42 protein-coding genes and 1 riboswitch (1 of these 43 running past the window's edge) are annotated in these 48,326 nt (G+C 65.0%); of the genes, 13 read left to right on the top strand and 29 right to left on the bottom strand.

The features are described 5' to 3' along the window. Nucleotides 1–75, bottom strand: partial view of a YerC/YecD family TrpR-related protein gene (locus U5709_RS09760; RefSeq protein ID WP_321971801.1) — the 5' portion only. The gene continues 204 nt to the left of window position 1, outside the view; the window shows 75 of its 279 coding nt (coding positions 1–75); its start codon is at nt 73–75; its stop codon lies beyond the left edge, outside the window. 166 nt (nt 76–241) lie between these two features. On the opposite strand from U5709_RS09760, the gene U5709_RS09765 reads away from it, so the two are divergent. Then, nucleotides 242–598, top strand: a complete 357-nt coding sequence (locus U5709_RS09765) for a phage holin family protein (RefSeq protein ID WP_321971802.1) — start codon at nt 242–244, stop codon at nt 596–598. A gap of 447 nt (nt 599–1,045) precedes the next feature. Here the strand turns inward: U5709_RS09765 and U5709_RS09770 are convergent, their stop codons facing one another. From U5709_RS09770 to U5709_RS09795, 6 genes are all read right to left on the bottom strand, one after another. After that, nucleotides 1,046–2,233 carry an Mbeg1-like protein gene (locus tag U5709_RS09770; RefSeq protein WP_321973296.1) on the bottom strand — a complete coding sequence of 396 codons (1,188 nt, stop codon included), beginning with the start codon at nt 2,231–2,233 and terminating at the stop codon, nt 1,046–1,048. A gap of 180 nt (nt 2,234–2,413) precedes the next feature. Next, a complete protein-coding gene (gene fucO, locus U5709_RS09775) occupies nt 2,414–3,580 on the bottom strand; it encodes a lactaldehyde reductase (protein ID WP_321971551.1) in 1,167 nt (388 codons plus the stop codon). Nucleotides 3,581–3,977: 397 nt separating this feature from the next. Further along, nucleotides 3,978–4,682 (bottom strand): 2,3,4,5-tetrahydropyridine-2,6-dicarboxylate N-acetyltransferase, encoded by a 705-nt coding sequence (gene dapD / locus U5709_RS09780; RefSeq protein WP_321971553.1) that lies wholly within the window; start codon nt 4,680–4,682, stop codon nt 3,978–3,980. Between the two features lie 64 nt (nt 4,683–4,746). After that, nucleotides 4,747–5,493, bottom strand: a complete 747-nt coding sequence (dapB, locus tag U5709_RS09785; protein WP_321971554.1) for a 4-hydroxy-tetrahydrodipicolinate reductase — start codon at nt 5,491–5,493, stop codon at nt 4,747–4,749. Continuing rightward, a complete protein-coding gene (dapA, locus tag U5709_RS09790; RefSeq protein WP_321973297.1) occupies nt 5,486–6,376 on the bottom strand; it encodes a 4-hydroxy-tetrahydrodipicolinate synthase in 891 nt (296 codons plus the stop codon). Before dapA ends, dapB begins: the two co-directional genes overlap by 8 nt. A 53-nt stretch (nt 6,377–6,429) precedes the next feature. Further along, nucleotides 6,430–7,707 carry a diaminopimelate decarboxylase gene (locus tag U5709_RS09795; RefSeq protein WP_321971556.1) on the bottom strand — a complete coding sequence of 426 codons (1,278 nt, stop codon included), beginning with the start codon at nt 7,705–7,707 and terminating at the stop codon, nt 6,430–6,432. A gap of 68 nt (nt 7,708–7,775) precedes the next feature. Next, a riboswitch (Lysine riboswitch) is annotated at nt 7,776–7,949 on the bottom strand. Nucleotides 7,950–8,075: 126 nt separating this feature from the next. Between U5709_RS09795 and U5709_RS09800 the strand changes: the two genes are divergently transcribed. Continuing rightward, nucleotides 8,076–9,242: a M20/M25/M40 family metallo-hydrolase gene (locus U5709_RS09800; protein ID WP_321973298.1), complete on the top strand. Its 1,167-nt coding sequence runs from the start codon at nt 8,076–8,078 to the stop codon at nt 9,240–9,242. Between the two features lie 362 nt (nt 9,243–9,604). Here U5709_RS09800 and U5709_RS09805 read toward each other — a convergent pair whose 3' ends face one another. Further along, on the bottom strand, nt 9,605–9,823 hold the full coding sequence (locus U5709_RS09805) for a hypothetical protein (RefSeq protein ID WP_321971558.1): 219 nt from the start codon (nt 9,821–9,823) through the stop codon (nt 9,605–9,607). A gap of 144 nt (nt 9,824–9,967) precedes the next feature. Here U5709_RS09805 and U5709_RS09810 point away from each other — a divergent pair, with 144 nt between their 5' ends. Beyond that, nucleotides 9,968–10,837, top strand: coding sequence for a LysR family transcriptional regulator (locus U5709_RS09810; protein ID WP_321971559.1), 870 nt, complete (start codon nt 9,968–9,970; stop codon nt 10,835–10,837). 35 nt (nt 10,838–10,872) lie between these two features. On the opposite strand, the gene tatA is transcribed toward U5709_RS09810, so the two are convergent. The 4 genes from tatA to U5709_RS09830 all read right to left on the bottom strand — a co-directional run bounded on the left by tatA (nt 10,873) and on the right by U5709_RS09830 (nt 13,523). Continuing rightward, nucleotides 10,873–11,085, bottom strand: a complete 213-nt coding sequence (tatA, locus tag U5709_RS09815) for a twin-arginine translocase TatA/TatE family subunit (RefSeq protein ID WP_321973299.1) — start codon at nt 11,083–11,085, stop codon at nt 10,873–10,875. A gap of 210 nt (nt 11,086–11,295) precedes the next feature. After that, complete coding sequence (locus U5709_RS09820) at nt 11,296–11,721, bottom strand: ACT domain-containing protein (protein ID WP_321971561.1); 426 nt, start codon at nt 11,719–11,721, stop codon at nt 11,296–11,298. Between the two features lie 2 nt (nt 11,722–11,723). Continuing rightward, on the bottom strand, nt 11,724–13,031 hold the full coding sequence (locus U5709_RS09825; protein ID WP_321971562.1) for a phenylacetate--CoA ligase: 1,308 nt from the start codon (nt 13,029–13,031) through the stop codon (nt 11,724–11,726). Nucleotides 13,032–13,100: 69 nt separating this feature from the next. Then, entirely contained in the window at nt 13,101–13,523 is a 423-nt protein-coding gene (locus U5709_RS09830) for a hypothetical protein (protein WP_321973300.1), read from the bottom strand. A gap of 468 nt (nt 13,524–13,991) precedes the next feature. On the opposite strand from U5709_RS09830, the gene U5709_RS09835 reads away from it, so the two are divergent. Beyond that, on the top strand, nt 13,992–15,071 hold the full coding sequence (locus U5709_RS09835; RefSeq protein WP_321971564.1) for an ATP-dependent 6-phosphofructokinase: 1,080 nt from the start codon (nt 13,992–13,994) through the stop codon (nt 15,069–15,071). A gap of 80 nt (nt 15,072–15,151) precedes the next feature. On the opposite strand, the gene uidA is transcribed toward U5709_RS09835, so the two are convergent. Further along, a complete protein-coding gene (gene uidA / locus U5709_RS09840) occupies nt 15,152–16,978 on the bottom strand; it encodes a beta-glucuronidase (RefSeq protein ID WP_321973301.1) in 1,827 nt (608 codons plus the stop codon). A gap of 130 nt (nt 16,979–17,108) precedes the next feature. On the opposite strand from uidA, the gene U5709_RS09845 reads away from it, so the two are divergent. Continuing rightward, complete coding sequence (locus tag U5709_RS09845) at nt 17,109–18,062, top strand: AraC family transcriptional regulator (protein WP_321971566.1); 954 nt, start codon at nt 17,109–17,111, stop codon at nt 18,060–18,062. A 51-nt stretch (nt 18,063–18,113) separates the two neighbouring features. Here U5709_RS09845 and U5709_RS09850 read toward each other — a convergent pair whose 3' ends face one another. Beyond that, on the bottom strand, nt 18,114–19,502 hold the full coding sequence (locus U5709_RS09850; protein WP_321973302.1) for a PTS transporter subunit EIIC: 1,389 nt from the start codon (nt 19,500–19,502) through the stop codon (nt 18,114–18,116). A 341-nt stretch (nt 19,503–19,843) separates the two neighbouring features. Between U5709_RS09850 and U5709_RS09855 the strand changes: the two genes are divergently transcribed. After that, nucleotides 19,844–20,242 carry an ABC transporter ATPase gene (locus U5709_RS09855; protein ID WP_321971568.1) on the top strand — a complete coding sequence of 133 codons (399 nt, stop codon included), beginning with the start codon at nt 19,844–19,846 and terminating at the stop codon, nt 20,240–20,242. 528 nt (nt 20,243–20,770) lie between these two features. Here U5709_RS09855 and U5709_RS09860 read toward each other — a convergent pair. Both U5709_RS09860 and U5709_RS09865 read right to left on the bottom strand, forming a co-directional pair. Further along, nucleotides 20,771–22,894 carry an FAD-dependent oxidoreductase gene (locus tag U5709_RS09860; RefSeq protein WP_321973303.1) on the bottom strand — a complete coding sequence of 708 codons (2,124 nt, stop codon included), beginning with the start codon at nt 22,892–22,894 and terminating at the stop codon, nt 20,771–20,773. A 26-nt stretch (nt 22,895–22,920) separates the two neighbouring features. Further along, entirely contained in the window at nt 22,921–23,481 is a 561-nt protein-coding gene (locus tag U5709_RS09865; protein WP_321971570.1) for a DUF1097 family protein, read from the bottom strand. A 141-nt stretch (nt 23,482–23,622) separates the two neighbouring features. On the opposite strand from U5709_RS09865, the gene U5709_RS09870 reads away from it, so the two are divergent. Beyond that, nucleotides 23,623–24,516 carry a LysR family transcriptional regulator gene (locus U5709_RS09870; protein ID WP_321971571.1) on the top strand — a complete coding sequence of 298 codons (894 nt, stop codon included), beginning with the start codon at nt 23,623–23,625 and terminating at the stop codon, nt 24,514–24,516. 67 nt (nt 24,517–24,583) lie between these two features. Here U5709_RS09870 and buk (U5709_RS09875) read toward each other — a convergent pair whose 3' ends face one another. From buk (U5709_RS09875) to U5709_RS09900, 6 genes are all read right to left on the bottom strand, one after another. After that, complete coding sequence (buk, locus tag U5709_RS09875) at nt 24,584–25,705, bottom strand: butyrate kinase (protein WP_321973304.1); 1,122 nt, start codon at nt 25,703–25,705, stop codon at nt 24,584–24,586. Nucleotides 25,706–25,707: 2 nt separating this feature from the next. After that, nucleotides 25,708–26,718: a phosphate acyltransferase gene (locus U5709_RS09880; RefSeq protein WP_321973305.1), complete on the bottom strand. Its 1,011-nt coding sequence runs from the start codon at nt 26,716–26,718 to the stop codon at nt 25,708–25,710. Between the two features lie 4 nt (nt 26,719–26,722). Next, a complete protein-coding gene (locus tag U5709_RS09885; protein WP_321971574.1) occupies nt 26,723–26,956 on the bottom strand; it encodes an acyl carrier protein in 234 nt (77 codons plus the stop codon). 306 nt (nt 26,957–27,262) lie between these two features. Continuing rightward, nucleotides 27,263–27,682 (bottom strand): Zn-ribbon domain-containing OB-fold protein, encoded by a 420-nt coding sequence (locus U5709_RS09890; protein WP_321971575.1) that lies wholly within the window; start codon nt 27,680–27,682, stop codon nt 27,263–27,265. 25 nt (nt 27,683–27,707) lie between these two features. Continuing rightward, the gene (locus tag U5709_RS09895; RefSeq protein ID WP_321971576.1) at nt 27,708–28,994 is read right to left on the bottom strand and encodes a thiolase family protein; all 1,287 of its coding nucleotides are present in this window, start codon (nt 28,992–28,994) and stop codon (nt 27,708–27,710) included. A 215-nt stretch (nt 28,995–29,209) separates the two neighbouring features. After that, a complete protein-coding gene (locus U5709_RS09900) occupies nt 29,210–29,827 on the bottom strand; it encodes a TetR/AcrR family transcriptional regulator (protein ID WP_321971577.1) in 618 nt (205 codons plus the stop codon). An 86-nt stretch (nt 29,828–29,913) separates the two neighbouring features. Between U5709_RS09900 and U5709_RS09905 the strand changes: the two genes are divergently transcribed. Beyond that, entirely contained in the window at nt 29,914–31,227 is a 1,314-nt protein-coding gene (locus U5709_RS09905) for a PucR family transcriptional regulator (RefSeq protein WP_321971578.1), read from the top strand. Nucleotides 31,228–31,388: 161 nt separating this feature from the next. On the opposite strand, the gene U5709_RS09910 is transcribed toward U5709_RS09905, so the two are convergent. The 6 genes from U5709_RS09910 to U5709_RS09935 all read right to left on the bottom strand — a co-directional run bounded on the left by U5709_RS09910 (nt 31,389) and on the right by U5709_RS09935 (nt 40,882). Continuing rightward, nucleotides 31,389–32,381, bottom strand: a complete 993-nt coding sequence (locus tag U5709_RS09910) for a flavodoxin family protein (protein WP_321971579.1) — start codon at nt 32,379–32,381, stop codon at nt 31,389–31,391. A gap of 566 nt (nt 32,382–32,947) precedes the next feature. Then, on the bottom strand, nt 32,948–34,021 hold the full coding sequence (locus tag U5709_RS09915) for an NADH-ubiquinone oxidoreductase-F iron-sulfur binding region domain-containing protein (RefSeq protein ID WP_321973306.1): 1,074 nt from the start codon (nt 34,019–34,021) through the stop codon (nt 32,948–32,950). A gap of 15 nt (nt 34,022–34,036) precedes the next feature. Next, the gene (locus U5709_RS09920) at nt 34,037–36,169 is read right to left on the bottom strand and encodes an FAD-dependent oxidoreductase (protein WP_321971944.1); all 2,133 of its coding nucleotides are present in this window, start codon (nt 36,167–36,169) and stop codon (nt 34,037–34,039) included. A 129-nt stretch (nt 36,170–36,298) separates the two neighbouring features. After that, nucleotides 36,299–37,804 (bottom strand): FAD-dependent oxidoreductase, encoded by a 1,506-nt coding sequence (locus U5709_RS09925; RefSeq protein WP_321973307.1) that lies wholly within the window; start codon nt 37,802–37,804, stop codon nt 36,299–36,301. Nucleotides 37,805–38,035: 231 nt separating this feature from the next. Beyond that, nucleotides 38,036–39,034, bottom strand: coding sequence for a flavodoxin family protein (locus U5709_RS09930; protein WP_321971946.1), 999 nt, complete (start codon nt 39,032–39,034; stop codon nt 38,036–38,038). A gap of 291 nt (nt 39,035–39,325) precedes the next feature. After that, a complete protein-coding gene (locus U5709_RS09935) occupies nt 39,326–40,882 on the bottom strand; it encodes a helix-turn-helix domain-containing protein (RefSeq protein WP_321971947.1) in 1,557 nt (518 codons plus the stop codon). A 474-nt stretch (nt 40,883–41,356) separates the two neighbouring features. Between U5709_RS09935 and U5709_RS09940 the strand changes: the two genes are divergently transcribed. From U5709_RS09940 to U5709_RS09960, 5 genes are all read left to right on the top strand, one after another. Then, nucleotides 41,357–43,171, top strand: coding sequence for a CocE/NonD family hydrolase (locus tag U5709_RS09940; RefSeq protein WP_321971948.1), 1,815 nt, complete (start codon nt 41,357–41,359; stop codon nt 43,169–43,171). Between the two features lie 65 nt (nt 43,172–43,236). After that, a complete protein-coding gene (locus U5709_RS09945; protein ID WP_321971949.1) occupies nt 43,237–43,488 on the top strand; it encodes an acyl carrier protein in 252 nt (83 codons plus the stop codon). Between the two features lie 64 nt (nt 43,489–43,552). After that, nucleotides 43,553–44,554: a phosphate acyltransferase gene (locus U5709_RS09950; protein WP_321973308.1), complete on the top strand. Its 1,002-nt coding sequence runs from the start codon at nt 43,553–43,555 to the stop codon at nt 44,552–44,554. Nucleotides 44,555–44,627: 73 nt separating this feature from the next. Continuing rightward, a complete protein-coding gene (gene buk, locus U5709_RS09955; protein WP_321973309.1) occupies nt 44,628–45,752 on the top strand; it encodes a butyrate kinase in 1,125 nt (374 codons plus the stop codon). 142 nt (nt 45,753–45,894) lie between these two features. Continuing rightward, complete coding sequence (locus U5709_RS09960; protein ID WP_321971952.1) at nt 45,895–47,163, top strand: MFS transporter; 1,269 nt, start codon at nt 45,895–45,897, stop codon at nt 47,161–47,163. 251 nt (nt 47,164–47,414) lie between these two features. Here the strand turns inward: U5709_RS09960 and U5709_RS09965 are convergent, their stop codons facing one another. Then, nucleotides 47,415–48,254: an MBL fold metallo-hydrolase gene (locus tag U5709_RS09965; RefSeq protein WP_321973310.1), complete on the bottom strand. Its 840-nt coding sequence runs from the start codon at nt 48,252–48,254 to the stop codon at nt 47,415–47,417. Between the last annotated feature and the right edge of the window lie 72 nt (nt 48,255–48,326).

Here is a 48,326-nt window from a genome sequence, read left to right on the forward strand (position 1 = left end):
AAAGGCGCGCACCTCGTCGTCGGTCTTGAGCGACCGGAGCGCAGCATAGAGCCTGCGTGCCTCGTTGTCCGTCATTCGGCATCCTCCCTAGGGCCCCGGCCCTTTGTTTTTCCGAGAGAACACTTTAGCGCAATAAAGCGCCTCGCGCCGCGGAGAAGTGCCGCCGCCGGGCGCCCGGCGCCGCGCCCCGCCTGTTTGAGGTACGCTTAACCCGATGAACCCTACGACCAAAGGAGCAATCATGGGATTTCTCGGCAGCTGGCTCGCCACCGCCATCGCGACGGCCGCGGCCATCTGGATCGTCCCCGGCATCGAGGCCATCGGCGGCTCGTGGGCGGCGCCCATCTTCACCGCCCTCGTCCTCGGTATCCTGAACGCCACCGTCAAGCCTATCGTGGGCACCCTCGCGATCCCGCTCAAGGTGCTCACGCTCGGCATCTTCAGCTTGATCCTCAACGCTATATTCCTTGAGCTCGCGAGCTACCTCTCGCGCAACATCTTCCACGCGGGCATCGTCGTCGAGAGTTTCGGCGCGGCGTTCTTCGGCGCCATCGTGATCTCCATCGTCGGCATGATCGTCGGCGCCGTCATCGGCTAACGGCACGCGCGCACGAAGCGAAAAACGGGCAGGGCATCTCCCCTGCCCTTTTTTGTTTGCGAACCATCGGCGGCGCTTGGCCGCCGCAGCCATTACCCGACCGTGTGCCCGCGCCCAGAGACGGTGCGGTCCAGCAACCGGCGACCAGGGCAAGCCCCGTTTTCTCACCATCCAGCAACCAAAAGCCGAACCGCGCCCCGAAACGGCGCCATCCAGCAGCGTCGCGTTGCTGGATGGCGCCGTTTCGGGGCGTGGCACCCGTTCTGCTTGCTGGATGCGCGGGTTTCGGGGCGGGGTACCCGCTCTGCTTGCTGGATGGCGCCGTTTCGGGGCGTGGCACCCGTTCTGCTTGCTGGATGCGCGGGTTTCGGGGCGGGGCCGGCGCAATCGCTCGACCGGCAGGTCGCCTAAGGGCGACAAGGCGGCAACAGGCCCGAAACGGCATCGTCAACCCTGCTGTCCCCCGTCGCCGAGGGCGAGGTCGACGATGGCGCCGGTGATTCCCGCGACCGCCTGCGCGGCCATGCTCACCGCAGCGTCCTTGGCAGACTCGAAGTTCGCCCCCACCGCAGCGCCCAGAAGCGCCCAGACGAGATCCTTTGTGCGCTGATCGGCCGCGCCTAAGGCCCCGAGCACCTGCTGCACGGACTGCGGCGTGGCCATGACCTCGTCGAGCCTCGTCGCGCCGCTCGCCTGGAGCACGTCAAAGAGCTCATCGGTAAAGCGCTCGCGCTCGTCGGGGTTCACGCCGTCGAGCCAACCGGCAAGCGCCTCGGAGAGCCTCACCGAATCTGCGTCCAAACCCTCGGCGGCAATAAACCCCTGGTAGTCGGCCTGCCAACTCATCGGGTCGTGCTGCATCGCGCCGTCGGCGTCGCTTCCTACCACGAGCTTAGGCGTGCCGTCATCGAAGAGCGACCCCACGATGTCGTAGGCGGGCACCACGTGGATGAACCGGTCGCCGTATATCGAGCGGGCGCTCACCGGGCAGGCGTCCGAGGCCATGCCGGGCCCGTCGTCGCTCCACACGCGGTCGACGACCTCGCGCAGGGCCTCGGGCAAGGCGGCCGCGGCATACGCGGCGAGAAGCCCGCCCTTTGAATGGCCGCCCACATAGAGCTTGCGGCCCTCATCGCGGGCACGGATTGCCTGCGCCTCGAGATAGAGCGCCGCGGCGTGCTGTGCCGACGTCACGCGGAAGCTCAGCATGAAGTCCTCTTTCCAGCCGACGAGCGAGTTGTCGGTCCCGCGAAACGCCACGAAGGAATGATTGTCACAAAGGTCGCAGGTCACGGCAGAGAACTGGAGCGTCTTCTCCTCGTCGAAAAGGTCGACGTAGCCGCGAAGCGAGGAGGCGCCGAACCTCGCGGACTCGCCCAGGGCGCGCACGAAACGCCCGTCGATGGACGCGACCGAGCGCACCCAGCGCGAGACGTCGTCGCCGGCGGCGCGCACGAGGAAGTCCTCGCAGGCCTCGGCCAAGCTCACAGAGCCGCCGTCGGCCTGCCTCGGCACGATGTTAGAGAGGTCGAGGTACGCGACGCAGGTCATGATCAGGTTATCAACGTCGTTGAAAGGCCTCTCGGCGAGCGAAAGGTCGCCTCGCCACTCCAAATAATCTCGAACGTCGCTCATCGCGCACCCCCAGCGAAGTCGGTCGCGTCGCTGAATACTTCCTAGAGAAGTATATCCGTCGCCGCGGGCCGCCCGCTCGACCCCCCGCCTCGACACGCCTCGCAAGCAAAAAGCCCTTCTCGCCAGCGACGGTGAGAAGGGCTTCGTCATGCTCTGGACGGCTTGCGCCGGCAAGAAGAACTAGGCCTCTGGGCAGATCTTCTTGAAGAGCTCGATGACGTCCTCGAGGGAGGCGTCGCGCGGGTTGCCGGGGAAGCAGGCGTCGGCGACGGCATCCTTGGCCAGGACCTCGATCTCATCGGCCTTCATGGCCTCGCAGACCTTGGGGATGTTGACGTCCTCGGAAAGCTGCTTGACGGCGGCGATGGCGGCGTCGGCGGCCTCGTCGGTGCTCATGCCGGTGGTGTCGACGCCCATGGCGACGGCAACCTTGGCAAGGCGCTCGGCGACGACGGGCTTGTTGAACTCCATGGCGATTGGCAGCAGCATGGCGCAGGCGACGCCGTGCGGGGTGTCGTAGTGAGCGGAGAGGGTGTGGGCCATGGCGTGGTCGATGCCAAGGCCGACGTTGGAGAAGCCCATGCCGGCGACGTACTGGCCAAGGGCCATGCCCTCGCGGCCGGCGCCGGGGACGCCGCTCTTGGCCTCCTCGACGGAAGCGCGGAGGTTCTTGGAGATGAGGTGGATGGCCTCATAGTGGAACATGTCGGAGAGCTCCCAAGCGCCCTTGGTGGTGTAGCCCTCGATGGCGTGGGTCAGGGCGTCCATGCCAGTGGCGGCGGTGAGGCCGGCGGGCATGGTGGCCATCATGTCGGGGTCGACGACGGCGACCTCGGGGGCGTCGTTGACGTCGACGCACACGAACTTACGGACCTTCTCAGGGTCGGTGATGACGTAGTTGATGGTGACCTCAGCGGCAGTGCCGGCGGTGGTGGCCACGGCGATGGTGAAGACCGCGTGGTTCTTGGTGGGGGCAACGCCCTCGAGGCTGCGGACATCGGCGAACTCGGGGTTGTTGATGATGATGCCGATGGCCTTGGCGGTGTCCATGGAGGAGCCGCCGCCGATGGTCACGATGGAGTCGGCCTCGGCAGCCTTGAAGGCCTCGACGCCGTCGAGCACGTTCTGGACGGTGGGGTTGGGCTTGATCTGGGAGTAGACGGCATACTCGATGCCGGCGGCGTCCAGAAGGTCGGTGACCTTAGCGGTGACGCCGAACTTGACCAGGTCGGGGTCGGAACAGACGAAAACCTTCTTGTAGCCGCGGCGCTGGAGCTCGCCGGGGATCTCCTGGATGGCGCCCTTGCCGTGGTAGCTGATGGTGTTGAGAACAAAACGGTTAGCCATGCTAAACCCCTCCAAATAAAGGAAGCTTCGCCGACGCTCGTCGGCCCATACGCATATTATGTCCCAATTGAAGCGCTTAAATACCGAGAATGCCGTACACGGCCCGCAGCGCTCCGCAGGCGTTGAGCGCCGCGGGCCAGTCGCGGCGCATGTGCGCACAGGCGCCTGTCCCCAAATCGTGGCCGAGGTTGCCCTCCACAGTGCTCGCTCAGTTTTTCGATGGTTAAATTCAAATCAGCGAATAGCGGCCTTTCGCCAACTGGGCAAACGCAACCGAATTCATGCCCTTATACCGACAGATTCCGATTTAACCATCGAAATTCTGGGCAAACGCAAAATCATGGGCTTCCTTCGCCCTAGGCGCGAGAAGAAGCGCCGTCAGAGCAGTGTAAGAAGCCTAGAGGTTGCGCAGGGCGTCGACCAAGGCGACCTTACCCTCGGCGACCTCGCTCGCCTGCTTGATCACGCGCGCCGGGACGCCCGCCACGACGGCGCCAGAGGCCACGTCCTCGACGCACACGGCGCCGGCGGCCACAACGGCGCCGTGCCCGACGCGCACGCCCTCGAGCACCACGGCGTTCGCGCCGATCATAACGTCGTCCTCGATGATCACTGGCGTTGCGCTCGCGGGCTCGACGACACCGGCGAGCACGGTGCCGGCGCCGATGTGGCAATGCTTGCCCACAGTGGCGCGGCCGCCCAGCACGGCACCCATGTCAATCATGGTGCCCTCGCCGATGACGGAGCCGATGTTGATGACGGCGCCCATCATGATGACGGCGTTGTCGCCTATCTCGACCTTCTCGCGAATAATGGCGCCGGGCTCGATGCGGGCGTTGACGTGCAGTTTATTGAGCATGGGCACACCGGTGTTGCGGCCGTCGTTCTCGATGACGACGTCCTCCACGGCGTCACCGGCGGCTTCCAGCACGGGCCCCAGCTTGGCATAGTCGGCAAAGACGACGAGGTCCCTCCCCTCGCCGAAGACGTGGTCGGCGGCCGAAAGGTCGAGACTCTCCCCCTCCTTGACACGGATATAGGCCTTGACCGGGGTCTTCTTGGGGGCAGTAGCGATGTAATTGATGATTTCCTGGGCGTCCATCTGGTGGGTTTCTCCTTAACGGGTCTGGGTCGTGCAGGGCGATCGGGCGGGCGTGCCGCCCGGCCTACTCGAACATGAGCTGCTCGAAGGTATAGAAGCCATTCTCCTCGCGCTCGAGCAGCCGCTTGGCCGCGGCCACCGCACCATTGACGAAGATCTGGCGGCTCGTCGCGCGGTGCGTGAGGCAGACCTCCTCGTCGGCGCCGAAGAAATGGACCTCGTGCGTGCCGGCCTCGGTGCCGCCGCGCAGCGAGTGCATGCCGATCTGCCTGGCGGGTCGGGCGCCGACGAAGCCCTCGCGACCATAGGCGACCTCGCAGGCGTGGTCCGGGTCGACCGCGTCGAGCAGCAGGATGGCCGTGCCGGAAGGCGCGTCGGCCTTCTGGTTGTGGTGGGTCTCGACGATCTCGCAGTCCCACTCGCCGAGCGCCAAGGCCGCCTGAGCTGCGGCGCGTTTAAGCGCAGCGATGCCCAAGGAGTAGTTGGCCGAGTGGATCACGCGGGTCTTCTCGCCGAGCGCGCGCAGCTCCGAGAGGCCCTCGTCCGAGAAGCCCGTGGTGCCCGAGACAAGGGCCGCGCCCGTGCGCTCCACGTAGGCGAGCACGTGGGGCAGCGCGTCTTTGTTTGAGAAGTCGATGACGAGGTCGACAACGGGTGCGCGGCCGTCGAGCTCATCGGCGTTGGTCACGTCGTAGATGCCCTCGGCAGCAAAGCCGCCGTCGGCGTCGAGCTTCTGGGCAATGAGCTGGCCCATGCGGCCGCCGCCCACCAAGATGACGCTCGTGAGCTCGACGTTGTTCGCGTTAGTCAATCAGACCAGCCCCCTTCATGGCGTTGTAGAGGCGCTCGCGGCCGGCGTCAGCCATCGGCCACAGAGGCTTGCGGTAGTACTCGTCGATGAGGCCCATCTTGGCGAGCGCTGCCTTGACGGGGATGGGGTTGACCTCACAGAAGAGCGAGTGGATAAGCTCAAGGTTGTCGATCTGCGTCTTGCGGGCGGCCTCGACGTCGCCGGCGAGATAAGCGGCGCACATGTCGTGGACGGTCTTGGGGGCAACGTCGGCCCAGACAGAGATGACGCCCTTGGCGCCCAGGCTCATCAGAGGCACAACCATATCGTCGTTGCCGCTCATCATGCGGAAGTCGTCGGAGAGGCAGTGGGCGATGCTCGCGGCATAGGAGATGTCGCCGGAGGCCTCCTTGATGCCCCAGCAGTTGGGGTGGGCAGACAGGCGCTCGACGTTGCCGACGGAGATCTTGCAGCCCGTGCGGCCCGGGATGTTGTACAGGATGCAGGGCACGTTGACGACGTCCATGACGTCGGCGAGGTGGTGATACATGCCCTCCTCATTGGACTTGTTGTAGTAGGGGCTGATGATGAGCAGGCCGTCGACGCCGAGCTTCTGGAGCTCGAGCGACTTGCGCAGCGACTCGCCAGTGCAGTTGGAGCCGGAGCCGCCGATGACGGGGACGCGGCCGGCGACGCGCTGCACGACGCACTCGGCCACAGCGAGGTCCTCGGAGTCGGTCATGGTGGCGGACTCGCCCGTGGTGCCGAGCACCAGGATGCCGTCGGTGTCGTTGGCCAGGTGGAAATCGACGAGGCCCTCGAGTTTCTCGAAGTCGACCGATCCGTCCTTCTTGAACGGGGTGACCAGCGCGACGACCGATCCGGTGAGGTTGCTCATATCCATGGTTCGTATCCTTTCATCAATCATTTAACAAGACGAGGGACAGTCCCTTCGTCTTATTTCTTTGCCAGCGAAGAGAAGCGCGGGTCCGCGTCGAAGGTCGCGAAGTAGTCCGCGGGGGTCTCGGCGCGGCGAATCTGCTGCACCGAGCCGTCCTCGCGCCACAGCAGCTCGGCCGAGCGCAAGGCGCCGTTGTAGTTGTAGCCCATCGAGAAGCCGTGTGCGCCCGCATCGTGAATAAACAGCAGGTCGCCGATGGTGGTCAGGGGCAGCATACGGTCGTGCGCGAACTGGTCGTTGTTCTCACAGAGCCGGCCCACCACGTTGTAGGCGCGCTCGGCGGGCTCGTCCTCCTTGCCCATCACCGTGATGTGGTGGTAGGCGTCGTAGATGGCCGGTCGCATGAGGTTCGCCGCGCAGGCGTCCACGCCGAGGTAGTCTTTGTAGGTCAGCTTCTCATGGATGACGCGGGTGACGAGGCCGCCCGCGGGAGCGAGCATCCAGCGGCCGAGCTCCGAGCAGATGCGGACGTCGCCCATGCCGGCGGGAACAAGCACCTGCTCATAGGCCTCGCGCACGCCCTCACCGATGGCGGCAATGTCGGCCGCGGCATCCTCGGGGCGATAGTCCACACCGATGCCACCCGAGAGGTCGATCAGTCCCACGTGGACGCCGAGCTCCTCGTGCGCGCGCACGGCGAGCTCGAAAAGCTGGCGGGAAAGGCGTGGGTAGTAGTCGTTCTCCTGGGTGTTGCTCGCAAGAAACGCGTGGATGCCGAAGTCCTCGACGCCGAGTTCAGCCAGCCGCGAGAAGGCCTCCATGAGCTGCGGCACCGTCATGCCGAACTTGGCGTCCTGGGGGTTTCCGATGATGCCGTTGGCGCTCGCGAAGGTGCCGCCGGGGTTCACGCGGCAGCAGACCATCTTGGGGAGCTTGCCGTCGAGGGCGCGCACCAGGCAATCGACCATGTCGAGGCTGTCCAGGTTAATGATGGCGCCGAGCTCGGCCGCGTGGCGGTAGTCCTCGTCGGGCGTATCGTTCGACGAGAGCATGATGTTCTCGCCCGTGACGCCGCAGGCCTCGGCGAGCGTGAGCTCCACGCCGGTGGCGCAGTCGCAGCCGCAGCCCTCCTCGGCCAGAATGCTCACGATCCAGGGGTTCGGGGTGGCCTTTACGGCGAAGTACTCCTTGAAGCCCGGGTTCCACGAGAAGGCGGCGTTGAGCGCCCGCGCGCGGCGGCGAATCTCGGCCTCGTCGTAGAGGTGAAACGGCGTCGGGTACTCGGCGCAGACGGCCTCGAGCTGGTCTTTATTGATGAACGGGCGCTTCTCCATGCGCGCGGCTCCTTGCATATACATGCGGGCGCGCGCTCAGACGGGGCCCGGAACAGCGCCGGCCGGCCCCAAGTGATAGCGCTCCCGCGACCTCTTGTCGCAGACAGTCCCGCGGGTATTCCCCGAGGGCCCACCTCCGGACCGCGCCCGGCCCGAGAAGTTCGGCGGGCCTCGCCTCCCCTTGGGGTCAAGCGCCTGCCGGCTCCCCCGCGGATCTTCGTGCCCGCTCCTCTATCGAATGAATAGACCCTAACACCGCAGGACGCGGCCCTCAACCCCAAAAACGAGCACGAAACAGTATCGCCACGCGAACGGTGCAGGTAGCGAGAAGTACACTGCCAAACAGACGCGAATACCGGGAGGGGCCCATGGAAAAGCACGTGATCGAGCTGGCGTCGAGCTACGCGAAGCAGGCGCAGGCCGAGGAACTCGACCTTTTGCGTAAGCTCGCGCGCATCCCCGCGCCGACGGGGCACGAGGAGAAGCGCGCAGCGTTCGTGCGTGACTGGTTGCTCGCCGCGGGCGCCGACGAGGGGGCGATCGCGGTCGACGCCGCGAAGAACGTCGTTCTCACGTTGCCCGGCGCCGACCGAGGGAGCTGCGCCGTCTTCTCGGCGCACACCGACGTTGTCGCGGCCGACACCGAGGAGCTCCCCTTTACCGAGGACGAGGGGCGCATGTATGCCCCTGGAGTTGGCGACGACACCGCGAACCTCTGCGGATTGCTCATGGCAGCCAAATGGCTCCTTGCAAATAAACCGCAGCTCAAACGCGATGTGCTTATCGTCGCCAACGCCTGCGAGGAAGGGCTCGGCAACCTTCGGGGCACGCGCGAGATCATGGCCGGGCTCGAGCGGCGAGGCGTTCGGGCGGAGTCCTTCACGTCGTTCGACCTCTATCTGGGCAAGCACATCACGGGCGCCGTGGGCTCGCACCGTTGGCGCGTGAGGTGCCGCTGCGCAGGCGGCCACTCGTGGGAGGATGCCGGCGCGCCGAGCGCTGTTCTGGCCGCGAGCCGCGTCGTGTGCGGGCTCTACGCGCTGCCGCTGCCCTACGGGGCGAAGACCAGCGTGAACGCCGGCTGTGTGAGCGGTGGGACCACGGTGAACGCCATCGCCACCGAGGCCGAGGTGCTGCTTGAGTACCGCTCCGCCAACCAAGAGAACCTCGAGATCATGCGGAAACGTTTCGAGCAGATGGTGGGCGACCTGCGCTCCCCCGGCGTCGATATCGAGACCGAGCTCATCGGCGAGAGGCCCGCGAGCACGGCGAGCGAGCCCGAGGGCCAAGCCGAGCTCATCGCCGCGGGCGACGAGGCTATCCGCGCGCTGACCGGGACCGAGCCCGTGCACCAGGAGTCCTCGACGGACGCGAACGTGCCCCTCTCGCTCGGCGTTGCCGCGCACACCATGGGCGCCGTTGCGGGGGCGCTGCTCCACACGCGCGACGAGTGGATCGACAAGGCGAGCCTGGAGCCCGGCCTCGCGCTTACCCTCGGCCACATCCTCGACACGCAGGTGCTGGAATTGAGCTGATTTGGCCTGCAGCCACTCGCGCAACGTAGCTTGCATGCGGCACAAAGACCCATCCGCGGAGCCCGCCGGGTCTCGTGCGCACAAAAACCGGGATGGCGGCAGTTTTTCGCGGACCGCCTGAGTATCCGATTTTCGGCCAACCCTTCTACCTGCGGTTTTGTCGACTGCAAAACAAGGGATACTCGGAGGGTCCGCGGAAAACTGCCGCCATCCCGGTTTTTGCGCGCGAGGGCGCCGTTGTGTGGGTGCCCGTAGGCCGCATTGACCCAAATCACGCACCCACCTGCGGCCCGGCTCAAAGAAATAGGAGCCTTACCGGCTCCCATCCCCTTTTATCTTCCCTATTTTGCGCATCCGCCCGCTTACGCGAGGCACTGGACGACTATCGGCGAGCCGGCATGGCGATCGGAGTGGCTCTCGAACCAATCGTTGACCTCGTCATAGAGCCAGCGGACGCTGTCGGCATAGAAACGGCGCTCGTGGTTATCAAACATTGCACGATATTCGCCGCCGATGAACCAGCCGTTGCAGCAAGCGTCATAGACCTTACGCTGCGATTCATTGAGATTCTTTCGAAACATTCCGTTCTCCTTTTCTTGGCTTGCTTGTTGACTCAAGCATAGCGGCAAACGCATAAGGGCATGGGTAGAATCTCGTATTGTGCATGTAGTGTGATGGGCGATATAATGCATATATATCGCCTTCGGCTCAAAAAGGCTTTTGCTATGAATCTGAAACAACTTGAATACTTTATTGCAATCGCTGAGGAACATCAGATCACCGCAGCGGCCCGCAGGCTCCACATCTCGCAGCCGCCCCTCTCCTATGAGCTGGCCAAACTCGAGAAGGAGCTCGGCTGCCAGCTCGTCGTACGCGGGCCGAGGAGCGTCTCGCTCACCGAAGCCGGCAAGGTGCTCTACGACCGCGCGACGCATCTCATTGCCATGGCGCACGCCGCCGAGCGCGAGGTGGCGAGCGTCGGCACGGGCGCGGGCGGCACCATAACCATCGGCGTCGACCCCGGGTGTTCCGGCCTTATGCCCCAAGACAGACTGCTTGACCTGCGGCGAAGCTTTCCCAACGCAGAGATCGAGATTCGCGAGGCAGCAACCCCGGGCATCATGGACCTGCTCGACGGGGGCATCACCGACATAGGCGTCGTGCGGACGCCCTTCAAGTCAGACGGCCTGCGCTGCCGCTTCGCCGCGGCCGAGCCGCTCGTGGCCGTCATGCCGCCGGATCACGAGGTCGGCGAAGAAGCGAGCTGCACCGTCGATGACCTCGCCGGCTCCCCCATCATCGCCTACCGCCGCCTTCTCCCCGAGCTCTCGAAGGCGTTCGAGGTCACCGGCAGCAGCCTGCGCGTGACGACGCTTGTCGACGACCCGCGCACCGCGGCGCTCTGGGCGCGGGAGGGCATGGGCATCGCGCTCATCCCCCGCTCGCTCCTGCGCGTGACGGACACCGGTGAGCAGTTCATCAAGGAGCTGGCCTGCCGCGAGCTCGAGAGCCGCCCCGCAGTCATCTGGAAGGCGCAGCACGCCGCATCGGACCTCTTCCGCACCGCCATCGCGCTGCTCGGCGACCTCTCGTAGGGCGGGCGGCGAGTCTCCGAGAAACGAATGAGGCGCTAGGCGTCCGCGTCCTCGGCATCGGCGACGTCGGCGACAACCTCGGAGACCTCGGCGGCCGCATCGTCGGTCCCGCTATCCATGCCGTCGCGGAAGTTCTTGACCGTCTTGCCGAGCGAGCTACCGAGCTTCGGCAGGTTCTTTGGCCCGAAGATGACGAGGATAACGACGACGATGACGGCGAGCTCGGGCACGCCCATTCCGAGGATCATGGCAACAACCTTTCCTTGCTGCTTGATTGGGTCGAGCCACATCCTAGGCCTGCATAATCCATAAGTAAAATACATGTTTTCTTGCTTGCTATCCAATTTCTGTATTGCACAGGCAACCAGGCAAGAGCCCTGCCCCGACCTCCTCCCCACACAAAAGCGGCCCCGCCCCACAAGGGGACGAGGCCGCAAAGGCGATGCTTAGGCTGGTTGCTACAGGTCCGCCTGCTGGAGCGCCTTGAAGCCGGCGCCCTCGAGCGTCCAGACCGCCTTGGCCGCGGCCGCCGCGTCTGCGACCTTCAGCGCGAAGACGGCGGCGCCGTCGCGGTGGCTGAAGCAGTAGCAGTACTCGATGTTGACGTCGAGCTCGTCGAGGGCCTCGAAGAGCTCGGCCAAGCCGCCGGGGCGGTCGGGCACGGCCACGGCCGCGACCTTGACGACGCTCGCGCGGTAGCCGGCGTCGCCGAGGGCCTTGAGCGCGCGGTCGGGCTCGGCGCAAACGATGCGCGCGAGGCCGTACTCGGCGCTGTCGGCGAGGCTGAGCGCGGTCATGTTGATGCCGGCGTCGGCGAGGGTGCGCGCCACGGAGGCGACGCGGCCCTTCTCATTCTCGAGGAAGACGGTGATCTGGTCGATCATGGCTACTTCTCCTTTCGCAGGTCGATGACGCGCTTTGCCTTGCCCTCGGAGCGCGGGATGGACTTGGGCTCCACGAGCTTGACGCGGACGCCCACGGAGAGCGCCGTCTTGAGGGTGGCGGAGATCTCCTTCTGCAGGCGCTCCACGGCGGCCACGGAGTCAAGCTCGAAGCCGGGGTTGACCTCGGCCTTGAGGGTCACGATGTCGAGCGAGCGGTGATCGGTGTCGACCTCGATCTGGTACCAGCTGGACACCTGGTCGAAGGTCTTCATGACGTCCTCGATCTGGCTCGGGAAGACGTTGACGCCGCGGATGATCAGCATGTCGTCGGTGCGGCCGTGGATACGGTCGATGCGACGGTGCGAGCAGCCGCAGGGGCACTGGCCCGGGATGATGCGCGTGATGTCGCGGGTGCGGTAGCGCACGACGGGGCTGGCCTCGCGGTCGAGGGTGGTGAGCACGAGCTCGCCCCACTCGCCGTCGGGCAGGACCTCGCCCGTCTCGGGGTTGATGATCTCGGGATAGAAGTGGTCCTCGGCGATGTGCAGGCCCTTCTGCTCCCAGCACTCGTTGGCCACGCCCGGGCCCATGGTCTCGGTGAGGCCGTAGACGTCCAGCACCTTGTAGCCGAGCTTGCGCTCGAGCTCGGCGCGGAAGTTGTCGCTGAAGGGCTCGGCGCCGTGGATGCCGGCGCGAAGGTGCAGGTCGCGCGCAGGGTCAAGGCCCATCTCGATAGCGGTGTCTGCGATGTGCATGGCGTAAGAGGGCGTGCAGCACAAGATGGTGGTGCCCATGTCGCGCATGACGCGGATCTGGCGCTCGGTGTTGCCGGCGGAGATGGGGATCACCGTGGCGTCCATCCAGTGGCCGCCGTAGTGGGCGCCGAGGCCGCCCGTAAAGAGGCCGTAGCCGTAGGCCACCTGCACGACGTCCTCGTCGGAGCCGTCGGCAAAGAGGATGCCACGGGCGAAGCACTCGCCCCAGATGTCGATGTCGTGCTTGGTATAGGCGCCCACGGTGGCCACACCGGTGGTGCCCGAGGACATGTGGATCTCCTTGACCTCCTTCAGCGGCACGGCCAGCATGCCGTAGGGGTAGGCGTCGCGCAGGTCCTGCTTCTCGACGAAGGGAGCACGGGCCACGTCGTCGAAGCTCTCGATAGAGTGCGGGTCAAAGCCGGCCTCGTCGAAGGACTGCTTGTAGAAGGGGATGTTCTCGTAGCAGTTGATGGCGGTCCTCTTGATGCCCTCGAGCTGGATCTTCTCGATCTGCTCGTGCGGCGCGCGAAGAATCTCTTGCGTCTTGCTCATGCGGGGCTTACCTCTCTCTTCTGGGTCGATTACCTCAGATGGTCAAGAGGTTAGCGAAATCGGGCGCGCCTATCGAGCTCGGGCAGCCTCGAGTCGGCGCACGGCCTCCTCGACCTTGTCAATGGCAGCGCCGACGCGATCGGCCGCGTCCGAGATCTCCTTCTGGACGAGGATGTCGGCGAGCGCGTTGTCGAGCGCAATATCGAAAAAGGCGTTCCAGCTGCCGACGTTCGCGTTGAGGTCCGCGAGCTCGTGCACATCGGCGAGCTCGTGCGTGAAGCGGTTGATGGCGCGGCGTGCATCGGCAAGCGCCCGGTTGGCGTCGCCGAGCCGCGAGTGCTTGACCACGCTGGTCAAAAGCCCGCCGCCCAGGATGTCGACGACGCCCCAGCGCTGGGCCGAATCGAGCGAGTCGGCGGCGTCGCGCAGCGCTGCGAGGGCGTCCCGCCCGGCCTCGATGGCCTCGTCGATCTCTGACGCGCGGTCGTACATGGCGTCCTCCAGCCCCGTAACCCAAAATTTCACTGCCAGTATAAGCCACGGCTCGCACAGGAACCGAGAAGCTGCAAGGTTTGGCCGCTCGTGCGACGTTTTGGGCATAGCGAAGCAAGGTTTGGCCGCTCGTGCGACGTATTTTTCGCCGAGTTCGGCGTTAATAGGTCTCCCCGGCAACGTCCAACTGGGCTTTTTCTGCCCTGCCCTCGTTCGCGTTACCCAAACCACGTCGCACGGGCGGCCAAACCTTGCAAGCACCACCGCGAAACGTCGCACGGGCGGCCAAACCTTGCACGTATAGCCAAATACAAGCGGAGCGGCGCGTCACGCGGTCGTAAACATAACGGGCCATCGGCGGAATTGAAAGCCCGCCGCGCCCATCCGTGGGATAACCTGTAAGCCGTGCGTGTTGCAAGCAAACCGCCCGCGTCGCGCGGCGGCCAATACCCGAGAGAGGAACCCCCCATGCTTCGAATCGGACTGCTTACCAGCGGCGGCGACTGCCAAGCCCTCAACGCCACCATGCGCGGTATCGTCAAGGCACTCTTCCACAACGTCGACGGCGAGATCGAGATCTTCGGCTTCGAGGACGGCTACCAGGGCCTCATCTACGGCCGCTACCGCGAGATGACCTACAGCGACTTCTCGGGCATCCTTACCCGCGGCGGCACCATCCTCGGCACCTCCCGCACCCCGTTCAAGCTGCTCGACGAGCCCGGCAAGGACGGCATCGAGAAGGTCCCCGCGATGCTGCACACCTACCACAAGCTCAACCTCGACTGCCTCTTCATGCTCGGCGGCAACGGCTCCACCAAGACCGCGAACCGCCTGCGCGAGGAGGGCTGCAACGTCATCACGCTGCCCAAGACCATCGACAACGACACCTACGGCACCGACATGACCTTCGGCTTCACCTCGGCCATCGACGTCGCCACCAAGTGCATCGACGACATCCACACCACGGCCAACTCCCACCGCCGCGTCTTCGTCATCGAGATCATGGGCCACAAGGTCGGCTGGATTCCGCTCTACGCGGGCATCGCCGGCGGCGCGGACGTCATCCTCATCCCCGAGATCCCCTACGACATGGACAACGTCATCCGCGCCATCGAGGCGCGCGACGGCAACGGCGGGCGCTTCGCCATCATCGCCGTGGCCGAGGGCGCCATCTCCAAGCAAGAGGCGGCCATGAAGAAGAAAGACTACAAGAAGAAGGTGGCCGCGCGCGTCAAGCCGTCGGTCGTCTACGACATCGCGGAGGAGATCGCGGCCCGCACCGACCGCGAGGTCCGCGTGGCCATCCCCGGCCACACCCAGCGCGGCGGCCAGCCCGACGCCATGGACCGCATCTTCGCCACGCAGTGCGGCGTCGAGGCGGCACGCGCCTGCATGGACGGCGAGTTCGGCATTATGATTGCCCAGGTCGCGGGCAAGATGTGCCGCGTGCCGCTCGAGGAGGTCGCCGGCAAGCTCAAGTACGTCGACCCCGACGGCGACCTCGTGCGCGAGGCCAGGATGCTCGGCATCAGCTTCGGCGACGAGTAACGCAAAGCCAATATCGAATGGCGGGGCCCCGGCGAGACGAAAAGCTCGCCGGGGCCCTGCCGTTTCTCGCGAACCAGCCGCTAATCGAGGTAGTCGAGCTTCCTGAGCCAACGGTCCCTCAGCAGGAACGCGATCGCTTTGGGCTGCCTGTCACGCGTAAAGGCCCCCTTCTTATTACCATCGACGCGCATAACGCCCTCCCCCGTCTGAAAGTCGCAGAGGTTCCACGGCTGCTCGCCCACGACCCAATCGAACATGTCGAAGACCTCGTGCTGGGCCCGGAAGAACTCGAGCTGGTACTCCTCGCTCCACATGACGCTCGGCAGCTTGTGCACGCCCGCCATGGTGTCGGTTCCGTACTCGGTGAACAGAAACGGCTTATTGGGCTCGAGCTCCTCCCATTTGTGCATCTCCTCGATAAGAATGGCCTTGGCGTCCTCGATGCGCGGGCCGCCGCAGACGTACCAGCCGTCGTAGCGGTTGAGCATCATAAAATCGGCGAGGTGCGTACACTTGTCGATGCCGGCGCGGCAGCGCGTCACGTTGGTATAGGAGCGCGGGCGCTTCTGCGGGTCGGCGTCGAGGCACGCGTCGAAGACCTTCTGCGCATACGGAACCGCCGCCTCCGAGGAGAAGTCAGGCTCATTGAAGAGGGACCAGGCGCAGACGCAGGCGTGATTGCGGTCGCGCTCGACGAGCTCCTGGACGGCCGCGATATGCGCGGGCAGCGTCTTCTCGCGAACCGCCGGGTCGTCGAAGTACGTCTCGCCCCGCGGCGCGGTCACGGCATCGGCGAAGTTCTTGGTTGAGCGCAGCATACCTACCGCGGCGACCTCGTCGATGACGAAGAAGCCCTCGCGGTCCGCCTCGTAGAGCTGCTCCTCGGAGTAGGGGTAGTGGCTCGTGCGGAAGGAGTTCGCGCCCATCCACTTAAGCAGCTCGAAGTCACGCTTGTTTACCACAGGATCGAACCCGCGTCCGTGCACGGGGCTGTCCTCGTGACGCCCGAACCCCTTAAGGTAGACAGGACGTCCGTTGAGCAGGATATTTCGCCCCGAGACCTCGATGGTGCGCAAGCCGAGCGTGTCGTACCACTCGTCCACAAGCTCCGTCCCGTCATAGAGACGCGCCCACAACGTGTAGAGATACGGGCGGCGCAGGCCCCAGAGGCGCGGGTCTTCGACCGTGAGCACGCCCTGCTCGCCCTGCGAGTCGGCGACGGGCTGCCCGTCCCCGTCCACAAGCACCACCTCTGCGCGCAGCCCGACCGCGTCCTCAAGGTCCAGCTCATAGCGGACCTGCGCACGGTTCTTGATGAGTTCAACGGAGGTCTTTATGCCGGCGACGCGTCGCTCGGGTGTCGAGAGGAGCCTCACCTTGCGCTGCAGGCCGGCGTAGTTGAAGAAATCAAAGTACGGGGCCGCGATGCGGGTGCCGTCGCGCAGGGTGGCGACGCCGCCCGCAGGCAACGTGTGCTCGGTCAACTCGTTGTTCACGCGGACGGCCACGTAATTCCAGTCGTTCCACCTCACGCAGCCGTTGAGGTGAGCGCAAAACGGCGTGAAACCGCCCTCATGGGAGGCGACCTCGCTTCCGTTCACGAAGACCGTCGCGCGGTGCGTCGCCGCATCGAAGCGGATGTCGACGTTTCCGCTTTCCCACTCCCCCGGCACGAAGACGCACTTGGCGTACCAGAAGTCGCCATAGTACTCGCGGCTTGCCTTGTCGGTGAAGACGTCGTTGAAGCTGGCGGGAACCGGCATGTCGATGGGGTCGGGCAGGCCGTGGGCGGCCCAGCCGTCCCGCTCGCCGACGCGCTCGGGATCGAACCGGAATTCCCAAGTCCCGCAGAGGTCCTCGATGCGCCTCGTTCTGGTAATCCTCGGGTATTGCGCCGCAAAGGCCATAATTTACTTCCTTTCGAAGGGCGGGCACTTGCCATGCGCCTGCCAGGTATGTAACGATTCAGTCAATCCCAACCATATAAGAACAGGTGAACGATCCTTGACCCCAGAAGAACTCGACAAAAGACTAAGGGTGCTCAGTGAGCACGAAATCGGCTACCGCAACGGTGCGCCGTCAGCTCCGGAGACTCGCCCCTTCGCCACAATCGCCGGTGTCGAGGTCATGCAGTCCAGTTTCTGGGGAAACAACCCCCGAACAGGCGACCACGACCCGCTTATCCGCTTCAAGCGGCACTCGCGTTTTCGCGATTACCCCCTGCACAACCACGACTTCGTCGAGCTCTCGTACATGTACGGCGGCATGTGCATCGAGACGGTCAACGACCGGCTCATGGGGCTGCGAAAAGGCCAGGTGCTCCTCGTCGACTCGGGCACCATCCACACCATCGCCCCGCTCGGCGAAAACGACATCTTGGTGAACTTCCAGATCGAGAAGAGCTACTTCACCACGAACTTCTTCAACCGTTTGGAGTCGGATAGCCTGGTGACCTCGTTCTTCCTGAACTCGATTTCCAAGGGCATCGACCACAACAACTTCATCCTGTTCCGGTCCGAGACGAGCCGTCGCCTGCCCATCTTCATGAACGAGCTCATGTGCGAGTGCTTGGAGCCCTCGGCCCGCTCGGAGAACATGCTCCAATGCCTGTTCTCGCTCGTGGTGAGCGAGCTCATCGACGTCTACGGGCAAGGCGTCGACGAGGGCACGGTGCCGCTCAGGAACCCGGCGCTGTCGTACCTGCGCCACATCGAGGAGAACTACCGAACCTGCACGCTCCAGGAAACCGCCTCGAAGTTCAACGTGAGCACGAGCTACATCGCGAAGCTCCTCAAGCGCGAGTGCGGCGCCACCTTTAAGGACCTCGTGCAGCACCAGCGCATCGAGCAGGCCAAGAGACTTCTTACGAACGACACCTTAAGCGTCACGGACGTGGCCAGGAGCGTGGGGTACTCGAACATCAGCTTCTTCTACAAGGTGTTCGAACGCGAATGCGGGATGCTTCCCGGCGAATACCGCAAAAAGCCGTAGCGCCTTCCCCTCCGCCGGCGACACGGCGAAGGGGAAGAGGGGGACATCCCACTACTCAGCATCCTCGAGAAGCGCGGGGTCGTCGATCATCGAGTCGTTGAACCCGAAGAAATAGGTCGCGACGGCGGAGCCGATAAAGCCGATACCGGCCGTGATGGGAACCGCCCAGCCACCTGGGAAGCTCATGAGCGCAGGCAACGTGACGAGGTTCACGCCGATGAAGGCGGTGCGCTGCAGGCCGGAGATGACGATGGGTACGGCGCCCAGGGCGGAGCAGACGCAAGCAATGACAAACGGGCGCTTGAACTTAAGGTTCACGCTGTAGATGGCGGGCTCGGTCACGCCGGCGAGAAGGGCGGTCACCCAGTTGGGGCCGGCGACCTCCTTGAGGTTCTTGTTGCGGGTCTTGAGGAAGACGCCGAGGCAGGCGCCGGCCATGGCGAAGTTGCAGCCCCAGGACAGCGGGCTAATCCAGTCGTAGCCCATGGTGGAGAAGTTGTTCATGACGATCGGGGTAAAGGCAGCGTGGGCGCCGAAGATGATGAGCACCGGCCAGAATCCGCCGAAGAGCATGCCGGCCACCACCGGCGCCACGTTGTAGACGGCGAGAATGCCGTCGGCGACGAGCTGGCCCACAAACTGGAAGAAGGGTCCGACCGCAATGAGCTCGACGGGGACGAGCACAGCGATGCAGACCATGTAGCCAAAGAGCGAAAAGACGGTCTTGCTCATGACCTTCTTGAGGCCGCCCTCCATCTTGGCGAGCAGCCACGCCATGATGACAGGCGGAATGACGGAAGTGGCGTAGCTCACGAGCGTCACCGGGATGCCGAAGAAGTCGAGCGCGATGCCGTCGGCCTGAGCCGAAACGATAGTGGGATACAGAAGCGGGAAAACGATGGCCAGGGCCACGAAGCGGTTGGCCTTGAACTTCTCGGCAGCCGTGATGGCGAGAACGAACGGCAGGAACCTCATGAAGCCATCGGCGCCGGCATAAAGAATAATGTAGGCTCCCGTCGCCGAGAAGCCGTCGATGAAGCTGGACGCGAGGACAAGAACGGCCTTGAGCATGCCGACCGCCACGAAGGCGCCCATAAAGGGGAAGAAGATGCCCGAGATGGTCTCGGAGAACTTCTCGAAGACGTTGCGGTTGCCCTTCTCGACCGTGACCTCGCCGCCGACCATGCCGGTACCGAGGATGGCTACGGCCGCATCGTACGCGTCCTCGACGTCCGTGCCGATGACTGCTTGGTACTGGCCGTTCCCGTGCACGACGTCGATGACACCCTTTACCTTCTTGACCTCGGAGTCGTTGGCTTTCGACTCGTCCTTGAGGACGAAGCGCAGGCGGGTCACGCAGTGGGCGACGGAAACGATATTGTCTTTGCCGCCAACCTTCTCGATGATTGCGGAGGCAAGCGCCGGGTAATCCTTGGCCATGCCAGATTCCTTTCCTTCAGTTCCTTTAGGTTGGGCCCGTAGAGAAACATTTAAACCGAAAGTACCAAAAGGAAAAATAACCACGAAAGTATCGATATTGACCAAATCAATACGGATTTGACTTCAGCCGATACTTCGATTTATCTGCATCTATTGACTTAAACTTGACCTAGGCTAACCAAATCGGTTTTACGGCATCCGAATGACTTAACGCGGTTGGTGCAAACACACAAATCGACGGCCCGGCCGAAGAGTTTTTATTGAAGCGGCACACGTTGGACGGGGCACGGGTGGACGCTACCATTGGTTCGTCTTAGTTCTCGGCAAGAAGGGCCCGACTTATGTGCGAGTGGAACCGCAACCTCATCATCCAGGACATCGTGCTGGCCATCGTAATCAACACCTCCGCCACCCTGCTCGGCGGCGACCCGTTCGACCACACCTGGTACATCTTCACCTGCGTGGCGCTCGCCACCAACGTGCTCGGGCAGTTCCTGCTGCCCACCGGCAGCATCGCCGCGGCGCTCACCAAGCCCCTGGGCGACGCTTCTTGGCGCATCTACGCGCAGATCTTCATTGAGAACCTGATCTTCGTCACCATTATCAGCTTCATCGAGGCCTGGGTCCACACGGGCGGCGCCGGCATCGTCGCGGCGTGGCTCTCCACCTACGTGTATCTGGTCCTCATCGGCTACGTGACCTCGGTCATCCTCTACCACGCCCTGAAGCCGCGCGCGTAGCGGGCGACCAACAGCGCTTACGCGCACAGATCCATCAACTCGAGTGCCCGGGCCGGCGTAATGCAGACCTCGGGCACTTGCTTTATGTTCACGCCAGGAAAACAGCGGCGAACAGCCGACCCACCCGCAACGTTTATCCATTTTGATAGGAAGCCGCCATCTGGACGGCAGGCCCTCAGCCTTCAACGACCGCCAGGGCCGGGCTTACGCTCGACAACGAAAACGAAAAACGGGATGGCGGCAGTTTTCCAAATACGGACTGAGTATCCAAAATCAACACAACCCATCTACCTGCGGTTTTACAATACTCGAAGCAACGACTACTCGGACGGTCCTCAAAAAACTGCCGCCATCCCTAGTTTTTCTGCCCCTACCCCGAGATAAGCCCGCGATTCAGGGCATGAGGTGTGCCCTACGGGCCTCAACACGCAAATTACGCCCCCGATCGCGCGGTGCGATCGGGGGCGCTTTGGAGAGGAAGCCACGGCACGCCGCCGTACACGGGGGCGGGCGGAGCTCCGATGGTGACTAAAGGATGGCCATCGCGGCGTCGTTGCCGCTGTGGATGGCGTCGCGGACGATGCCCGCGCGCTCTGCGTTGCCGACGACGGCTACCTTCGCGCCGGCTGCCTCGGCGGCGGCGCGAAGCGCCTCTGCGGCCTCGGTATCGGCCTGCATGCCGAAGGAGTACAGGTACGTGTCGCCGGCAACGACCACGCGCTCGTCGCCCGGCGTTCCCGCCTCGTCGACGGCCTTCACGCACACGAGCCCCTCGTCGGAAAATTCGACGGGGCAGGTGGAGAGCGCCTGCTTGATGCCGCGCTTATCCATCTCGGAGAGCAGCGCGTTGCGGTAATAACCGAAGGTGGACGGCGTGATGCGCGCCTTCCTGGCCACGAGCGTGACCTCGTGCCCCAACGCCGCCAGGTTGAGCGCCGTCTCGCAAGCGGTGAGGCCGCCGCCGGCGATCACGATGCTGTGCCCCAGCTCGTCGAGGTGGTAATACGAGTCCGCAGCGTTCATCGCGCGCTCGGCGCCCGGCAGCGGGCACGCCTTGTTCTTGGCGCCGGTGGCGATGATCACGTGCTCGGGAGCGACCTCGGCCAGGTAGGCCGCGTCGACCGTGCGCCCGAGCTCGACCTTCACGCCCTCCTCGGCAAGCTCTTGCTTGAGCACCTCGATGAAGTCGATCCACTCGCGCTTGTCATGGTCCTTCTCGGCAAAGAGAAGCACGCCGCCCAGCCTGTCGGACGCCTCGGCGAGCGTGACGTCGTGCCCGCGGCGGGCGGCCGTCACGGCCGCCTGCATGCCGGCCACGCCGCCGCCCACGACGAGCACGCGGCGGCTCGCCTCGGGCTTGGGCAGGCGATCGGGGTAGTAGCCGAAGCCGGAGTTCGGGTTCACGGAGCAGTCGCCCATGACGGCCGGGCTGTAGACCTTCATGAACTCCTCGGGCGGCAGCTGGTACCACAGCGGGATGTCCGTCGGGTGCTCGCAGAAGCCCGGGTAGCAGTGGAAGCAACGCAGGCAACGGTGGATAAGGTCCTCGCGCCCGTCCAAGGTCTTCTCGATGAAGCGCGGGTCGGCGAAGCACTGGCGCGCGTACTCGACGAAGTCGCACTTGCCGGCCGCGATAGCGTCCTCGGCCTGGGCCACGCTGTTGAAGCCGCCGACCACCGCGACCAGGCTCTTGTTGAGGCGCGCCTTGATGGCGGCCGCGCGCTCGAGGTTCACGCCGTGCACGTCGAAAATGTCGCTGAAGGTGTCGCCGCCGTTGCCGTACTTCTTGATGCCGCAGGACACGTGGAAGATGTCGACGAGGCCGTCGATCTGTTGCGCGAAGCCGCAGGAGTCCTCGAGGGTCATGCCGCCCTCCTCGCAGTCCTCGGCGCTCATGCGAAGCTCAAGCACCTTGTCCTCGCCCATGCCGGCGCGAAGGGCGCGCAGGCACATCTTGGGGAAGCGCGAGCGGTTCTCGATGCTGCCCCCGAACTCGTCGGTGCGCTTGTTGAACAGCGGCGAGACGAACTGCTGGATAAGGAAGCCGTGGCCGCCGTGGAGCAGCACGCCGTCGAAGCCGCAGGCGCAGGCGAAGCGGCCCACATCGAAGAAGTCGCGGCAGACCTTCTCCATCATCTGGCTGTCCATGCCGAAGACATGGCGGCCGTCCTCCTCGCGGACGAAGTCGCAGGGGCCCCAGGGCTCCGCGGCGTCGTCGGCCTCGAGACCCTCGTGAGAGATCTCCATGTACGCTAAGGCTCCGCCCGCGTGGATGCGGTCCGCGTACTCCTTGGCGGCGTCGAAATCAGCGCCGTAGTAGTGGTGGACGTCGATGGCGCGGTCCATGAAGGCGCCGCGCCCCTCCTCGAAGTTAAGCGGCAGCTCGCCGGTGGCCACGCAGCCGAAACCGCCCTCGGCGCGCTCCTGCACCATGCGATAGATGTTCTCGCGGATCGGCTCGATGAAGTACGGCGCGTGGAAGAACATGGTCGGCGCCGCGATAAGGCGGTTCTTGAACACGTTGCCGCGGATATCGACGGGGTCGAAGACGTGCGGGTATTTGGCCGCGCCGGGACGGCCCTCGTAAGCCGCGCGCGCCTCCTCGACGCTGCTTGCGACCTTAGGCTCGAAGACGCTCTGGTTGCTTTCCATTTTTATATCTCTCCCCTACAAAGAAGTTACTTGTCCTCGGGCGCCTTGGGAGCAAGCGCGGCCATGGCACGCTCCTTGCCGAAGATGGCCGAGCACACGGCCATGCCGCTGAGCACGAGGCAGACAGCGAGCACTAGGCCGTAGCACCAGAAGCCGAAAAGGTGGAAGTAAGTGATGGGCACCTGCATGAAGAGCATCATGAAAGACGTCGCCATGCCCATGAAGATGCAGGGAATGTTGGAGAAGACCTGGCCCTCGAAGAGGTTCTCGTGGACGGTCAGGATGCAGAAGATGACGAGAATAGTCGGGATGAGCTGGGAGAGCAGTGGGTTGTCGCCGAAGGCGGCCCCGAAGGCGCCGGAGACGAGCGAGTTGATGACGCACCACAGCTCGCCCACCGCGTAGCCGATGAGCATGTCTGGGATCTTCTTGAAGTCCGCGCCCAGGGCAAAGAACATGAGCAGCGGCAAGAAGAGCATCCAGATGTACTGGAGCATCCCGAGCAGCGTCATGCCCTGCATGAGCACCGTGAGGACGACGGCGCCGACGAGCGCCTGCACGAGCTTGACCTTGTTCCTGTCCGCCATTGTGGCCTCCTTACGATTGTTCGCCGCGCGCTCGCGCGGCATTCCATTGCGCTTATCGTAAAGACCCATGGACTCGTAAGATATGTTATTAAACTGTTCAAGTAATAAGATTTTCTTATTGCCTAAGGCAACGAGGGTCCTATGAACACAAGGCAGCTCGAATACTTCGTGGCCGTGGCGGAGCTCCAGAGCTTCCGGCGCGCGGCAGCGCGTCTTTACGTGTCGCAGTCGGCTATATCGCAGCAGGTCAAGGCCCTCGAGCGCGAGCTCGGCTGCCATCTGCTCGACCGAGACAACCACAACGTCTCGCTCACCTCGGCGGGCCACGCCTTCCTTGAGGACTCCCACGACATCCTCGCCCGCCTCGAGGACGCGAGAAAACGCGCCGCGGGGGCGGGAAACGGACCCGAAGGCGAGCTCAGGATCGGCTACGTGAAGGGCTACGAGCGCACAGACCTGCCGGACATGCTCTCCGAATTCCACAGCCGCTACCCCAACGTTCGCCTCTCGTTCATGCGCGACAACGTGAGCGAGCTCTACGATGCCCTGCGCGACGAGCGGATCGACCTGGCGATCAACCTCTTCTACTCCCCCGACGACATGCGCCTCATCGAGACGCAGGTGTTAAGGCACTATCCCTTGAAGGCCGTCCTCTCGGTGCGGCACCCCTTGGCGCGCCGGGCGTCCATCTCCATGGCCGACCTCGCCGGCGAGCCCTTGGTCGACATCAAGAAGGGACTCGAGTCCTACGGCGAGAGCACCGTGATCTCGGCGAACCTCGCCGAGGCCGGGGACGTGCCCGTGGCCTACGTGTCTGACGACATCGAGACGAGCGTGCTCGCCGTGGCCGCCGGCATGGGGTACGCGCTCTTGCCCGGCTACTTCACCGACGGCATGCCGGGCGGCGGCCGCGTGGTCGCGGTGCCCATCCGCGGCAAGGAGCGCGAGATGCGCATCTGCGCGGCATGGCTCCCATCCAGGAAAAACGAGCTGCTCGACGTCTTTTTGGACGAGTTCCTCCGCGTGGAGGAATGACGCGGCAAGAAAAAGGCGGGCCTCCCTTGCAGGAGACCCGCCCGATGCGAATCGAGTCAGCTCGCGACTACGCCTCGTCGAAGCAGGCGAAGCCGGTGAAGACCGGGACGCCGGTGTAGGTGCCGGCCTCCTCGTCGCCGCTAAGGACGCGGCAGGCGCCCGCGGCCATGGCCTCGAGCTCGAACTCGCCGGGGTACGCCGAGACCGGGGCAATCCAGCCGCAGCGCTCCTCGATGGCCTTGACCAAGCCCTTGTTGTGGACCATGCCGCCGCCGAGCAGAATCCCGTCGACCTGGCCGCCGAGCACGGCCGCCATGCCGCCGATGCAGCGGCAGATCTGGTACTGCATGGCGCTCCAGGCGCGCGAGGCGGCCTCGTCGCCGTCGGCCGCGCGGTTGCTCACCTCGAGGGCGTCGGAGGTGCCCAGAAGGTCGACGAAGCCGCCGGTCTTCATGCACATCTTGCGGGCCTCGGAGGTGGTGTGGCCGGCCTCGAGGTAGTCGAGGACCTCGGCCACGGGAAGGCCGCCGCAGCGGGTGGGGGCCATCATGCCCTCGCCGCCGACGATGTCGTAGCCGTCGACCATCTTGCCGTGGTCGTGGGCCGAGATGGAGATGCCGCCGCCGATGTGGCAGACGACGAAGCGGCAGTCCTCGTAGGCGCGGCCCATCGAGGCCGCGTGACGGATAGCCGTCTCCTTGAGGTTGAGCGCGTGCAGGTGCACATGGCGATACACGCCGCGGATGCCCGTCATGCGCGCGTCGTCGCAGAGCTCGTCGGTGTCGGGCGGGTTCACCACGAAGGCGGGCTTGCCCGTCAGGGCGGCGAACGCGTGGGCGATCTGGGGGCCCAGCTGCGCGGGGTGCTGGACGCCGTTGGCACCGCGGGTGGCATGGTCGAGCATGACGTCGTTCACGGCGTAGGTGCCGCCCGGCATGGGGAGCAGGCCGCCGCCGCGGCCGACGAATGCGTCAATGCTGCCCAGCTCAACGCCGTTGTCGGCGAGCGCGGCCTCGATGAGGCCCACACGGTACGGGAGCTGGTCGGAGACGCCCTCGAACTTGGCGAGGTCGGAGGCCTCGTGCGCCACGTTCACGGTGAAGACGGCCTCGTCGCCCTCGAAGACGCCCACCTTGGTGGAGGTGGAGCCGGGGTTGATGACGAGGACGCGCCACATCTTCTCGGCCATGGCTACTCCCCTTCCGCGAGCGCCTGGGCGCGCACGCAGCTCATGACCACGTTGCCCACGATCTCGGAGACGGGGGCGGAGCGGGAGCAGTCGCAGACGATCTTCTTGAAGCCCTGCAGCATCGGGCCGTAGGCGTCGGCGCCGGTGAGGTTCTGGATGATCTTCACGCCGATGTTGCCCACGTTGATGTCGGGCCAGATGAGCAGGTTCGCGCGGCCGGCGACCTCGGAGTCGTGGTGGACCTTCTTGGCGGCGACCTTCGGGTTGATGGCGGCGTCGAACTGGAACTCGCCGTCGATCTTGAGGTCGGGGCGGGACTCGTTGGCGATGTCGCGGGCCTCGCGGACCTTGTCGACGAGCTCGTTGTCCATGGAGCCGTCGGTGGAGTGCGAAAGAAGGGCGCAGCGGACGTCCCAGCCGGTGAGCGCGGCCACCGTGTCGGAGGATGCGCAGGCAATGGAGGCCAGCTCAGCAGGGGTGGGGTTCACGCAGACGGCGGAGTCGCCGAAACCGATGAGGCCGCCCTCGCCACCGTCCCATCCGGGAACCTGGGCGATGCCGCAAGAGCTGATGGTCTCTACGCCGTCGGCGAGGCCCACGATGGTCTGGCCGGCGAGGATGATGTCGCCCGTGGCGTTGGCGATGCCGGCGAACATGACGTCGACGTCGCCGAGCACCTGCAGGATAAGGGAGCGCTCGAGGGGGCGCGTCATGCGGCGCGCGGCGCCCTTGGGCTTGTACTTGCAGTCGGGGTGCGCGAGATAGCGCTCGCAGCAGGCGGCGTTGGCCTCCTCGTCGTTGATGTCGACGACCTCGATGCCCTCGAGGCTGATGCCGCGCTCGCCGGCCAGGCGCTCGAGCTCAGCCCCGTCGCCCACGAGCACGCACTCGGCGAGCTTCTGGTCGGCGAGCTCGCGCACGGCGCGCATCATGGTCTCGTTGTCGCCCTCAGGGAAGGCGACTCGCATCGGGCGGGCGGCGGCCCGCTCGCGCAGGGTCTGCATCAGATCCATGCGCCTACTCCATCTCTTCCTCGACGCGCTCGACGAGCTCGCCGAAGGTCTTCATGACCATGACCTCGCGCACGGGGACCTCGGCGTCGAGCTCGTTCTCGATCATGGAGGTCAGCGCGATCATCTTCATGGAGCCCTTGCCCAGCTCGTCGAACGTGGTGTCGGCGGTGATCTCGCCCTCGTACTTGTAAGCGGACTTGGCGAACTCAGCGACCTGATCAAAGATTTCCTGGCTCATAGCAATTCCTTTCAACAGCAGCATGACCTGCAATTTATTGGTGATTAACAACGCGGGCGAAGCGAAGCGAGCCCGCAAAAAAAACGTGAGACGAGCAGGGTTTCTGTGGTGCGTAAGATCGGCACGATCTCGGAGGCGCCGCATACTAAGGTACGCAAGCCTCCGAGATCGTGACGAGATTACGTGCCACAGGAAGCCGGAGGCAGCTACAGCTGCGTCAGCTCAGGTTGAACGCAAGCCCTCGGGTTCGCGCCGTGATGGGGTGCCACGGGAAGCCGGAGGCAGCTAAGGATACGTCAGCTCAGCTTAGTCCAGCTCGAACGTGAGCATCTTGTAGCCGGGGCGATCGATAACCTTGGCATGCACACCGACGGTCTCGCCGGCCATAAGCTTCGCGCGGATCTCGGGCGCCTTCTTCTTGGTGATGCCGTAGATAACGTAGGTGTACTGCGCGCCCTCGTCGATCTCGACCGCGCCGTAGGCGTACTTGCCGTTCTCCTTGAGGTAGGGCTTGTCGTTCTGGGGCCCGGGCAGGGTGAAGTCGATGAGCTTGCCGTGGCCGCTCACCTCGCACCACTCGGTCTCGTGGTAGCCGCAGGCGTTGCAGGCCAGGTGCGGCGGGAACTCGACGGCGCCGCACTCGGTGCACTTGCGGCCATAGAACTTGCCCTCCTCGAGGCCCGCGTAGAACTTCTTGACGACGGGCTCCATCATCTCGAGCTTCATGGATGTGTCCTTTCTGGTGAGTGCGCTAGCGGACGGCGCGCAGGATCTGGCAGCGGACGTTCTGGGAGCCGCCGAAGCCGCGCACGAAGGTGGTATCGGGGCGCTTGGCCATCTGGGTCTCGCCGGCCTCGCCGCGCATCTGCTTGACGGCCTCGTAGATGTCGGCGATGCCCGAGGCGCCGTGGGCGTGGCCGAAGTTGCAGCGGCCGCCGTGCGGGTTGATGGGCTTGTCGCCGTCATAGGCGGTGCGGCCGTCGATGGCGTACTGCCAGGCCTCGCCGCGCGGAATGTAGCCGCACTCCTCGGCCGAGACGATCTCGGAGGCCAGGAAGAAGTCGTTGCACATGAAGAGGTCGATCTCGTCCGGGGTGACGCCGGTGAGCTCGTAGACCTGCTGGGCCGCGATCTTGGTCGCCCAGTGCTCGTTGTGCACGAGGCCGGCCTCGACGGCGGAGGCGCCGGTGCCCAGGACCTCGATGGGGATGTGGGGCACGCCCATGGCGAGCGCCTTCTCGGTCGGCATGACGACCATGGCCGCTGCGCCGTCGCACTTCTTCTCGAAGCCGGTGACGCGCAGGTACTGGGTGACCTTGGGGTTATAGAAGCTCTTGAGGTACTCGTCGGCGTCGTCGAAGCCGTTGGCGGCGGCCTCCTCCTCGACGGTCTGCTCGAACCAGCCGAGCGGGTTCTTCACGGCGCCGCGGCGCAGCGACTTGGTGAGGCCGTTCAGGGCATCGTCGATCTTGTCGGCGTCGAGGTCGTAGATCATGGAGTACTCGTTGATCCAGTTGTCGAAGCTCACGCCGAAGGCGCCGTCCAAGGGGCGTCCATAGGCGCGGTCGTAGATCTTGTCGAGCGACGGGATCATGACGGAGAGCGGGAAATCCTGGCGGACATGGGAGGGCATGTGCTCGACCGGCAGGGTGCTCGCGAGGTCGACGGCGCCGGAGAGGACGACATCATAGGTACCGGAGGCGACGGCCATGACGGCCTGCTCGAGGGCCACATAGCCCGTGCAGCACGCCTCGGAGTGGTGAACGGAGCCCTTGGAGCGCATGCCGAACCAGTCGGCCACCTGCATGTTCGGTGTGATGCAGTCGTTGATGAGGTAGGGGTTGGCGGCGCCGTGGTAGTAGAAGTCCACGTCGCGGGGCTCCAGGCCCGCGTCCGCGATAGCCTCCAGCGCTGCGTAGCCGAACGCCTCGCCCTCGCCGATGCCTTGGGTCTCGGGGTGATCCTCGAAATCCTTGAACGGCGTGCAGCCGACGCCGACGATGGACACGCTGCGGGCGCCCTTTCCGAGTTTAACCATTACTTCACATCCTTATCTGTAAAAGAGCCGGACCTTGCCTTGCCTTCGGATGCTATTTCTGCGGCCCGAATAGGAGAAGAACACTTGGGCGTCCCTTGTTCCAGAGTGTGGGACAACTTAGCAGCAATTGTTTCTTTATGCAGGTAGATAGTCATAAAGAGAGCGGCGAGACGTTTGCCGCTCGCCGCTTCAAAGCTACCGTCTGCAGGTGTCGCCTAATCTCCGAACGGGGAGGCGGGGTTCGCGCGCACGTGACCCTCGTCAAGAAAGAACGGCGCATAAAAGAGTCGGTTGAGGACGGCCGCCACCTTCTCGGGGGCCACATCAGGGCGCTCCTCGAGCCAGTACTGGATCACGTTGTTGTGGCCCGCGAGCGCAAAGGCGAGGTAAAAGTCGCGGTAATCGGCCGAGCCCGGCACGTCGGCCAGGCGGTCGCGGAAGTGATCGTGCATGAGGATCGTGGCCTTGTGCACGAACTGCGGGTCGCCGTGGGGGCCGTTCAAGGCCACGATCTTGTCGCGACGCTCGGCCAGAAGCTCCATGCGGCGAATCATCGTTGGCGTCGGGTCGAGCTCGGACTGGCCGAAACGGGCCTTGAGAGCATAGCTGTTGATGTCGTGCATGTTGGCGAGCAGGTCCGTCTCGAAGCCCTTGACCACGGCGTCGACGGAGTCAAAGTGGCGATAGAACGTGGAGCGCGAGATGCCGCATGCGCGCACGACCGCGCCCACGCCGATCTTTGGGATGTCGGTCGTCTCCATAAGAGCGAAGACGGCGTCCTCAATCCGCTCATCAACCGAATCGCGCCTCTTGTCCCGTCCCCATGTGGTCATGCAGCAACACGCCTTTCCCTTTCGACTACTATTTCTTGGGCCGGGTCACTGCCCCGGTCTATGGCGCACGGATGAGAGGAGCACCCATGCAACCGAGCGCGACCGATGCCGAGAAGGCGACGAAAGCGCTCGTTGGCGCACTGCTCTGCGACCGCGGCCTCCCCCATCTCACCGAGGTTGCGGCCGAGGTGCTCCAAAACCCGATCCTCGTCGTCGACCCCACCTACCATAACGCGGCGCGCGCGGGGTTTTCCATAGAGGAAGGCGACGAATCGGCGTTCGCGCAGACGACCCGCCGCGAGATCGCCGACGGCGACTCCATGCTCGTCGAGGGCGTGCGCTACATCATGGAGAACGGCATCGACGAGGAGCTCGCGCGCACGCGAGGGCCCCTCGTGCGCAAAAACGAAATCTACGGCCTGAATACCATGACCGAGTCGATCATGGTCCACGGCACCTGCCTCGGGCGGGTCATGATGGTCGAGCACGACCATGCCTTCGCCGACGCCGACCTCGAGATCTTCGGGCTCTTCGTGCGCCTCGCGGGCCAAGAGCTCCAAAAGACCGGTTTCCTCACGCTGGGCGGCCCGCAGCAGGGCCCGTATTTCCTTGGCCGCCTGCTCGACGACGAGCACCCGAATCCCATCTCGACCGCCCGCCGCATGCAGCTCGTGGGTTTTGCTCCCCTGTCGTCGCTCTTCGCGCTTTGCATCCGCGGCGCCGGAGGCGTCCTCGACGCCCGGTCCGCCGAGAGCATCCGCGCTCAGATGCAGCCGATCTTGCACCACAGCTTGATCGCCCTGTACGAAGGCGAGCTCGTGACCCTCGTGAGCCGCGCCGACGCGCCGCGCCTCCCGGACAGCGACGAGGCGGTTCTTGCCCGGATAGCGGCGGCGAACAACCTGCTCGTCGGCGTGAGCAACGCCTTCGAGCAGGCGACCGACGTGCGCGCCCACCTCGCGCAGGCGCGCTCCGCCATCCGCTTCGGCTCCACCTACACCAAAATCCTGGACGACACGCACGTCTACCGCTACTGCGAGTACACCTACATGGAGATGCTCGACATCTGCAACGACCACATCAACCTGATGAACTACGTGCACCCGTCCATCTGGGCGCTGTGCGAGCATGACCAGCAGCATGACTCCGAGCTGCTCGAGACCCTCTTCGCCTTCATGCAGAACGGCTGCAACACGGCGCGGACGGCGGCGCTGCTGAGCCTGCACAAGAACACGCTGCTCTATCGCCTGAACCGGATCAAGGAGCTCACGAACAACGACCTCGCATCGGGTGAGGACCTGTTCTTGTTCCATCTTTCCATTCGCGCCCTTATCTACCAGGGCATATTCAAGCCGCGGACGAAGCCGCACACCAGCCGGGAGCTCCACGGCATCAAATAGCTCTCCATAGATCGCCCCCGGGGTGCCGGCGAGCTTGCCTTGGTGCTCAAACAGTCCTCTTCGCACGAACGAGACATTAAGTCTCGTCCGGCTCATGCGGAACTGCGCCCAAGACAAACTCACCGGCACCCCGGGAGCTCCCTTCTCGTTACAGCGAGAAACTAGTCGCGCTTGATCTCGATGGTCGGGAAGGTCATCTTGGCATACTTGTCCATGATGGGCTTGACCTCCTCGATGTGGGCGAAGAACTCGTCGCGCGTCTTGTTGATCTCGTTGAGGTGCTCGGCGCGGGCCTTGTCGTCGTTGCGGTCGCGAATGAGGCCGTTCTCGGCGATTCTAAGCTGCGGGCGTCCGGTCTTGTCGTTGACGTAGATGTCGCCGCCGGCGCCGCAGACCGCGCACTCCCACGGAAACTCGATGCCGTCCCAGTGCTTATCGCCGGGGTAGACGAGCGAGCTGTGGCAATTCGGGCAGACGCCGTCGTCGGGATCGCCGAGCCAGCAGCGCTCCTCGACCGGGGTCTGGATAGCCTTGACGATGTTCTCGCCCATCTTGCGGGCACGCTCGAGCTGAGCGCCCCAGGGATTCTCGGCGCCCCAGACGGCGCAGTTGCCGGGACGGCCGTCGCGCTGGGCCATGTAGCGGTCGACGACCTGCATCGACATGGTGAACATGGTGGCCTGCATGCTCTCGAGCGCGAGCGACTGCCAGTCGTGCATGGAGCCGCCGACGGAGATCAGGCCGGCCACGGTGTGCGGGTTCTCCTTGACGGCGCCGATGGCGAGCAGGAAGGAGAGCTCGTAGGCGAGGAAGCGCTGGGCCAGGCGGGTGTAGACGGAGCTCGGGGTGAGGTCGTAGGTCGGGGCAACGAAGATCACGCCCTGGCAGGTCTGGATCTCGGAGATGATGGCGTCCACGTCGTCCTTTTTCTTGAGTACGCAGCCGTGGTACTCCTTCTGCAGGCCGGCGCCGACCTTGCCCATCTGCATGGTGCAGCCCTCGCAGCCGGTGCAGGGAAGGATGTTGTAGTCGAAGAGGTTGATCATCTCGACCTCGCCGCCGGCCTCCTGGACGGCGCAGAGCGCCTCCTTGGCAAGCATCTCGCCGTTGCCGTTGTGCCTACCTGCGCAAACAGCCATAACCTTGAATGACATGCTGGCTCCTCTCCAGAGCGTTTTGGGCGCAGGCCCCCGCCCGCGCAATCTTGGCAGCAATGGTATGGCTGAAGGTTTTCAGGTTCACCGTCCGCGCAAACGAGCAAACGCGAAATGTGCGCGAAACAGTCGTGCGAATGCCCAAACAGGTACGCAAAGCGAAAGGCCCCACGCGATCCCCGGCATGGCGGGCAAGGATCGCGAGAGACCTTTTGTTAAGTATCAGTATCGAGTTTCAGCGGCTTCCGAGCATTGTTCACAGGCCCAGAGTCTGCCCGATTTTTAACGCAACTCGTTGGTGCCAGAAACCAAACGCCCCTAGCCCCGCCTCCCCCCACCTCCCCCTTAAAGTTCGGAAGGCTTCCAAACTTGAGAAGCCTTCCGAACTTTAGTTGAGAAATCTATAATCGCAGGTAGATGACTTGGCAGAAATACGTCGATTGCCCGCTCAAAGTTTGGAAGCCTTCCGAACTTTAGGAGAGGGGCGGGATGGGCGGGCAGCAGAGAAGCGCCCCGGCTCGAGTGAGGGAGCCGGGGCGCGAAAAGCAGACGATGAGCGGTGCTTATTACTTGCGCTTGAAGGGGATCGGCTTGGGCGGGCACTTGGGCTTGACCGCGCCGGCGGTCACGATGGCGCCGTACTCGCACGAGTCGAGGCAAGCCCCGCACTGCGTGCACGCCTTCTGGTCGATGACGTGGATAAAGCGCGGGCGGCCGAGGATGGCGTCCTCCTCGCAGGAGTCCACGCAGGCGTTGCAGGCCTGGCACTTGGACGCCAGGATGTGGACGGTGAGAAACGCCGTGCACTCCCCCGCCGCGCAGACCTTCTTGGTGAAGTGCTGGCTGATCTCGGCCTCGAAGAGGTCGAGGAAGGCGAGCACGGTGCGGGCCATGACGCGGCCCTGCTCGCAGAGCGACTCGGTCGCCATGACGGGGCAGAGGTCGCGCAGCAGCGCGAGATCGGTAGGCTTGCCCTTCTTGCGGCAGATGTCGGCGACGATGGTGGCGATCTGGTGGGAGCCCTCGTGGCCGAAGACGCAGCGGCCGCAGGTCTCGTGGCGATACAGCGCGCAGATCTCGTTCAGCGCGTTGGCCATGCAGTTCTTGGCGGTGTAGACGCGCACGTAATCGCTGCCGAGAACGACCTCGGCGGCTGCGTCGTCGGCCTTGTACAGGGCGCCCGCGGGGTAACCCACGTAGACGGCCTTGGCGTCCTCGGCGCCGGCGGCCTCCACGAGCGCGCCCACGGTCGCGGTCGCGTCCATCTGGACGGGGGCCTCGGCGCCCTCGAGCCAGACCCAGCGCTTGCCGTCGGCACAAAGAAGCTCGGAGCCGGAGAGGCAGCGCTCATCGCCCTCGCCCTCGGCGTGGGAGGGGATGGGCTTCTCGCCGACCAAGGTGCGGGCGGCAGCGGAGCCGTTGGCGTAAACGAAGCCAAGCTCAGGATTGCACTCGACGACGCGGGCGGCATCGCCCAGGGCAGATGCGAGCTCAGTGGCGACGGGGTCGCCGGCCGGCACGAGGACTGCCTCGGCGCCTGCGGACTTGATCTTCTCGGCCGCGGCGGCGACGTCCTTCTTGAGGAGCCAGAGCGCGACGGGTGCCTGCTTGTGCGCGGGCATGAAGTTGACAATGATCATTGTTCCAGCTCCTTCCTAGTACTCGTTCCACAGACGCGGGGTGGTCAGCGTGAGGCGCAGGTCGCACTGCAGGCAGCGGCTCGCCTCGCAAGTGGCCTCCTCCTCGGTGAACGGGCACTCGAAGGTGTTGAAGTTGCCCGAGCGCTCGGGGGCGGGCACGAACTGCGGCTGCACGGCCTCGCCGTAGAAGCCCTCGGGGACCTTGCCGATGAACTGGCTCGGGGCCTCGAAGTCGATGAGGGCCGCGTCGATGTCGCCGTCGCCGCCCAGGAAGCGGTCGATGGCGGAGGCGCACTCGCGGCCGGCCTCGATGGCGGCGATGACGGACTTCGTTCCCGTGACGCAGTCGCCGGCGGCCCAAACGCCCTCGACGCTCGTCTTGCCCTCGGCGTCGGCCACGATGTAGGGGCCGTGGGTGAGCTCAAAGCCCATGTCGGCGGTGCCCTCGGGCTTCTGGCCGACGGCGAAGATGACGCGGTCGACGTCGATGGTCAGCTCGCCGCCCTCGCGCAGCTCGGTGACGGCGCGGTGGTTCTCGTCGAAGTAGAACTTCTCGATCTTGTGGATGGTCATGGAGCCGACGTGGCCGGGATTGCCCGCGGCCTCGTTGATGCTCGTGAAGGCGTGGGCGTCGTGGAGCACGATGCCCTCCTCGGCGGCCTCCTCGCGCTCCTCGGGCGTAGAGGTCATGACGGCCTCGGCCTCGAGGCACGCCAGGTCGACCGACGCGGCGCCAAGGCGCACCGCCGTGCGGGCGCAGTCATAGGCGACGTTGCCGCCGCCGAGGACCATGATGCGCAGGCCGGTGAGGTCAGGGGCGCTGCCGTTGCGGGCGGCCTTGAGAAAGTCGGTGTTGCGAAGGACGCCCTCGAGGTCGTGGCCGGCCATGGGAAGCACGGTGCCGTCGTGGGTGCCGATGGTCACGAGCACGGCGTCGTAGCCCTGGGAAAGAAGCGCCTTGGGGTCGGCCACGCGCTCGCCGCAGCGAAGCTCGATGCGGGGCTCGGGGTCGGTTCCCTGGGCGATCTCGAGGATCGTGGCGACCTCGCCGTCGACGACCTCATCGGGCAGGCGGTAGGCCGGGATGCCGTAGCGCATCTGGCCGCCGACCTTCTCGTTGGCCTCGAATACGTCGACCTTGTGGCCCTTCTCGGCGCAGTACAGCGCGGCGGTGAGGCCGGCGGGGCCGGCGCCGACGACGGCGACCTTCTTGCCGGAGAGCTGCTCGTGGCGCACGTTGGCCTTCCAGGTGCCCTCGTCGCGCACGGCGGCGGCGCGCTTCAGGCGGCAGACCGACAGCGGCGTGCCGTTGAGCTCGTTGCGCTTGCAGGCGCTCTGGCAGTTGTGGACGCAGATGTTGCCCAAGGACTCCGGGAACGGGACCTTCTCGCGGACCACGGCAGCAGCCTCGGTGTAGCGCTTGTCCTTAACGAGGCGCAGGTAGCGCGGGATGTCGACGTGCGCCGGGCAGCCTTCGCGGCAGGGCACCACGTTGTCGGCGTAGGACTTGTTCTCGTCGAACATGTTGAGCGTGTCGATGATGGAGCCCGTGGGGCAGACCTCGATGCACGCACCGCAGAAACGGCAGCCGGCCTCCTGCAGCGAGACGCTGCCGTCGGTGCCGATGCGGATGCCCCCCTCGCTGTGCTGGTAATCGAGCACGCCCGCGCCGCGCAGCTCGCGGCAGGCACGCACGCAGCGGCCGCAGCGGATGCAGCGGGTGAACATGTGGGTGATCAGCGGGTTCGACTCGTCGGTGGGCACCGGGCGGCTCTTGACGCGCCAGCGGGTCGGCGAGACGCCCATGTACTGGTACATGGACTGCAACTCGCACTTGCCGTACTTGGGGCAGCCCGTGCAGTCGGTCGGGTGCGTGGCCAAGATGAGCTCCATGGCGAGCTTGCGCACGCGCTCGGCAGCCTCGCCGGCGGTGTTCACGACCATACCCTCGCGCACCTGCGTCTTGCAGGCGCAGACAGGCGCGTCTTCGCCCTCGACCTCGACCATGCACAGGCGGCAGCCCCCGACGGCCTCAAGGTCGGGATGCTTGCAGAGGTGCGGGATGTAGACCCCGGCGTCGAGCGAGGCCTCGAGGAGGTTCTTGCCCTCCGCGACCTCGACCTCGTCGCCATTGATGGTGATTTTCATGCGTTTCCCCTCGAAACGTCGCTTCATGCCCGAGAGGCGCCCGGAATTCCCCAACCCCGAGCGCCTCTCTTTGCGGGCGAATCGTCGCGGGCGGGGCATAAGGCCCCGCGCCGCGTGTTCAGCTAGGTCTTACGACCACTCCTCGTCGCCCGCGTCCTCGAAGAGGCTGGAGGCGGCGTTCTCGCCGGCGATGCGGCCGGAGTTCAGGCAGAAGCCCATGGTGTTGCCCGGGATGCAGTAGTTGTAGGAGTCGCCGTAGATGGTGCAGGCGTCGGTGCCGACGCAGTAGAGGCCGGGGATGACCTCGTAGTCGTCGGTCATGACCTCCATCTTGTGGTTGATCAGCACGCCGCCGAGGGTACCGTAGGCGCCGCAGTACTGCTTGCAGCAGTAGAAGGGGCCCTTCTCGAGCGGCTGCATGAACTCGCGCTCCTTCTCGAAGATGTCGTCCCAGCCGTTGTCGCACATCTCGTTGTACTCGTCGACGTTGGCGATAAGGCCGTCGACGTCGATGCCGGCCTTCTCGGCAAGCTCCTCGAGGGTGTCGGCCTGGCAGATGGCGGGGTAGCCGGCGGCGAGGTCGGCGTTCCACTGCTCCTCGAAGCCCTCATAGAGGTCGTGCGGGTGGACGTGGGAGACGATATCGGGGCCGTCCTTCTTCCAGTGCTTGAGCATACGGGCGTCAAAGATGGCGTAGGCGACCTTGCCGGGCAGGTGGTTGATGGCGTTGCCGACGAAGGTGGTGTTGTAGATCTCGTCCTCGGGCATGAAGCGCTCGCCGAGGCGGTTGCACCAGTAGCAGGGCTGGCGGAAGGCGCCCTCGACGTAGAAGTGGTTCATGTTGTCGGGGATCTGGTACATGAGCTCCATGGTGACCGGGGTGTGGCCGCCGCCGACCTCGTGGCACATGTTGATGCCGTCGCCGTCCATGCCGGGGATGGCGAAGGAAAAGAGATTCTTGCCCCACTCGAAGCCGAGCTTCTCCTTGATCAGCTCGACGTTGTGGCCGAAGCCGCCGGTGGCGACGATGACCGACTTGCAGGAGATCTCGTACTCCTCGCCGTCCTTATCCTTGGCGGTGACGCCGCAGACGGCGCCGTCCTCGCCCTTGATCAGGCCGGTGCCGGGGCACTCGAGCATGAACTCGACGCCGAGGTCCTGGGCCTTCTCGGTCATGCGCTTGGTCATCGTGGTAGCGGCGCGCGGACCCGGCTCGGAGCCGTCCTCGGGCTGCACGACGTGCCAGGTGTACTCGCCGTCGGAGTAGCCGCGGGTGCGCTCGCGGGCACGGAAAGCGGGGCGCACGGAGTTGAAGACGACGCCCATGTCCTGGAGCCACGCGATGGTGTCGCCGGACTTGAAGTAGTAGTCGCGCACGAGGCGGGCGTCGACCTGGTAGTGGGTGTAGAACATGTGGCGACGGAAGAGCTCACCGGGGGTGACCTCGATCATCGAGGCCTTCTGGACGGGCGAGCCGGCGCCGGCCGGGCCCATGCCCATGTTGGCGGCGCCGCCGGTGTTGGACGCCTTCTCGAGGCAGATGACGCGGGCGCCGTTCTCGGCGGCGGAGACCGCGGCGGCGAGGCCGGAGAGGCCGGCCGCGACGACGACGACGTCGGTTTCGAGCTGCTTCATGCGAATCCTCCTTTTCCGGGGCCATCAGCCCCCGATTGCCATGCGATTTGCATGTTTATTGACGCTTATCACTTTCGCGCGTAACACCCTCGCAATCTATGTGCGGGCGCACCGAGGTTTCGACGGCGGCGGCGCGAGGGTTTGTGCAACTAAACCATGAGAAAAGGCCGCCCCCGCGCTCGGCGGAAAGCGGCCCCTATGACCCTGGACGCGTGAGGTGCGGGGTGTGCCCTACTTCTGGGGCGCGGTGGCCTTGATGGCCTCCTTGTAGAAATTGACGCGGTCCTTATAGGCCTGGGTCTTCTTCATCTCGGCGAGCTTGCCCTCGTTCTCCTGGATGTCCTTGCCGTGGATCTCCTTGCCGGAGAGGATGTCGTGGGCCTTGTGCAGGTCCTCGGGCTTATAGGTAACCTTGACGGCGCCGTCGACGATGGAGAGCTCGCCCTCGAGGCCGCAGACGCAGCAGATGGCGCGGTTCTCGCCGGGGACCAGGTAGAAGTCGTTGCAGTGGCAGTGGGAGCAGATGCCCTCCTCGCCCTTGTACTCGACGCCCTCGTAGGGGTCGGTGCCGGCGGCGACGTTCTCCTGGATCTTCGCAGCGGCCTCGGCGAGGTTCTTGCCGATCTGGGCGGCGCGCTCCATGAGGGAGTCATCCATGAGGGCGGTCTTGGACCAGGGCACCCAGTCGTTGTCGATGACCTTCCAGCTGGGGGTCATGGCCTGGAGCTGGTGCTCGGACTGGACGTGCGTGCCCCAGTCGGAGCCGCCGATGCCGATGTAGGACACGGCCTTGGGGCTCATGATGACGGGGTCGGGGACCTCGACGCCCTTGGCAGCCGGGCCGCCCTCGGCCAGGCGGCCCTTGGCAATCTGAGTGGAGATGAAGTTGTTGCCGGTATCCATGCGGGGCCCGAAGCGGTCCATGATGGTGTGGAACAAGCCGGTGACGCCGGTCTCGAAAATCGGGTCGACCATGACGACGCCGTCGGCGTGGAAGAGCTCGAAGGCCAGCCAGTCGAAGTCGTCTTTGTGGACGCACATGTTCTTGGTGCCGCTCATGAGCATCTTGACGCAGGTGATGCAGCCGGTGCAGTGCTTGATGTCGAGGTCCATGGCGCGAATGAACTCGACCTCGCAGCCGGCCTCCTGGGCAGCGAGAAGGACCGCCTTGCAGACGGTGTCGTTGTTGCCGTTCTTGGTGCCGAACGAGACTCCCACGATCTTGGGCATGTGACCCACTCCTCTCCACGCGCGTTCGCGCAACGGGTTGGCGGCGCCCCCGCGCCGCACGTTTCTGGTTCGAAGATTAGTGGCAAACCCGTCGTGCAGGAGCATAGGAAAATGAACGGCACGTTACACAAGGATTGTGCAGTTTGACAAAAGTGCAGGTAAACGGCCTGTCGGAAGACTTTGCAATAGCACAAAGCACCTGCCTGGCCACAGAGGCGGGGCCGCTGACCACCGTAAATTAACTACCCGGCAGCATCCAGCTCGGGCGGCGGGCGCCGCAGCACCTCTCCCCTAGCGGCCCATACCCTCCATGATGCTCGCCGAGAAGCTGAGCGCCAGGCGATCGTCGCCGTCCTTGAGGTCCAGCAAGAAGAGCTCGCGCACCTTGTTGACCCGATAGAAGTAGGTGTTTCGGTGGACGTTCAAGGCCTGTGCCGCGTCGGCCGGGCTGCCGGGGTGGCGTACGCTCATGATGGCCGTCTGCAGATAGGCCGTGCCGTGCTCGCGATCGTAGTCGGCCATGGCGACCACGCGCTTGTCGAGCAGCATCTCGAGCTTGTCGGGCGAGCCCGAGGCCGAGGCCAGCGCGGCGAAGCGGTGCTCCCAGAAGTAATAGCAGCGCCCAGGCTCGGGGTCGCGGATCGCCTCCGCGAGGTCCCGCGCCTCCTGAAAGCGGCCAGGGCACTTGCTAAGGTCGTCGAATGGCTCGCTCGCGAAGGCCGAGAGCTCGTTGTTCTCGAGCATGGTGATGAAGGCCTTGTTGACCGAGAGCCTGCGCTGGGCGCGCGCGTAGTCGTCGTAGCCGGCAGCGTCGTTTCGCCCGATGGAGGTGAGCACCACGAGGCAGTTCTCCCGCGCGCACCACAGGCAGTTGCGCAGGGAGCGCGCCGCCATGGTGCCGATCCGGGCGTGGTAGTCCTTGTCGGCGTTGCGCTGCCCCGTCACAACGAGCAGCACGTAGGACACGTCGACGGGCAGGTGCGTCATAAGGAGCTGGGCGCGCATGGTCTGCTCGTTGACGAAGCTGCCCTCCACGAGGTCGTGGAGCACCGAAGAGCCGGCTCCAACACGCTCGCCGGCGGCGCCGAGACGATCGATCATTACGCCGGCCAGACGGCCCGCATAGTCAACAAGCTCGAGGTCAAAACCGGTGATGGGTCGGTCCTTCTCGAGGACGTCGTAGCGGCCCATCTCGAGGTGATGGTAATAAATAATTGAAGTGACCCAGTGTCTGCCGTAGCGCTCGACGTTCGATATGACGGCATGGCGGGCGTGGCGAACGGCCGGCAGCGTGCCGTCAACCTCGAGCGACGAGTTGACCTCCTCGGTCAGATAACCTTGCGAAAGGACCTGCTGCACGTCCTTGGCGTCCTCGGGGAAGTCGCCCGCAGAGGCGAGCAGCCGCAGGTCGGCATTGGTGATGATCACGGGGTTGCCCAACACCGCCGACGAGCGCCGCGCGAACTGGTTGAGGTCGTAGCTCGAGAGGAACGCGTCGAACATGCGGTCGCGGCGCAGCTCGAGCACCGCCGCCTTGGCGGGCAAATCGAGAAACGCGGCGCGGAAGTCCTCGTAGTTCTGGCGTGCCGCCACAACGACGAAGGCGCCGCCCACGCGAAGGCCCTCCGGGATCTCCTTGCCTGCGAGCACGAGCATAATGTGGCGCTCGGCGGGGCGAGCCGAGCCCTCTTGGAAGTCGCTGAGCCTAGCCATGCGCAAAAGGCGCGCCTCGGGCGGGATGTTCGTGCCGTACTCGGGGGTGAGAAGGACGTCCTCGTCGAGAAGCTCCTCTTTGCCGACGCGCCATTCGGTGCAGGCGAGCTCGTTCAGAACGGTCCTCAGCTTCATGGATCCCCCTCGATTATGCCGACGGGCCCCCGATAGGCCCGGTCCTTTCGACGATTCGCCCCTCGAAACGAGGGTTTTGCGTCGCCCGATGCGGGCGCATCGGGCAAAACCAACGATTCGAGGAACAAAATCCCCTCGTTTTGAGGGTTTTGCGCGATTGTCCAAAACCAGACGACGCAAAACCCCGAAAAACAGGGCGCGCGACCACGCGACGAGCCGAAATCCTGCCTCAAAAGCATCGCGACGCCCGCCGTCTCATGCGCGAGCACAAACTATAATACGCGCGCAATGCTTCGATTGCACCCAGGTGTGGTCACCGGTACCGCGAGCGAGCCGGAAGTGGCGGCAAAGTTTGTCACCTAGCCCAATGACCCCAGACGCCCGAAATCCGACACTTTTCCTCGATGGGTCCAACGGCGCCGGGCGCTCCGCTTGCACGCCACGCGGACGAACAAAACCCGAGAGGAGTTTTGAATGGCCGAGCAAGAGTACAAGGGCATCTACAAGAAGATGACCTTCGGCAGGCAGGGCGAGGAGTTCGACGTCCCCTTTGCCAAGGGCAACCCTGGCAAGACGCGCGAGGAGCTCGACGAGCTCAAGCAGAAGCTTCGCGACGACCCCGACGCCGGCGACGCCGAGATGGTCGCCACCATGGGCTTCTGCGCCAAGTACAACCCGCACACCTACATGACCGACATCCCCAACGTCATGTGCGAGCGCGACGTAGCCTGCGTCCTGCGCGACGGCACCACCATCTACGCCGACATCTACCGCCCGGCCAACACGACCGAGAAAGTCCCCGTCATCTGCGTCTTCGCCCCCTTCGGCAAGAACCCTTCCGAGGGCATGGACTCCTGGCAGCTCATGGGCGTTCCCCCCAAAACCGTCTCCAACTACGCCAAGTTCGAGGCCCCCGACCCCGGCTACTGGTGCCACTACGGCTACGCCGTGGCCAACGTCGACCCGCGCGGCGTCGGCAACTCCGAGGGCGACGTCTATCTCTGGGGCACCCAGGACGCCCAGGACGGCTATGACTTCATCGAGTGGGTCACGGCACAGGAATGGTGCAACGGCCGCGCCACGATGATCGGCAACTCCGGCGTCTGCATGGCCCACTGGCGCATCGCCGCCCAGCGTCCGCCCCACCTCGCCTGCCTCGCCGCTTGGGAGGGCCAGGGCGACCTCTACCGCGAGTCCTACTACTGCGGCGGCATCCCTAACCCCGACTACGAGACCCACATCATCCAGGCGCTCGCCGTCAACAACTACATCGAGGACACCCCGGCCATGGTCGCCAAGTATCCCCTGATGAACGCCTACTACAAGGACAAGATCGTCGACTGGAACAAGATTCGCATCCCGACGTACGTAACCGCCGGCTGGGTCCACCACCACCTGCGCGGCGCCTTCGAGGGCTTCCGCCGCATCCGCACCCCCAAGAAGTGGATGCGCGCCCACCGCGACTTCGAGTGGCCCGACACCTACACCCCGGCCAACATGGAGGACGTGCGCAAGTTCTTCGACCGCTACTGCAAAGAGATCCACAACGGCTGGGAGATGACCCCGCGCGTGCGTCTCGACGTCATGGACGCCTATGACTACGACTACGCCTCCCGCCGCGCCGAGGAGACCTTCCCCCTCAAGCGCACCGAGTACAAGAAGCTCTACCTGGACGCTGCCAACGGCGAGGCCGGCTACGAGGAGTACGCGAACGAGGCCGAGGTCAGCTACGACCCCAAGACCGAGTCCACGACCTTCACCTATCAGTTCACCGAGGACACCGAGATCACCGGCTTCATGAAGCTGCACCTCGAGGTCGAGTGCCGCGGCTACGACAACATGGACCTCTTCCCCTGGGTCATTAAGCTGGACCGCGACGGCAACTACGTGCCTATCCGCGTCATGGGCGCCCCCTTCCGCGGCGCATGGGGCTTCCTTCGCTGCTCCCACCGCGACCTCGACCCCAAGTACGCCTCCGATTTCCAGCCTGTGCACAGCCACGAGAAGGAGGAGCGCATGCAGCCCGGCGAGATCGTGCCCGTCGACGTCGAGATGTACCCGCACTCCCGCTTCTGGCACAAGGGCGAGAAGATCCAGGTCGTCGTCGCCGGCCGCTTCGTCAAGACCGAGTGGTTCCACGACAACGACATGAACCACAAGACCGACAACGGCGACGGCATCCACGTCATCCACACCGGCGGTTCTCACCAGTCCTACCTGCAGATCCCGGTCGTCCCGCCCAAATACCAGGTCGGCGACTACATCTGGCACGGCGACGAGAACAAGTAGAATCGGCGCGAGGGGCAAAAGCGCCCCGGCGTCTCGCAAAGCAACGTAACGAACAGGAGAGAAACATGAACGACTTCCAGCTCGAGGTTATCGACATCCTCAAGGACAAGGCCGCCGACCTCTTCGGCTGCGACCCCGCGACCCTCGGCCCCGACACCAAGTTCGTGGACGACCTCAACTGCAAGAGCGTCAACATCGTGCAGTTCGCCTCCGCCCTCGAGGACGAGTACGAGGTCGAGGTCCCCTACATGCAGCTCAATAAGTGCGTGACCTTCGCCGACGCCGCCAAGTTCGTGGACGACGCCCTGTCCATGTAGCAATCCCCCGGGGCCCGAAGCGACGCGCTTTCGGGCCCCTTTTCTATCGAAAGGATGCATCGCAATGACGCTTATCGAGAAGCTCACCGAGGACGCCAAGGCCTGTGAGAAGAAGGCCCGCGTGGCCCTGCCCGAGTGCGAGGCCGCAAAGACCCTCCAGGCCGCCCGCCGCGTGCTCGACGACGGTATCGGCATCCCGGTGCTCGTCTCCCCCGCCGACGTCATCGACGCCACCGCTAAGGAGGCCGGCGTCTCGCTCGAGGGCATGGAGATCGTCGACACCTCCGACGCCGATGCCCTCGAGGCGCTGGCCAGCCGCTTCATGGACGGTGACAAGCCGCGCATGCTCTCGGCCAAGGGCATCCGCCGCAAGCTCAAGAACCCGATGTGGTGGGCCATGGTCATGGAGGAGCTCGGCGACGTCGACTGCACCTTCTGCGGCCACGTGAACACCACCGGCGACGTCCTCATGACCGCTCAGATGACCATCGGCCTGGCCGAGGGCGTCGACGTGCCGAGCATCATGGCGCTCGTCGAGACCCCGGGCTTCGAGGGCCCCGAGGGCAACGTGATCTGCTTCACCGACTGCGGCCTGAACCCCGAGCCCAAGGCCTCTGAGCTGGCCTCCATTGCCATCTCGGCCGCCGATTCCGTCAAGGCGATCATGGGATGGGAGCCGCGTGTGGGCTTCCTCTCCTTCTCGACCAAGGGCTCCGGTGCCGGCGAGTCCGTCGACAAGGTCAACGAGGCCCTCGCGCTCGTCCACGAGCGCCGCGCCGACATCGCCGCCGACGGCGAGTTCCAGCTTGACTCCGCCATCGACGAGGCCGTCGCCGCCAAGAAGGTCGGCGAGTGCTCCGAGGTCGCCGGCAAGTGCAACGTCCTCGTCTTCCCGGACCTCAACGCCGCCAACATCGCCGTCAAGCTGATCCAGCGCTTCGCCAAGGGCGCCGCCTACGGCCACACCCTGAACGGCTTCGCCAAGCCCGTCGCCGACTCCAGCCGCGGCGCCACCGTCGACGAGATCGTCGGCGACATCGCCATGCTCGTCCTCTCCACCCGCTAATCGCGCGCCGCGGCGCACGAGGAGCCCGCACGCCCTCGTGCGCCGCGGCACGTGCGCCCAGAAAGGAACCACCATGGGCTACAAGATCCTTACGCTCTCCCCTGGCTCCACCTCCACCAAGGTGGCCGTCTTCGACGGCACCGAGGCGCTCTTCCGCCTGAACGTGACCCACCCCGCCGACGAGCTCAAGCAGTTCGACATGGCCGCCGACCAGTTCGAGTACCGCAAAGAGACAATCCTGGCGGCCCTTGAGGAGCAGGGCCTCGCCCTTGCCGATATCGACGCCTTCGCCGGCTACTGCGGCGCCATGGGCCCGACCATCGGCGGTACCTTCGCCATCGACCAGACCGTCTGCGACCACGTGATGAACGCCGGGGTGAACCACCCGGCCATCCTCGGCGCGCCGCTGCTCTATGCCTTCGCCCAGGAGGTCGGCCGCCCCGCCTACGCCGTGAACCAGCCCGACACCGACGAGCTCTGCGACGTCGCGCGCATCACCGGCTGGCCCGGCGTCTATCGCAAGAGCCACGTCCACTGCCTGAACCAGAAGGAGTGCGCGATCCGCTGCGCCGCCGAGCTCGGCACCACCTACGAGGAGGCCAACTTCATCGTAGCCCACGTCGGCGGCGGCCTCTCGGTCGCGTGCCACGAGCACGGCCGTATGGTCGACACCAACGACGTCCTCGAGGGCGCCGGCCCCTTCGCGCCGAACCGCTGCGGCGACGTGCCCGCCAAGCCCGTGGTCAAGATGGCCTTCGCCGAGGGCGCCGACAAGAAGACCATGGACGGCGTCGTGGGCAAGACGGGCGGCCTCGTGGGGCTTCTCGGCACCGACGACGCGCGCCAGATCATCGCCCGCATCGAGGCCGGCGACAAGTGGGCCGAGGTCGTCTACGACGCCATGGCCTACCAGGTCGCCAAGTACGTGGCCGGCTTCGCGGCCACCCTCAAGGGCAAGGTCGACGGCATCGTCCTCACCGGGGGCGTCTCCCACGACCCGCGCTTCGTCGCCTACGTGACCGAGCGCGTCGAGTGGATCGCCCCTGTCCACGTCTTTGCCGGCGACTTCGAGATGGACGCGCTCGCCGCGGGCGCCATCCGCTGCCTCGAGGGCACCGAGAACGTGATGACCTTCACCGGCGAGCCCAGCTGGAAGGGCTTCACGATGGAGGGCGCCATCGACGACGTGGAGGCCTAAAGTCCCTGCGGGTGCTCGCCCCGCGGTCTGCCTCAAGCAACTATTTGTGCGGCGGCACGAAGACATCGTCTACTTGCTGTCGCATTCTTAAGTGTGTTGTGTTTAGCGGCGCCGCTCTCGGCGCCAAACGAAAGGAAACCGAGTGGCTCAAGAAACAAAGAAAGGCGGCTTCCACTACGCCTACGCCATCGTGGCAGCCTGCATCGCCATCACCTGTCTGCCCTGCGCGCTCGTTCTGTCGTGCGCCGGTATCTTCTTCACGCCGGTGTCCACGTTCTTCGGCGTGCCCAAGGCCACGTTCACGCTGTACTTCTCCATCGTGAACCTCGCCATGATGTGCACGCTGCCCGTCTGGGGCAAGGCCCTCTCCAAGGTAGACGCGCGCGTTACGCTCTCGGCCGCCGTTGTTGCCGCGGGCGTCGGCCTCATCGGCATGTCGCGCTGCCAGGAGATGTGGCAGTTCTACGTGTGCGGCGCCGTGCTCGGCATCGGCGTGGCCCCGCTGATCATCCTCTCGGTGCCCACGCTCATCAACGCATGGTGCGTCAAGAAGGTCGGCTTCTTCATAGGCCTGTGCATGGCGTTCACCGGCATCGGCGGCGTCATTTTCAACCCGGTGGGCACCGCCCTCATCAACTCCGGCGCCGAGGGTTGGCGCACCGCTTACCTGGTGTTCGGCATCATCGTGCTCGTGGGCACGCTGCCCTTCACCCTGCTCGTCGTGAGGAGCCGCCCGGCCGACAAGGGCCTTCTCCCCTACGGCGCCGACGAGGCTCCCGAGGCCTGCGCAAACGATGCGGCGACCGAGGTCGAGGACATGCCCGCCTCCGCGGCCATGAAGACCTCGGCGTTCTTTATGCTCGCCGGCTTCTGCGGCCTCATCACGCTGAACCAGACCATCTACCAGTTCCTACCGAGCTACGCCCAGTCCTTCGCCGAGACGCTGCCCGCCGTGGCCGCGGCCTCCGGTGTCGTGGCGAGCGCCGCCATGGCCGGCCAGGCCATCGGTAAGGTCGTCCTCGGCGTGATCAACGACAAGTCGGTCAAGCTCGGCATCTGCGTCGGCGTGGGCGCGGGCATCGTGGGCGTCACCCTCATGTGGCTCATGCCCGGCGTCATGGCCCTGCTGCTCGCGGGCGCCTTCCTCTTCGGCGTGGTCTACGCCATGACCACGGTGCAGACACCGCTTCTGGTCCGCACCGTCTTCGGCAGCGCCGATTACACCAACATCTACTCGCGAGTCAGCATGGTCGGCTCGTTCATGGCCACCGTCGCCGCCGTCTTCTGGGGCTTCGTGTGCGACTCCGCCGGCGGCTACCCGCTCATGTTCATCCTCGGCTACGTCTGCATGGCGGCCTGCGCTGTGCTCGCGTTCCTCTCTCTTTCCTGGATGAAGAAGAACCGCGGCTAAACTGCTTCGACACTCCGGAATAGGGCGCGGCTGGCCTTCGGGCCCGCCGCGCCCCTTTCGTGTTTTGAGGCGCGAGGGCGTGAAGGCCATGGCGCAAAGAAAACGGCTCCGCTTGGTCCGATTGGGGCCGCGGCGCAAAGAAAACGGCTCGGCTTGGTCCGATTGGGGGCCAAGCCGAGCCGTTTTCTTGGGAAACAGACCGCAAACCAACCAAGCGGAGGCGTTTTCTTTGCCGCGAGAGGCTAAGCGCCTTATGCGCGACGGCGCTTGCGCGGGACGGGCAGGCCGGGCGTGATGACGGCGCGAAAGTCGGGCGAATCAACATCGTCGGTGCCGTTGGGCGCAAAGTGCAGCGTCCCTTCCCAGTCGGGAATGAACCCATGGTGCCAGGCGTAGCCGCGGTCGTCCGCCGCGAAGTCCGCCGCGGCAAGAAACCCGTCGAGGTCGTCCTTGGTGAAGTCGTGGCGATGGTGCCCCGTCAAAAAGCGGTCGATCGACAGCCTGCGGATCTTCTCAATCGTCTCTTTCCACGTGAAGAGCGGCAGGCTCTCGGGAAAACACAGGCATGCGATGGGCGTCACGGCGTCGCCCGAAAAGAGGGTGCGGAGCTCGGGGCACACGTAGCCCAGGCTCCCGTCGGTGTGCCCCGGGAGCGCGACCGCCTCCAGCGTGTACCCGCCGAGATCGAAGACGTCGCCCTCCCCCACCAACCGCGTCGCCGGCCGCGTGCGGTCGCGCGGCCCATAGGGCGTCTCCGAAACAACCGCACCCATCTCTTGCGCGTGTTGCCACATGAACTCGCCATACGTGTCGCACGAGTCCCAACAGCTCGTCTCGCCGGCAGGGACCCAAGCCTCATCGAACCAGTAGGCGCCGCTCGTATGGTCGAGGTGTCGATGCGTCAGGAGCACCCGCACGGGCTTTGCGCCCACAAGGCCGCGAACGCACGCAGCCAGGTCGCCGAAACCCGCCATCGTGTCGATGAGGGCCGCCTCGCGTTCGCCCTCCACGAGGTAGCACAGATCGCCCAAAGGGTCGCCGATGCGCCAAAGGCCCGGCCCCATCTCCTCTATCGCAAACAGCCGCACCATCGCAAAACCCCTCCAAAGAAAAAAAGACCTGCCCACGCTCGCGCAGGCAGGTCTAGCAGGCGTTTATTGCCT

The organism is Paratractidigestivibacter sp. (assembly GCF_963660155.1).
Lineage (GTDB): Bacteria > Actinomycetota > Coriobacteriia > Coriobacteriales > Atopobiaceae > Paratractidigestivibacter.

Coding starts and splice junctions, on each gene's coding strand:
- U5709_RS09765 (WP_321971802.1), top strand. CDS start 242: ATGGGATTTCTCGGCAGCTGGCTCGCCACCGCCATCGCGACGGCCGCG.
- U5709_RS09770 (WP_321973296.1), bottom strand. CDS start 2,233: ATGAGCGACGTTCGAGATTATTTGGAGTGGCGAGGCGACCTTTCGCTC.
- fucO (WP_321971551.1), bottom strand. CDS start 3,580: ATGGCTAACCGTTTTGTTCTCAACACCATCAGCTACCACGGCAAGGGC.
- dapD (WP_321971553.1), bottom strand. CDS start 4,682: ATGGACGCCCAGGAAATCATCAATTACATCGCTACTGCCCCCAAGAAG.
- dapA (WP_321973297.1), bottom strand. CDS start 6,376: ATGGATATGAGCAACCTCACCGGATCGGTCGTCGCGCTGGTCACCCCG.
- U5709_RS09795 (WP_321971556.1), bottom strand. CDS start 7,707: ATGGAGAAGCGCCCGTTCATCAATAAAGACCAGCTCGAGGCCGTCTGC.
- U5709_RS09800 (WP_321973298.1), top strand. CDS start 8,076: ATGGAAAAGCACGTGATCGAGCTGGCGTCGAGCTACGCGAAGCAGGCG.
- U5709_RS09805 (WP_321971558.1), bottom strand. CDS start 9,823: ATGTTTCGAAAGAATCTCAATGAATCGCAGCGTAAGGTCTATGACGCT.
- U5709_RS09810 (WP_321971559.1), top strand. CDS start 9,968: ATGAATCTGAAACAACTTGAATACTTTATTGCAATCGCTGAGGAACAT.
- tatA (WP_321973299.1), bottom strand. CDS start 11,085: ATGATCCTCGGAATGGGCGTGCCCGAGCTCGCCGTCATCGTCGTCGTT.
- U5709_RS09820 (WP_321971561.1), bottom strand. CDS start 11,721: ATGATCGACCAGATCACCGTCTTCCTCGAGAATGAGAAGGGCCGCGTC.
- U5709_RS09825 (WP_321971562.1), bottom strand. CDS start 13,031: ATGAGCAAGACGCAAGAGATTCTTCGCGCGCCGCACGAGCAGATCGAG.
- U5709_RS09830 (WP_321973300.1), bottom strand. CDS start 13,523: ATGTACGACCGCGCGTCAGAGATCGACGAGGCCATCGAGGCCGGGCGG.
- U5709_RS09835 (WP_321971564.1), top strand. CDS start 13,992: ATGCTTCGAATCGGACTGCTTACCAGCGGCGGCGACTGCCAAGCCCTC.
- uidA (WP_321973301.1), bottom strand. CDS start 16,978: ATGGCCTTTGCGGCGCAATACCCGAGGATTACCAGAACGAGGCGCATC.
- U5709_RS09850 (WP_321973302.1), bottom strand. CDS start 19,502: ATGGCCAAGGATTACCCGGCGCTTGCCTCCGCAATCATCGAGAAGGTT.
- U5709_RS09855 (WP_321971568.1), top strand. CDS start 19,844: ATGTGCGAGTGGAACCGCAACCTCATCATCCAGGACATCGTGCTGGCC.
- U5709_RS09860 (WP_321973303.1), bottom strand. CDS start 22,894: ATGGAAAGCAACCAGAGCGTCTTCGAGCCTAAGGTCGCAAGCAGCGTC.
- U5709_RS09865 (WP_321971570.1), bottom strand. CDS start 23,481: ATGGCGGACAGGAACAAGGTCAAGCTCGTGCAGGCGCTCGTCGGCGCC.
- U5709_RS09870 (WP_321971571.1), top strand. CDS start 23,623: ATGAACACAAGGCAGCTCGAATACTTCGTGGCCGTGGCGGAGCTCCAG.
- buk (WP_321973304.1), bottom strand. CDS start 25,705: ATGGCCGAGAAGATGTGGCGCGTCCTCGTCATCAACCCCGGCTCCACC.
- U5709_RS09880 (WP_321973305.1), bottom strand. CDS start 26,718: ATGGATCTGATGCAGACCCTGCGCGAGCGGGCCGCCGCCCGCCCGATG.
- U5709_RS09885 (WP_321971574.1), bottom strand. CDS start 26,956: ATGAGCCAGGAAATCTTTGATCAGGTCGCTGAGTTCGCCAAGTCCGCT.
- U5709_RS09890 (WP_321971575.1), bottom strand. CDS start 27,682: ATGAAGCTCGAGATGATGGAGCCCGTCGTCAAGAAGTTCTACGCGGGC.
- U5709_RS09895 (WP_321971576.1), bottom strand. CDS start 28,994: ATGGTTAAACTCGGAAAGGGCGCCCGCAGCGTGTCCATCGTCGGCGTC.
- U5709_RS09900 (WP_321971577.1), bottom strand. CDS start 29,827: ATGACCACATGGGGACGGGACAAGAGGCGCGATTCGGTTGATGAGCGG.
- U5709_RS09905 (WP_321971578.1), top strand. CDS start 29,914: ATGCAACCGAGCGCGACCGATGCCGAGAAGGCGACGAAAGCGCTCGTT.
- U5709_RS09910 (WP_321971579.1), bottom strand. CDS start 32,381: ATGTCATTCAAGGTTATGGCTGTTTGCGCAGGTAGGCACAACGGCAAC.
- U5709_RS09915 (WP_321973306.1), bottom strand. CDS start 34,021: ATGATCATTGTCAACTTCATGCCCGCGCACAAGCAGGCACCCGTCGCG.
- U5709_RS09920 (WP_321971944.1), bottom strand. CDS start 36,169: ATGAAAATCACCATCAATGGCGACGAGGTCGAGGTCGCGGAGGGCAAG.
- U5709_RS09925 (WP_321973307.1), bottom strand. CDS start 37,804: ATGAAGCAGCTCGAAACCGACGTCGTCGTCGTCGCGGCCGGCCTCTCC.
- U5709_RS09930 (WP_321971946.1), bottom strand. CDS start 39,034: ATGCCCAAGATCGTGGGAGTCTCGTTCGGCACCAAGAACGGCAACAAC.
- U5709_RS09935 (WP_321971947.1), bottom strand. CDS start 40,882: ATGAAGCTGAGGACCGTTCTGAACGAGCTCGCCTGCACCGAATGGCGC.
- U5709_RS09940 (WP_321971948.1), top strand. CDS start 41,357: ATGGCCGAGCAAGAGTACAAGGGCATCTACAAGAAGATGACCTTCGGC.
- U5709_RS09945 (WP_321971949.1), top strand. CDS start 43,237: ATGAACGACTTCCAGCTCGAGGTTATCGACATCCTCAAGGACAAGGCC.
- U5709_RS09950 (WP_321973308.1), top strand. CDS start 43,553: ATGACGCTTATCGAGAAGCTCACCGAGGACGCCAAGGCCTGTGAGAAG.
- buk (WP_321973309.1), top strand. CDS start 44,628: ATGGGCTACAAGATCCTTACGCTCTCCCCTGGCTCCACCTCCACCAAG.
- U5709_RS09965 (WP_321973310.1), bottom strand. CDS start 48,254: ATGGTGCGGCTGTTTGCGATAGAGGAGATGGGGCCGGGCCTTTGGCGC.